This window comes from Nonomuraea mangrovi (genome assembly GCF_042681425.1).
GTDB lineage: Bacteria > Actinomycetota > Actinomycetes > Streptosporangiales > Streptosporangiaceae > Nonomuraea > Nonomuraea mangrovi.
This window is the reverse complement of sequence record NZ_JBHUFV010000096.1, coordinates 1-57671: the sequence shown is the minus strand read 5'-3', so window position 1 is coordinate 57671 and position 57671 is coordinate 1. Positions and strand designations below refer to the sequence as shown.

Annotated in this window: 45 protein-coding genes and 1 pseudogene (1 of these 46 running past the window's edge); 20 read left to right on the top strand and 26 right to left on the bottom strand. The window is 70.0% G+C overall.

Annotated elements, in window-relative coordinates; translation table 11 throughout:
* The 5 genes from ACFSKW_RS50795 to ACFSKW_RS50775 all read right to left on the bottom strand — a co-directional run.
* Positions 1-78, bottom strand: partial view of a pyridoxal phosphate-dependent aminotransferase gene (locus tag ACFSKW_RS50795; protein ID WP_379582366.1) — the 5' portion only. Its footprint begins 1101 nt before the window's first position; only the first 78 of its 1179 coding nucleotides appear in the window; the start codon lies at positions 76-78; its stop codon lies off the left edge, out of view.
* Positions 72-824: an SDR family NAD(P)-dependent oxidoreductase gene (locus ACFSKW_RS50790; protein ID WP_379582364.1), complete on the bottom strand. Its 753-nt coding sequence runs from the start codon at positions 822-824 to the stop codon at positions 72-74. Before ACFSKW_RS50790 ends, ACFSKW_RS50795 begins: the two co-directional genes overlap by 7 nt.
* 2 nt (positions 825-826) lie before the next feature.
* Positions 827-4273 carry a non-ribosomal peptide synthetase gene (locus tag ACFSKW_RS50785; RefSeq protein WP_379582362.1) on the bottom strand — a complete coding sequence of 1149 codons (3447 nt, stop codon included), beginning with the start codon at positions 4271-4273 and terminating at the stop codon, positions 827-829.
* A 127-nt stretch (positions 4274-4400) separates the two neighbouring features.
* On the bottom strand, positions 4401-5651 hold the full coding sequence (locus ACFSKW_RS50780) for a condensation domain-containing protein (RefSeq protein ID WP_379582360.1): 1251 nt from the start codon (positions 5649-5651) through the stop codon (positions 4401-4403).
* The gene (locus ACFSKW_RS50775) at positions 5639-6724 is read right to left on the bottom strand and encodes a cytochrome P450 (RefSeq protein ID WP_379582358.1); all 1086 of its coding nucleotides are present in this window, start codon (positions 6722-6724) and stop codon (positions 5639-5641) included. The genes ACFSKW_RS50780 and ACFSKW_RS50775 overlap by 13 nt, the downstream gene beginning before the upstream one ends.
* A gap of 691 nt (positions 6725-7415) precedes the next feature.
* Here ACFSKW_RS50775 and ACFSKW_RS50770 point away from each other — a divergent pair.
* Positions 7416-8687 (top strand): hypothetical protein, encoded by a 1272-nt coding sequence (locus ACFSKW_RS50770; RefSeq protein ID WP_379582356.1) that lies wholly within the window; start codon positions 7416-7418, stop codon positions 8685-8687.
* 340 nt (positions 8688-9027) lie between these two features.
* Here the strand turns inward: ACFSKW_RS50770 and ACFSKW_RS50765 are convergent, their stop codons facing one another.
* From ACFSKW_RS50765 to ACFSKW_RS50755, 3 genes are all read right to left on the bottom strand, one after another.
* Positions 9028-10428, bottom strand: coding sequence for a polysaccharide lyase 6 family protein (locus ACFSKW_RS50765; protein WP_379582354.1), 1401 nt, complete (start codon positions 10426-10428; stop codon positions 9028-9030).
* A gap of 67 nt (positions 10429-10495) precedes the next feature.
* Positions 10496-11308 (bottom strand): AraC family transcriptional regulator, encoded by an 813-nt coding sequence (locus ACFSKW_RS50760; RefSeq protein WP_379582458.1) that lies wholly within the window; start codon positions 11306-11308, stop codon positions 10496-10498.
* 5 nt (positions 11309-11313) lie between these two features.
* Complete coding sequence (locus ACFSKW_RS50755) at positions 11314-12294, bottom strand: hydroxyacid dehydrogenase (protein WP_379582352.1); 981 nt, start codon at positions 12292-12294, stop codon at positions 11314-11316.
* Positions 12295-12449: 155 nt separating this feature from the next.
* Between ACFSKW_RS50755 and ACFSKW_RS50750 the strand changes: the two genes are divergently transcribed.
* Genes ACFSKW_RS50750 through ACFSKW_RS50735 form a run of 4 tightly spaced genes read left to right on the top strand, consistent with a single transcriptional unit; the run spans position 12450 to position 16776 of the window.
* Positions 12450-13766, top strand: a complete 1317-nt coding sequence (locus tag ACFSKW_RS50750) for a sugar ABC transporter substrate-binding protein (protein ID WP_379582350.1) — start codon at positions 12450-12452, stop codon at positions 13764-13766.
* A complete protein-coding gene (locus tag ACFSKW_RS50745; RefSeq protein WP_379582348.1) occupies positions 13763-14692 on the top strand; it encodes a carbohydrate ABC transporter permease in 930 nt (309 codons plus the stop codon). The genes ACFSKW_RS50750 and ACFSKW_RS50745 overlap by 4 nt, the downstream gene beginning before the upstream one ends.
* Positions 14689-15555, top strand: a complete 867-nt coding sequence (locus tag ACFSKW_RS50740; RefSeq protein ID WP_379582346.1) for a carbohydrate ABC transporter permease — start codon at positions 14689-14691, stop codon at positions 15553-15555. The genes ACFSKW_RS50745 and ACFSKW_RS50740 overlap by 4 nt, the downstream gene beginning before the upstream one ends.
* A gap of 6 nt (positions 15556-15561) precedes the next feature.
* Positions 15562-16776: an alpha-L-fucosidase gene (locus ACFSKW_RS50735; RefSeq protein WP_379582344.1), complete on the top strand. Its 1215-nt coding sequence runs from the start codon at positions 15562-15564 to the stop codon at positions 16774-16776.
* Between the two features lie 50 nt (positions 16777-16826).
* On the opposite strand, the gene ACFSKW_RS50730 is transcribed toward ACFSKW_RS50735, so the two are convergent.
* From ACFSKW_RS50730 to ACFSKW_RS50690, 9 genes are all read right to left on the bottom strand, one after another.
* Positions 16827-17606: an endonuclease/exonuclease/phosphatase family protein gene (locus ACFSKW_RS50730; protein ID WP_379582342.1), complete on the bottom strand. Its 780-nt coding sequence runs from the start codon at positions 17604-17606 to the stop codon at positions 16827-16829.
* A 60-nt stretch (positions 17607-17666) separates the two neighbouring features.
* On the bottom strand, positions 17667-20087 hold the full coding sequence (locus ACFSKW_RS50725) for a discoidin domain-containing protein (RefSeq protein ID WP_379582340.1): 2421 nt from the start codon (positions 20085-20087) through the stop codon (positions 17667-17669).
* 20 nt (positions 20088-20107) lie between these two features.
* Positions 20108-20974, bottom strand: a complete 867-nt coding sequence (locus ACFSKW_RS50720; RefSeq protein ID WP_379582338.1) for a carbohydrate ABC transporter permease — start codon at positions 20972-20974, stop codon at positions 20108-20110.
* Positions 20971-21915 carry a carbohydrate ABC transporter permease gene (locus ACFSKW_RS50715; RefSeq protein WP_379582336.1) on the bottom strand — a complete coding sequence of 315 codons (945 nt, stop codon included), beginning with the start codon at positions 21913-21915 and terminating at the stop codon, positions 20971-20973. Before ACFSKW_RS50715 ends, ACFSKW_RS50720 begins: the two co-directional genes overlap by 4 nt.
* Before the next feature lie 4 nt (positions 21916-21919).
* Positions 21920-23197, bottom strand: a complete 1278-nt coding sequence (locus ACFSKW_RS50710; RefSeq protein WP_379582334.1) for an ABC transporter substrate-binding protein — start codon at positions 23195-23197, stop codon at positions 21920-21922.
* A gap of 12 nt (positions 23198-23209) precedes the next feature.
* Positions 23210-24460 (bottom strand): Gfo/Idh/MocA family protein, encoded by a 1251-nt coding sequence (locus tag ACFSKW_RS50705; protein ID WP_379582332.1) that lies wholly within the window; start codon positions 24458-24460, stop codon positions 23210-23212.
* Between the two features lie 160 nt (positions 24461-24620).
* Positions 24621-26627, bottom strand: coding sequence for a right-handed parallel beta-helix repeat-containing protein (locus tag ACFSKW_RS50700; RefSeq protein ID WP_379582330.1), 2007 nt, complete (start codon positions 26625-26627; stop codon positions 24621-24623).
* 46 nt (positions 26628-26673) lie between these two features.
* Positions 26674-28443: a glycoside hydrolase family 35 protein gene (locus ACFSKW_RS50695; protein WP_379582328.1), complete on the bottom strand. Its 1770-nt coding sequence runs from the start codon at positions 28441-28443 to the stop codon at positions 26674-26676.
* 136 nt (positions 28444-28579) lie between these two features.
* Complete coding sequence (locus tag ACFSKW_RS50690; RefSeq protein WP_379582326.1) at positions 28580-29689, bottom strand: ROK family transcriptional regulator; 1110 nt, start codon at positions 29687-29689, stop codon at positions 28580-28582.
* Between the two features lie 252 nt (positions 29690-29941).
* Here ACFSKW_RS50690 and ACFSKW_RS50685 point away from each other — a divergent pair, with 252 nt between their 5' ends.
* From ACFSKW_RS50685 to ACFSKW_RS50655, 7 genes are all read left to right on the top strand, one after another.
* The gene (locus ACFSKW_RS50685; RefSeq protein ID WP_379582324.1) at positions 29942-30979 is read left to right on the top strand and encodes a LacI family DNA-binding transcriptional regulator; all 1038 of its coding nucleotides are present in this window, start codon (positions 29942-29944) and stop codon (positions 30977-30979) included.
* A gap of 68 nt (positions 30980-31047) precedes the next feature.
* A complete protein-coding gene (locus ACFSKW_RS50680) occupies positions 31048-32550 on the top strand; it encodes an ABC transporter substrate-binding protein (RefSeq protein WP_379582322.1) in 1503 nt (500 codons plus the stop codon).
* 6 nt (positions 32551-32556) lie between these two features.
* A complete protein-coding gene (locus tag ACFSKW_RS50675; protein WP_379582320.1) occupies positions 32557-33546 on the top strand; it encodes a carbohydrate ABC transporter permease in 990 nt (329 codons plus the stop codon).
* Positions 33543-34382 carry a carbohydrate ABC transporter permease gene (locus ACFSKW_RS50670; protein WP_379582318.1) on the top strand — a complete coding sequence of 280 codons (840 nt, stop codon included), beginning with the start codon at positions 33543-33545 and terminating at the stop codon, positions 34380-34382. The genes ACFSKW_RS50675 and ACFSKW_RS50670 overlap by 4 nt, the downstream gene beginning before the upstream one ends.
* Positions 34379-35005: an alkaline phosphatase family protein gene (locus ACFSKW_RS50665; protein ID WP_379582316.1), complete on the top strand. Its 627-nt coding sequence runs from the start codon at positions 34379-34381 to the stop codon at positions 35003-35005. The genes ACFSKW_RS50670 and ACFSKW_RS50665 overlap by 4 nt, the downstream gene beginning before the upstream one ends.
* A 39-nt stretch (positions 35006-35044) precedes the next feature.
* A complete protein-coding gene (locus tag ACFSKW_RS50660) occupies positions 35045-37453 on the top strand; it encodes a glycoside hydrolase family 2 protein (protein ID WP_379582314.1) in 2409 nt (802 codons plus the stop codon).
* A 12-nt stretch (positions 37454-37465) separates the two neighbouring features.
* A complete protein-coding gene (locus ACFSKW_RS50655; protein ID WP_379582312.1) occupies positions 37466-38974 on the top strand; it encodes a beta-N-acetylhexosaminidase in 1509 nt (502 codons plus the stop codon).
* A gap of 4 nt (positions 38975-38978) precedes the next feature.
* On the opposite strand, the gene ACFSKW_RS50650 is transcribed toward ACFSKW_RS50655, so the two are convergent.
* The 3 genes from ACFSKW_RS50650 to ACFSKW_RS50640 all read right to left on the bottom strand — a co-directional run bounded on the left by ACFSKW_RS50650 (position 38979) and on the right by ACFSKW_RS50640 (position 42712).
* The gene (locus tag ACFSKW_RS50650) at positions 38979-40784 is read right to left on the bottom strand and encodes an alpha-L-fucosidase (RefSeq protein ID WP_379582310.1); all 1806 of its coding nucleotides are present in this window, start codon (positions 40782-40784) and stop codon (positions 38979-38981) included.
* A gap of 274 nt (positions 40785-41058) precedes the next feature.
* Positions 41059-41862 carry a MerR family transcriptional regulator gene (locus ACFSKW_RS50645; RefSeq protein ID WP_379582308.1) on the bottom strand — a complete coding sequence of 268 codons (804 nt, stop codon included), beginning with the start codon at positions 41860-41862 and terminating at the stop codon, positions 41059-41061.
* A gap of 28 nt (positions 41863-41890) precedes the next feature.
* Entirely contained in the window at positions 41891-42712 is an 822-nt protein-coding gene (locus ACFSKW_RS50640; RefSeq protein WP_379582306.1) for an alpha/beta fold hydrolase, read from the bottom strand.
* 175 nt (positions 42713-42887) lie between these two features.
* Here ACFSKW_RS50640 and ACFSKW_RS50635 point away from each other — a divergent pair, with 175 nt between their 5' ends.
* From ACFSKW_RS50635 to ACFSKW_RS50625, 3 genes are all read left to right on the top strand, one after another.
* Complete coding sequence (locus ACFSKW_RS50635) at positions 42888-43496, top strand: TetR/AcrR family transcriptional regulator (RefSeq protein WP_379582304.1); 609 nt, start codon at positions 42888-42890, stop codon at positions 43494-43496.
* Positions 43497-43546: 50 nt separating this feature from the next.
* Complete coding sequence (locus tag ACFSKW_RS50630) at positions 43547-44434, top strand: NmrA family NAD(P)-binding protein (protein ID WP_379582302.1); 888 nt, start codon at positions 43547-43549, stop codon at positions 44432-44434.
* A gap of 340 nt (positions 44435-44774) precedes the next feature.
* Positions 44775-45416: a histidine phosphatase family protein gene (locus ACFSKW_RS50625; RefSeq protein WP_379582300.1), complete on the top strand. Its 642-nt coding sequence runs from the start codon at positions 44775-44777 to the stop codon at positions 45414-45416.
* 53 nt (positions 45417-45469) lie between these two features.
* On the opposite strand, the gene ACFSKW_RS50620 is transcribed toward ACFSKW_RS50625, so the two are convergent.
* Positions 45470-45832, bottom strand: coding sequence for a hypothetical protein (locus ACFSKW_RS50620; protein ID WP_379582298.1), 363 nt, complete (start codon positions 45830-45832; stop codon positions 45470-45472).
* A 7-nt stretch (positions 45833-45839) separates the two neighbouring features.
* Between ACFSKW_RS50620 and ACFSKW_RS50615 the strand changes: the two genes are divergently transcribed.
* Positions 45840-46427, top strand: coding sequence for a hypothetical protein (locus ACFSKW_RS50615; protein ID WP_379582296.1), 588 nt, complete (start codon positions 45840-45842; stop codon positions 46425-46427).
* A gap of 788 nt (positions 46428-47215) precedes the next feature.
* Here ACFSKW_RS50615 and ACFSKW_RS50610 read toward each other — a convergent pair.
* Positions 47216-48424: a serine hydrolase domain-containing protein gene (locus ACFSKW_RS50610; protein WP_379582295.1), complete on the bottom strand. Its 1209-nt coding sequence runs from the start codon at positions 48422-48424 to the stop codon at positions 47216-47218.
* A gap of 11 nt (positions 48425-48435) precedes the next feature.
* Positions 48436-48873, bottom strand: a complete 438-nt coding sequence (locus ACFSKW_RS50605) for a hypothetical protein (RefSeq protein ID WP_379582293.1) — start codon at positions 48871-48873, stop codon at positions 48436-48438.
* A gap of 92 nt (positions 48874-48965) precedes the next feature.
* Here ACFSKW_RS50605 and ACFSKW_RS50600 point away from each other — a divergent pair, with 92 nt between their 5' ends.
* Positions 48966-49904 carry a helix-turn-helix domain-containing protein gene (locus ACFSKW_RS50600; RefSeq protein WP_379582292.1) on the top strand — a complete coding sequence of 313 codons (939 nt, stop codon included), beginning with the start codon at positions 48966-48968 and terminating at the stop codon, positions 49902-49904.
* On the opposite strand, the gene ACFSKW_RS50595 is transcribed toward ACFSKW_RS50600, so the two are convergent.
* From ACFSKW_RS50595 to ACFSKW_RS50585, 3 genes and pseudogenes are all read right to left on the bottom strand, one after another.
* Complete coding sequence (locus tag ACFSKW_RS50595) at positions 49846-50118, bottom strand: protein kinase family protein (RefSeq protein WP_379582290.1); 273 nt, start codon at positions 50116-50118, stop codon at positions 49846-49848. The two genes, ACFSKW_RS50600 and ACFSKW_RS50595, sit on opposite strands and share 59 nt — an antisense overlap.
* Complete coding sequence (locus tag ACFSKW_RS50590) at positions 50115-50480, bottom strand: protein kinase family protein (protein ID WP_379582464.1); 366 nt, start codon at positions 50478-50480, stop codon at positions 50115-50117. The genes ACFSKW_RS50595 and ACFSKW_RS50590 overlap by 4 nt, the downstream gene beginning before the upstream one ends.
* An 84-nt stretch (positions 50481-50564) precedes the next feature.
* Positions 50565-50624: pseudogene (locus ACFSKW_RS50585) on the bottom strand (hypothetical protein); the annotation flags it as partial.
* 139 nt (positions 50625-50763) lie between these two features.
* Here ACFSKW_RS50585 and ACFSKW_RS50580 point away from each other — a divergent pair.
* From ACFSKW_RS50580 to ACFSKW_RS50570, 3 genes are all read left to right on the top strand, one after another.
* Entirely contained in the window at positions 50764-55077 is a 4314-nt protein-coding gene (locus ACFSKW_RS50580) for a cation-translocating P-type ATPase (protein ID WP_379582288.1), read from the top strand.
* Between the two features lie 332 nt (positions 55078-55409).
* Positions 55410-56939, top strand: a complete 1530-nt coding sequence (gene lnt, locus ACFSKW_RS50575; RefSeq protein WP_379582286.1) for an apolipoprotein N-acyltransferase — start codon at positions 55410-55412, stop codon at positions 56937-56939.
* Between the two features lie 12 nt (positions 56940-56951).
* Positions 56952-57404, top strand: a complete 453-nt coding sequence (locus ACFSKW_RS50570) for a maleylpyruvate isomerase N-terminal domain-containing protein (protein WP_379582284.1) — start codon at positions 56952-56954, stop codon at positions 57402-57404.
* Positions 57405-57671 lie beyond the last annotated feature (267 nt).

Below are 57671 nucleotides of genomic sequence, written 5' to 3'. Positions count from 1 at the left end.
GTGGATCTCGTGGAGGCAGGAGAGCGGAATGCTCCTGCTCCGCTCCGCCCCGGGCCACGGGCTCTCGCCGATCAGCATGACCGGCCCCCGTCCACCACGAGCAGCGTGCCGGTCATCCACGATCCGGCCGGGCCGAGCAGCATCCGGATCCACGGAACCACATCCTCCGGCCTGCCCATCCGTCCGAGCGGAGTAGTGCGGATCATTTCCTCTCTCAACCTCCTGGTCGCGTTCTCGTCCAGACCGAGGTCCTCGTACATCTCGGTGTCGATGGCTCCTGGCAGCACGGCGTTGACCCGGATCTCGGGGGCCAGCTCACGCGCCAGAGACCGGGTGAGGTGATGCAGGGCCGCCTTCGTCGCGCCGTAGAAGGATCGGTCGGGTACGGCCAGCAGCCCACCGATGGAGCCCACGTTGACGACGACGCCGCCGGCGCTGCGCAGCAGCGGCGCCGCCTGCCTGATCAGCGCGGCGGGACCGGCCACGTTCGTCGTGAACAGCCGGACGAAGGTGTCGACCCCGGTCGATTCCAGCGGGCCGAAGGTGGCCACGGCCGCATTGTTGACGAGCATGTCGACGCCGCCGAAACGGTCTCGAGCCGCGGCGACGACGCGGGCCGCCGAGCCGGGATCCGACAGGTCGGCCGGCACCGCCAGGACGTCGTCCGGTGCGGCGCCGGCCTCGACGCATTCCACGCGGGTGGCGTCGAGCCGCTGCGCACGCCGTCCGACGAGAACCAGGCAGTTCTTGTCGGCGGCGAGGCTGATGGCCAGGCAGCGGCCGAGACCGGTCCCCGCGCCGGTCACGATGGCGACCGATCCCATGGTCAGATCCCGCCCTCTTCGAACTCGCCGGCCACGTCGCGCTGGACGTCGACCACGGCCGCCAGCTCGGCGACGGTGGGGGCGGAGAACAGCTGACGGAGCGTCACGGACACGCCGAGCCGCGTTCGGAGCGACTCCTGCATCCTGGTCGCCTGCAGGCTGTCGCCACCGAGGCCGAAGAACGAGTCGCGGCGTCCGACCTCGGGCAGATCCAGGATCTCGGCCCAGATCGCGGCGAGCGCCTGTTCTGTCGGGCCTTCCGGCGGCTCGCGCCGCGATGCGGTGGGGTGCGCCCGCTCCACCATTCCGGCCAGGCGCCGCCGGTCCACCTTGCCGGTGCCGGTGAGCGGGATCTCGGGGAGCGTCACGATCTCATCAGGAACCATGTACGGGGGAAGCGCGTCGGCGAGTGCCCGCTTCGCGGCGTCCGCGTCCGCTCCGACCAGCGCCGCGGCGATTCTGCGGTGCGGCGAGCCGATCGGGAAGGCGACCGCTCTCTCGACGCGGGGCAGGCGAGCGAGGGCCGCTTCGATCTCCCCGAGCTCGATCCGATGCCCGCCGATCTTCACCTGGTCGTCGGAGCGCCCGAGGAACTCCACCATCCCGTCAGGGAGGTAGCGGGCGAGATCCCCGGTGCGATACCACCGCTCACCGCCGTCGTGGACGAACGCGGAAGCGGTCAGCTCGGGCTGATCGCGGTAACCCATGGCCAGCCCGGAACCGCCGATCCACAACTCGCCGGGCACCCAGTCCGGACGATCCCTTCCCTGCCCGTCGGTGACGCGGAAGCGCTGGGCACGCAGCGGATATCCGTACGGCACCGCCGTCCATTCCGGCCGGAGGTCTTTCACCTCGAGCAGGTTCGACCAGATCGCAGCCTCGGTGGCGCCGCCCAGGGCCGCGAAGCGGGCATCGGGCCGCAGCCCGCTGACCTGTGCGGGAAGATCGGCGCTCACCCAGTCCCCTGAGACCAGGATGACCGCAGGCACGTCGTCCGGGCCCGACAGCCCTCCGCCGACCAGGAACATCTCCAGCAAGGCCGGTACGGAGTTCCACACCGTGACCCTGTGCCGCCGCACCAGCCGCCCCCAGCTGCGCGCCTCCTTCCGGTCCAGCTCGTCCACGAGCACGATGGCGCCGCCGGCCGACAGCAGCCCGAACACGTCGTAGACCGACAGGTCGAAGTCCAGGGCGGACAAGGCGAGCACCCTGTCGTGCTCGTCGATGCCGAAATGGTCGTTGACCGCCATGACGGTGTTCATCGCCGCGCGATGAGTGATCTCCACGCCCTTCGGTTCGCCCGTGGATCCTGAGGTGAAGATGATGTAGGCCAGCTGGTCGTCGTCATGCCGAACGCCGTCCCGCGCCATCGGCTGGTATTCCGCCAACTGGCGTACGTCGAAGACCGGTAACGTGCCGGGCCAGTCCAGCCGTACGATCTCGTCGCCCACGCAGACGACGCCACCGACCCCTGCGGTCTGGTACATCCGTTCCCGCCGCGCGGACGGTTGGTCGATCCCGACCGGAACGTACGCCGCCCCGGCGGCGAGCACGCCCAGGACCGCGGCGATCTGCCACGGGCCCTTCGCCGCCGTCACCGCGACCGTGTCGCCGGGGGAGATCCCCACCGAGTGCAGGCCGCCGGCGATCCGACGAGCTCGATCCGCCAGTTCGCCGTAGCTGAGCTCGTCGGAATCGCCCCAGGCCAACGCCGTTCTGTCCGGGTGCAGGGCGGCTCTGTCGAAGAACCGCTCGTGCAACCGGCCCAGCGACAGGGCGCCGCCCGTTCCGTTGGCTCGCGTGCGCACCGCCGTCTGGCTCTGCGGGAGCCGTACCGCAAGGGGCTTCTGCCAGGACGCCGCGTCGGTGAGCGAGGTCAACGCCTCCTCGTAGGCCCCGGTCAGCGCCTCGACCAGGCCGCCGGGGAACACGCCGTCGGTGACATCCCAGTTGACCAGCAACCCGCCGTCGCCGCCCTCGATCACCTGCTGGTCCAGCCAGACCTGCGGCGTCTCGGAGGACGTCCACACCGGTGTGCCGAAACACTCGCGGACCTCAGGACCGAACAGCTCGCCCATGCCGATGACGCTGGTGAACACCACCGGCGCGCGCGGCCAGTTGCTGCGCGAACCGCGTGCCAGGTCGCGCAGCACCTCGACGCCCGAGTGATCGGCGTGCGTGAGGTCGGAGCGCAGCTGGGCCTGCACGGCGCGGGCCCGCTCGGCGAAGGTCGCAGGTTCGCCCGCGTCGACGCTGAGCAGCGTGACGTTGGTGAAGTCGCCGACGATCAGAGGGACGTCGTCGTGCAGTTCACGGCGTCCGAAGGTGGGGATGTTCAGCAGGAATCTGGGCTCGGCACTCCAGCGGCTCAGAACCTCGGCGTACACGGTGCAGAACACCACAGGCAACGTCAGGGCCTCGGCTTGGGCGCAGGCCGCGATGCGCGCGACCTCGGCGGACGAGAGCCTCTGGTAGTAGCGGGTGACACCCCGGTGTTCGCGCAGGCCGGCACCCTCGGCGAGCGGCAGTTGCGGCGGGCCGGGCAGCTCCGCCAGCCTGCCGCGCCAGTAGTCCTCGGCGGCGCGTGTGGCGTCGGAGTTCTCGAACTCCTGCTGGTCGGCGAGATACTGAGCGAACGAGTAGTTCAGCGGCCTCAACCCGGCACCAGGCTCCCGGTACAGCGTGGCGAGGTCTGCCAGCAGGACCTGGTAGCTCTGCGCGTCGGCCACCAGCATCGCGATGCCGACGTGCATCCGGGTGCGGCCCTCGTCCAGCAGCGACAGCTGGACGTCGAAGACGTCGGCGCCCTCGATGTCGAACCGGCGATGAGACAGCTCCGTGCGAAGCCGAGCCAGCCCGTCCTCACCGGCCGCGCCCCGCAGGTCGTGCACCGTCAGTCCCGGCCACGGGCTTCGCGCCAGCACTTGCTGGCGGCCGTTGGGGGTGAACCGGGCGCGGAGCATGCCGTGGCGGGCCAGCAACGCGCGCACGGCCGCCTCCAGCCGGTCCGGATCGACGTCGGAGCCGTCGAACTCGGCGTAGAAGTGTGCGCTGACTCCACCCAGCGGCTGCCCGTCCTGCCCGCCGATCCAGTACGCCTGCTGCATCGGGGCGAGAGCATGCTCGTCGTTCTCGTCGACGGGTGTGCGCCCGGCCTGCGGTCGTGAGCCGGCCGGCCGGAGATCGGCGCCGGCCAGCAACGCGAGCCAGCTCGCGAGGGTCGGTTCCTCCGCCAGGCGCTCGAACGTCACCCGCGCTCCCGCTCGGCGGAAGAGGTTCGCTATCCGCATGACCGCTATGGACTCGAGGCCGAGGGCGAGAAGGTCCTGGTGATCGTCGAGGTCTCCCGCGTGAATCCCCAGCAGCCCCGCCACGGCCTCCCGCAGATCGGCCGGCTCGAGCACGCGGTTCTGATCGGCCCGGCCGGAGGCCGGTTCGGTCGCGCTCATGAGGTTGTGTCCCTTCCTTGAGGGGAAGGCGGCGAACTTCGTGTACAGGCGATGACACACCGATGCAGGTCACGGCAACAACTGGGGCTACTCGCCCGGTCAACTGCGGACAATCCGCCATTGGGCATCATCGCGAGGCGACGGTCTTGGCCATGGCGAGGTAGTCGCCGACCAGCCGGGCCGCCAGGTCGTCGTCGAGCCGGGCGCGGTTGTAGCAGAGCACCACCCGCTGCTCGCCGTGCTGCGGATATATTTGGAACTCGCACTCGAATCGGCTGGCGAGCCGGTCGATGACGACGATCTCGGCGTCTGTCCCGGCCACGCGCAGGTTCCCCGGCAGTTCGGGCACGACCTGGAACATGACGTCGTCCGGCCGTCGCCCTGGCTCGGCCAGCGTGTCGCCCCGCAGGAGCTGGTAGGGGAGTCGCTGGTGCACGAACGCGTCCATCGCCGTGGCGTGAGTACGGCGCAGCACCTCGCCGAAGTCGTCGCCGGGCTCGACCCGTGTGCGCAGCACGGTCATGTTCGCCAGCAGCCCCACGGTGTCCCGCAGTTCGGTGCGGGTCCGGTTGGCCAGGAACGAGGCGACCGCCAGGTCGTCATCGCCCGTGTGCTCGCGCAGGACCAGGTAGTAGATGGCGAGCAGGGCCGAGGCGAGGGTCGTGTGGCGGGGGCGGGCGATCTGCTCCAGGGCTGAGACCGTGACCGCGTCGATCGTGCCGGTAACGCTGGCGCTGACCCATGACCCGGGCGCCGCCTCCCGCAACGGGAGCTGCGGGACCCGGGCGCCTTCGAGGTGGTTCGTCCAGTACGTCCGGTCCTCGCGCATCTCGGGACCGGCCAGCCACTCCTCCTGCCACTGGCAGAACCGGGCGTACTGCCAGCGCACCTTGGGGAGCGGTGGACCGCCGCCGGTGAGTGCCTGCAGGTCGCGGACGATGAGCCCGCACGAGCTGCCGTCCGTCACCGCATGGTGCAGGTTGACGCACAGGCAGTGGTCGTCGTCGGCGAGCCTGAAGAGCGTGACGCGCGCGGGCCATCGGCCGGCGTCCACCGGCAGACGCACTTCATCCGCGATCGCCTCATCCATGCCGCGATCGGGGTCGTCCGAGGTGATGTCCCTGCGGCACAACCGCACCGGTTGAGGCTCGTGCACGAGCTGGGTCAGCCGGGCGCCTCTCCCTGCGAGGGTCGTACGCAAGCTCTCGTGCCGCGCGGTCAGCGCCGACAACCCGTCGCTGAGGCGCTCCTCGTCGAGCCGTCCACGCAGGCGGAGCACGATCGGACAGTTCGCGGCGCCTTCCCGGCCCCTGAACTGCTCCAACACCCACAGCAGGCGCTGAGCCACCGAGGCGGGGATCTGTCTCACCTCGGCCATACCGTCACCGGCTGGGTGGTGAACCCGCGCAGGACCAGGCTGTTTCTGCGCACTGGCCGTCCCCTGGGCATGATGCCACCGGTCGCCTCGATCAGCGCCTTGAGCGCGACCACCAGCTCCGCCTTGGCCAGCCCCGCCCCCAGGCAGCGGTGGTGCCCGTAACCGAACGCGAGGTGCGGGTTCGGCGAGCGCTCGAGATCGAACGTGGCCGCGTCCGCGAAGACTTCGTCGTCGCGGTTGGCAGAGCCGAACAGCACCAGGAGCCTGCCGCCGGCGGGAAGCGCGACCCCACCCAGCCGATCCTCGGCCACAGGGGCACGCCACAGTCCCTGCACCGAGGTGTCGTAGCGCAACGACTCCTCCACCACCGCCTCGGCGAGCTCTGGTGCTGCCCAGAGGCGTTGCAGCACCTCGGGGTGACGGAACAGGATATCGATGATGTTGGTGAACAGATTGGCCGTCGTTTCCACCCCTGCGACCAGCAGGAAGGCGCAGAACGCCAGCACTTCGTGGTTGGACAACCCGGCCGCGTCGGTCGCGGCCACGGCGCTGAGCAGATCGTCACCCGGTTCCTGCTTGCGGCGGCGAATCTCCGAGTAGAAATAGCGGAACATGTCGTAGCCACGTCCCAGGCGGAACTCGGGGGAGCCGATCATGTCGAGATCGTCCGTGATCACAGCGGCCCATTCCATGAACTCATCGCGTACCTCAGCGGACACGCCGAGCAACTCCGCCAGGACGAGCACGGGCAGTGGGGCGGCGAGGTCGCGGTAGACATCGGCTGTCCCGTCCTCGGCGTTCGCCAGCAGCCCAGCCACCAACCCCCTCGCGATCTCCTCGATCCTTGGCGTCAGCCTGGTGACCGCCGAGCGCGAAAAGGGAGCGAACACCGCGCGCCGCAGTCTCGTATGTTCGGGCGGGTCGGTCGCGATCAGGACCCGAACCCCTGGGGCTCCAATCCGATAGTCCACCGATCGAGGAGCGTGCACGCGGGGGACCGCGCCCATGCCCAGCTGCGATGAGAAGCGGCCCGGATCGCTCAGCACTTCGACGACGTCGGCATGCCTGGTCACCAGCCACAGATCATGGTCCGGTAGGTGGCATATGGGGTCCTGTTCCCGCAACAACCGATACCCCGGATAAGGGTCGGCCGCGGTCGATGGATGATCCGGGTCGAAAGGACGCAAAGGCGGGGATTTCGCCGCCCTGTGGGGCACCTCCATGCCGCCCGAGCATGTCGGGTCGCGCCCGGCTAGTCGAGGGTCGGAATTTCTCCCTCCGGGATCCCGCCCCCTTTCACCTTCACCGGCGATCGGTGGGCGTGGTGGCCGCCGGGCCCTGGCGATCGCGCCCTCTTGCGCAGGAGAGACGGTCACCATCATGATCAGATGAAAGGCTCTGGACAACGTACGGCTTCCGCGACCCCCGCCCCCGACCGGTCCGGCTGTCAACGGCCATGAGGTTCTCCAGGTAGGTGGCCGTTGGTCCTGGCTCTGGCACCCAGCGGAAACGCCGGATGTTCCGCCACCGCGCCGGCCTTCTCCGGCCGATCGGGCAGCAGTGGATACGCGGTCCGATCAATCGACGCCACCCAGAACGCCGGAAGATCACCCCATAGGGGTGGCACCTGCATACGGCAGAAACGGGCCGCGCCTGATCAGCGGTCGTTAGGATCTTGAGGATCGCGCCGAGGGCGCGGTGGGCCGAGCAGTTCGCCGACCAGAACTGGGTCCTTTCCCGGCGGATGAGGTGGATGGTGAACGTGTGGCGCTGAACCTTCCGCCACTGCTGCACGCCGTCGATGAGGTCGAGAGAGCTGTCACAGGCAATGTCCGCAGGTCTGTCAACGTCCTGCTGTGTCTGGTCGCCGTGGCGACGATCGGTTGGAGCGGCACGCTGCTGTGGCAGAACTGGAAGGGCCGACAGCAGATCGATGAGGCCTGCGCGGGGCTCGTGCCGGCCGGGCGGGTACTCGCGCTGTCCCCTGCGGGCGGCACCATCTCTCACCGGACGGCCGACAAATGGACGATCGAGCTCGACGCCGGCCTGCCTCAGTACTGCGAGCTCCTCAGCACCGAGGCGGGGGCGGAATACCGCACTGGCGAGCCGTGGTCCTTCTTCAAGGGCGTGGTGGGAGTCCTGCCTTCGAACGAACCGGTGATTCCCGAGACCCCGGGGGACAATCTTGTCGACAGGCGCAACCCCACCTATCCATACGAACCGCTCGGCGGCGGCATATCCGGCACAGTCACGGCCTCGGGTGTCAGCGTCGACCTCCCGTGCGCGCGGGGCATGTCAAACGGCCAGCCGATCACGGCGCTGTGGGCATGGGCCTCGCTGAAGGATCCTGGCCCGCCGTTCACCGACAACGGGCAGCTAACCTCGCACGACCGCGACACGCTCGCCGAGATCGCCGTGATCACCGCCAACAACCTGGCCGAACGCCTGGGCTGCGCCGAGCGCCTGCCCGATCCACCCGAGGACATCCCGGCCTTGACGCCAGGCCCCACTCCGGCCGCCGGCGCGGACGGCACCTGCGCCTGGTATCGCAAGGCCGGCTTCGCACGCCACAAGCAGCTTCCGGACCAGGTCCTCGAAAGCCGGATCGACGACAAGCTGTGGTTCGAGCGCTGTGGCCTCGTGCTCAGCAGCATCCGCGCGAACGGTCTCTGGCGGTCCGACGCCGCGGAGCTCGACGACCTGTCCCGCCCCTCCGATCCGGGCGATTGGTTCGTCTCCCTTCACACCTACTCCGGAGAGAGGGCGAAGAGGGTCCACCTCAAAGCGACCCACGGTGAGCCTCCGGTCGTCGCGGAACCGGGCAAGGCAGGCCGCGGTGAGACATCGGTCTGGTGGGCCTCGTCCCGCTGCGAAGGCAAACCCCAGATCCACACGATGACCGTCGCCTACGGCTACGACAAGCTGATGAGGTCCGCGTTGGAGAAGGTGTTCCGCGCCTACGTCACCGACGTCGTCGCCCGCCGCGGCTGCACGGACACCGCGTTCCCCACCTCCTCAACCTTCCGTCCCGGCTAAGGCCTGATCGGCCGGACAAGGACGCCACCAGAATGCGGCATGGACGGGCCTGGCTGAGCCGCTGACCGGACAGAATCGTTCTGTCCGGTCTCTCGAACCGCATCACCCCAGGTCAGCGAGCCGACATCGGGTCGCGCGCCAATGCGGTCCCCACGATCGTACGGTGGCCCGGCGCTGAAGCCTCGGCCCATGTGCCGCCGCAAGCATGCGGGCGGTCCTGATCGGATCCAACATCGTCGACGTGACGCTGATTCTGGGCGCCGGAGACCCGGCCCGGCAGGGGACGGGGGCGGGCCGAACGCCCGCTCCCGTGCCGCTACGACTACAGCGTCATCCGGAGCTAGCCTGCCTGCCAGGACGGGCCGGTCTCCTCCGTCCGCGGCGGGGCGGGCGGGGTCCGGTCGCGGGAGGGGACGACCACGATGCCCTTGGTGCTGTTGGGCGGGTTGACGTCGAGCGTTCCCCCGTAGACGACGTTGCCGCGGAAGGTGTTCGGCTGGAAGGAGAACTTCGCCAGCGGCGGCGCCGTGTCCTGCCCCGAGGTGGTCACGGCCACGCCGCCCTTGGGCTTGTAGCTGAGGTTGCCGGTGAAGGTGTTGCGCTCGGGCAGCAGCACCATCTGGTAGCCGGGCCAGTGGTTCTTGTAGAACCAGCCGATGTGGATGTCGCTCTTGGCGTTGTCGGCGAACACGTTGCCGGTGAACGCGCTGTCGGTCACCTGCCCGTAGTGGAACAGGTAGCCATAGGGCGTGAGCGGGTTCGGCTGCGGGACGAAGTCCGGCGTCAGGTAGTCGAGCTTGTGGTTCTCGTCGAACAGGTGCTCCCCGCTGGTGACCTTGAGCCCGTAGCCGGAGACGCCCCGCACGTGGTTGCCGCGCACCACGTGGTGGTCGCCGCTGACGCGGATTCCCTCGCTGGCCGGGTAACGGTCGCCGATGATGGCGTTGCTCTCCACCGTGTTGTAGTTGCCGTAGCGCAGCACCAGGCCGCCGCTGGACTGTCTGATCGTGTTGTTGCGGACCGTGTTGTGGTTCGACTTCAGCGAGATGATCTCGTCGTCGCCGTCGACGTGCTCGAAGAGGTTGTTGTCGATGGTGAAGTACGCGCCCTCCTCGGCGCCCTCCTCCGCCCACTGGCCGTAGCCCCAGATGCGCAGCGCCTCCATGCCGTTGCGGCCGAGGTTGGGGACGTCGGCGAAGCGGGTGTGGTCGACCCTGTTGTAGGCGGCCGCCGGGCCCCGGTCGTTGCCGACCAGCGGCTCCTGGTGGGCCTTGCCCTTGAGCAGGCTGTGGTCGAGCCGGTTGTGCCCGCCCTTGAAGTAGACCCAGTAGTACGGCGTGGCCGGGTCGGCGGGGTTGAAGTCGACCACGGCGGTGTCGGTGACCCTGCCGCGGTCGCTGTTGAAGGAGATGACCGAGGCCGCGCCGTCGGGCGCCTGGCCGGAGGTGAAGGTCAGGCCGCTCACGGTCAGGTCGGGGCTGTTGAGCGACAGCGCCGACCTGCCGGTGAGCAGCACCTTGCCTGGCGTCTGCGCCCTGAGCGTGAGGGGTCCTGGGGCGCGCAGGTCGATGACGGTGTCCTGCCAGGTGCCGTCGGCCATGACGATGGTGCCTGCCGTCCCGATCGCCGCGTTCAACTCGGCCTGGTTCGAGACGAGCCGCTCCTCGTCCGCCGAGGCGAGGGCGGGCACGGCGGGCAGCAGCAGGAACGCCGCCGCGACAAGGGCTGCCAATCGGTTCATACCGGCAACGTAGGGAAAGCGTATTCCCTTGGGCATGGGCAAAACTCGGGCACTCCTAGGACGATCCTCAGGAGGCCCGGTGCAAGGCCCGGTACTGCGTGGGCGTCAGCGAGGTCACCTGGCGGAAGACCCGTGACAGGTAGGCGGCCTCCCAGCCCACCGCCCCGGCGATCTCCTCAATCCTCTGCTCGGTGTGGATCAGCGCCTGCTTGACCCGTTCGACCCGCAGCTGCCGGATGTACTGGTTGGGGGAGACCCCGAAGAGCTGGGCGAAGTAGGTGATGAAGTAGGTCGGGTTGTAGTGGAAGACCTCCGCCAGCCGCCCGACCGTCAGCACCTCGGCCAGGTGCGCGTCGATGTACTCCAGGATCCGCCCTGGCCCCTGGCTGAGCGGCCGCAACGAACCCAGCGGCGCGTGGTCCACCAGGTAGGCCGTCAGCTCCATGAGCACCGCCCGCTGCCGCAGCGGCCCTGTCACCTGCGTCGCGCCCCTGCCCGCCGCCAGCAGCCTGGTGAACATCTCCCGTACGGCGGGCGGATCCTCCACCTCCACCACCCGGGGGAGCGCGACCAGCGAGGCCAGCTCGCGCCCGGCCACGGTGGCGGTGAAGTTCGCCCAGTACTTGCGCAACGGGCGCTCCTTGGAGCTGGAGAAGGCCAGCGCGGACCCGGCGGGCAGGAAGTAGAGCTGGCCTGGCCGCGGCAGGTACTCCACGCCGTCCAGGGTGATCGAACCCACCCCGTCGAGGATGAGGTAGATCCGGTTGTAGCCGTCGGTCCGCGCCTCCCGCCCCCAGCCGGCGGGGACGGGATCGGCGTGCCCGGCCATGAGCAGGTCGAGGTCGAGCCGCCGCAGGTGCTCCCTGAGTGCCGGGTCCATCGCCGTCACGCCCGCAGGCTCGCCAGCGCCGGGTTCACCGCGTGCCGCAGCGGTTCGCCCGCGGACAGGCGGGCGACCTCGGCCAGCACCAGCTCGCCCATCCTGCCCCGTTCGGCGCCCATCGCCCCGGCCAGGTGCGGGGTCAGGGCCACGTTGGGCAGGCCGTACAGCGGGGATCTCGGCTCCGGCGGCTCGGGCCAGGTGACGTCGAGGACCGCGGTGAGGTCGGGCCGCCCGCGCAGGACCTCGACCACGGACGGCTCGTCGAGGACGGCGCCGCGGGCGGTGTTGATCAGCGTCGCGCCCGCGCCGAGCCGTGCCACCAGCGGGCCGTCGACCAAGCCCGTGGTCTCCGGCAGCAGCGGGGCGTGCACGCTGACGACCTCGCAGGTCTCGAACAGCTCGGCCAGCGGGAGGAGCGGGATGCCCAGCCCGGCGGGGGCGTGCGGGTCGTAGGCGACCACCTCCAGGTCGAAGGCGCGCAGGTGGGAGGCGACCAGGCGGCCGATCTCGCCCAGGCCGAGCAGCCCCACCCGTGACCGGTAGGCCCCGGCTGCGCACACCTCGTCCGGGTAGCGGCCCAGCTCCTTGATCTCGCGGGAGATCCGGTGGAACTGCTTGAGCGCCAGCAGGATCTGGGCCAGCGTGAACTCCGCCACCGGGATCGCGTTGGCCGAGGCGGCCGACACGATCGGGATGCCCCGCGCCCAGAAGTCCGGCGTGGTCAGCGGGCGTACCGAGCCTGCCGCCACAAGCACCGCGCGCAGGCGCGGAGCGTGACCGAGCAGCCCGGCGTCGAGCACCGGCGCGCCCCAGCCGGACAGCAGGATCTCCACCTCCGACAGCACGCGGGGATCGGCTGCCAGCCGCTCGCGCGTCATCGCGGGAGCCTGCCATTCGACCAGGTCAGCCAGCCTTTCCAGGACGTGCGCGGGGTAGACGTCGGCCCGCCTGCGCTCCTCCATCACCAGCAGTGCCTTGATCATCTCTTCCTCATTTCATCGGATGTCTGGGGAAGCATGATGTCGTATGACGGAACAGTTTTATCGGTGATGGTTTAGTCATCGGAGCATTGACCGGGGAGCGCGATCACCGCTACCTTCCGGGAAATCGCTTGCCAAGTAGAGGGAGCCGTCCACATATGCGAACCGCCTCCACAATGCTGGCGTGCCTGGTGGTGCTCACAGCGTGTTCGTCAGGCACAGCCGGAACCAACGTCGAGCAGGACGCCAAGGCTACGCTCGAGCTCTGGACCAGGACCACGCCGGGCGGGCCCGGCGAGCAGGGCACGCTCAAGCTGGCCGCCGCGTTCGAGAAGGCGACCGGCCACAAGGTCAAGGTGACCGCGATCTTCGACGACTTCGAGACGAAGATGCAGCAGCGGGCCGCCCAGAAGGACCTGCCCGACATCGTCATGAACGACGTCGCCCAGCTGGGAACGATGCAGAGCCAGGGTTTGCTCCGGGAGATCGACCTCACCAAGCTCGCCGGGGCCAAGGACCTGTCCGAGCGTGCGCTCGCCTCCGGCAAGGGCGTGGACGGCAAGCAGTACGGCGTGCCGTACTCCGCGCAGGCCACAGCGCTGCTGATCCGCAAGGACTGGCGGGAGAAGCTGGGGTTGAAGCCGCCGCAGAGCTGGGCGGATCTGGCGGCCCTGGCCAAGGCGTTCACCGAGAAGGACCCCGACGGCAACGGCCAGAACGACACCTACGGGCTGGCCGCGCCCCTGTCGACCAAGCGCGGCTACGCCTCCTGGTACTTCTCCAACTTCCTGTGGGCGGGCGGCGGTGACTTCGTCGCCGCCGCGGGCGGCGGCAGGTTCAAGCCCGCCATGTCCACCCCCGAGTCGATCGCGGCCACGCAGTGGTTACGCGACCTGGCGTGCAAGGACAAGGTCATCCAGCCGGGCGCCGTCACCATGGACACCCCGCCGACGAACGAGACGTTCGAGTCGGGCAAGACCGGCATGTACGTCGTCGGCCCCTACCTGATGCCCCGCTACGACAAGTCGCTCGGCAAGGACAAGTACGAGGTCGTGCCCATGCCCCAGGGCGCCAAGAACGCCGACGTGCTCGCCGAGGGCGGCGCGATCTACCTGATGGCGGGCTCGCCCAACAACGCGGGCCAGGACGCCTTCGCCTCCTACGCCATCTCCGCCGAGGGCCAGAAGATCGGCATGGAGGGCGACACCGCCTACATCGTGCAACTGCCCGTCAACAAGACCGTCGACATCAGCCAGGTCCGCCCCGACCCCAGGTGGAAGACCTACGCCGACGTCTACCAGAGCTCGGGCCACTACCCGCCGTCGATCCCCAACTGGACCCCTGTACGGCAGGCCGCCGCCGACACCGTCAACGCCCTGGTCGCCGACTGCGGCCTGGACCTGAAGGGTGAGCTCCAGAAGCTGGACGCCAAGCTCGCCGGGATCCTGGCCGAGCAGGGCGTCGCCGCGTCATGACGGCGGTGGAGGTCGAACCGGCCGCTCCGGCCGCCCCGGCCACGCGGGAGCCCGTGAGCGGCCGGAGCGGGCGCTGGTGGGTTCCGTGGCTGTTCCTTGCCCCCGCGCTCGTCCTGTTCCTGTACTTCAAGTTCATCCCCATGGGCAACGCCCTGGTGATGTCCTTCCAGAACGTGCAGCCCTTCCTCGGCAACCAGTGGGTGGGGCAGGACAACTACGTCAAGGTCGTCACCTCCGACGGCTTCCAGCAGGCCGCCTGGCACACCGTGCTGCTCGCGGTGTTTCAGACGGCGGGCTCGATGCTGCTCGGGCTGGTGCTCGCGCTGCTGATGGAGGGGCGCAGCCGCAGGCTGAGCTTCATCAGGTCGGCGGCGTTCCTGCCGGTCGTGGTGCCGATGGCGGTCATCGCCGAGCTGTGGCGGATCATGTACCACCCGACCGGCGACGGCATGCTGAACTCGCTGCTCGGCCTGGTCGGGCTCGAGCCCTCCGGGTTCATCAACGACCCGCACACCTCGATGGCCTCGGTCATCGCCACCGGGATCTGGCGGGGCGCGCCGTACGACATGATGATCTTCCTGGCCGGGCTGGCGGGGGTGAACAGGGACCTGTACGAGGCCGCGATCGTCGACGGCGCATCGCGGTGGCGGCGGCTGCTGCACGTGACGCTGCCGGGGCTGCGCTCAGTGTTCTCGATCCTTTTCATCCTGGCGGCCATCCGCGGCCTGCGCGTCTTCACCGAGGTCTACCTGCTGACCAACGGCGGGCCGAACGGTTCGACCGAGGTCGTCATGACCCTGATCACCAAGCTGGGCCTGGAGCAGAACCGGCTGGGCGTGGCCTCCGCGGGGGCGGTGCTGCTGTTCCTGGCCACGCTGCTGCTGACCGTCGTCGTGTCCGTCCTCAGGCGGAGGGAGAGGGAATGAGCGCGGCCAGCGAGACCGCACTCGGGCTCAAGGAGAGCAGGACGCCGCAGGCGCGGCTGCTCAGACTCGTCGTCCACGCGCTGGTCCTGGTGGTGTTCGCCGGGCCGCTGCTGGCGCTGCTCGTCAGCGCGTTCAACCACGTCTCCGATCCGACGCAGCTCAGCGTCGTGCCCTCGCGCCCGACGCTGGACAACTTCGCGGTCGCCGTCGACCACGGGGTGCTGAAGTACCTGCTGAACTCCTTCTTCGTGGTCGGGTTCGGGCTGCTGCTGCAGGTGGTCGTCTCGACGCTGGCCTCCTACGCGCTGGCCCGCAAGCGTTTCACGTTCATGACGATCGTGTTCGTGGCGATCCTGGCCACGCTCATGCTGCCGGAGGAGATCCTGGCGATCCCGCTGTCGCTGATCCTGTCGGATCTGCCGGTGCTGCACATCAACCTGATCGGCACGCTGGCCGGGATCATCGTGCCGGTGGGCGCGTGGGCGTTCTCCATCCTGGTCATGACGGAGTTCATGCGGGACGTGCCACGCGAGTTGGAGGAGGCGGCGCGGATCGACGGGGCGGGGGAGCTGCGGATCTTCGCCCAGATCATCCTGCCGATGTGCCGTCCGGCGCTGGGCGTCATCGGGGTGTTCGGGTTCACCATGATCTGGGACCAGTACCTGCTGCCGATGCTGGTGGCCGACGATTCTTCGACCTACACGCTGCCGCTGGCGCTGCGCACGCTGCGGATCGACCCGATCGTCACGCCCGGTGTGGTGATGGCGGCCTCGTTGCTGGCGCTGCTGCCGTCGGTGATCGTGTTCCTGTTCTTCCAGCGCTCGTTCGTGCATGGATTGTCGTCGGGCGCCCTCAAGGGATGATTTTTCATGAACTGGTTCGTCAATGATCGTTTTGGAATGTTCGTGCATTGGGGTCCGTACTCGCTGGCGGCTCGGCACGAGTGGGTGAAGACGCGCGAGAAACTGACCGACGCGCAGTACCAGCCCTACGTCGACCATTTCTCGCCGGACCTGTACGACCCCGCCGCGTGGGCGCGGACCGCCAGGGCGGCGGGCATGCGTTACGCCGTGCTGACCACCAAGCACCACGACGGATTCTGCCTGTGGGACAGCGACCTGACGGACTACAAGGCGCCCCGTGACCTGGTCGAACCGTTCGTGGCGGCGTGCCGCGCCGAGGGGTTGAAGGTGGGTTTCTACCATTCGCTGATCGACTGGCATCACCCGGAGTTCCCCGTGGACGGAACCCACCCGCTGCGCGATGTCCAGCCCCTTCCCGAACGTGATATTTCGGTATATCGGCGATACCTGCACGGCCAGGTCAGGGAACTCCTGACCCGTTATGGAACGGTCGACTATCTCTTCTTCGACTTCTCCTACTCCGGCCGGAGCGAATGGTGGGGCGGAAAGGGTCCCGAGGACTGGGGCTCGAAGGAACTGCTGGCGATGGTGCGCGAGTTGCAACCTGACATCCTCGTCAACGACCGCCTCGGGATTCCCGGCGACTTCGTCACCCCCGAGCAGTACCAGCCCTCCGCGCCCATGCCCAGCCCCTGGGAGGCCTGCCAGACGCTGAACGGCAGCTGGGGCTACGACCGCGACAACCTCGACTACAAGAGCGCCGACCTGCTGGTGAAGATGCTGGTCGACGGGGTGTCCAAGGGTGGCAACCTGCTGCTCAACGTCGGTCCTGACGGGCGCGGGCGCATCGACCCGCGCGCCACCGCGTTGCTGGCCCGGATCGGCGGCTGGATGGAGTTGCACGAGCGCTCCATCCGCGGGTGCGGCCCGGCGGAGTATCCCGCCCCGGCCGACTGCCGCTACACCCGCCGCGGCGACCGGCTCTACCTGCACCTGTTCAGCTGGCCGCTGCGCCACGTGCACCTGCCGGGGCTGGCGGGCAAGGTGCGCTACGCGCAGTTGCTCAACGACGCCTCGGAGATCAGGCTCGTCAGCACCGACCCGGACCAGCAGGCCCAGAACACCCGGATGGGTGGCCAGGCACCTGGCACGCTCACGCTGGAACTGCCGGTGCAACGCCCCGAGGTCCTGGTGCCCGTCGTCGAGCTCTTCCTGGAGTAATGTGTAGGAAAATTCCTACGTTCCTCGACCCCGCGTCACGCTCGTTCTTTTCATTCATGGCGGAAATGACTGGCAACGTCGACGCGGGGAGCGACCCGTTCCGGCAGCAGCATGTCCACGAAGACCGGCAGATGGTCGGAGGCGTCGCAGGGCACGACTGTCGCCGACCTCACCTCGACGTCCGGCGAGGTGAACACGTAGTCGATGCGGGAACCGGTGGCGGGAAAGGTGTGGCCCGGTCCTGCGCCTGGCTGGGCCCAGGCGTCCCTCAAGGAACGGATCAGCACGCGGATCTCAGGTGCGCCGGGCACGGCGTTGAAGTCCCCGGTCAGGATCACCGGCCCCGGCCGTTCGGTGATCAGCGCTCGAACGGCTCGTGCCTGTTCCAGCCGTTCGGCCGCGTCGTCGTCCTGGAGGTGGGTGTTGCAGACCTGGACGGGCACGCCGTGGACGACGATCGTGGCCCGCAGCAGTCCACGCTGCTCGCTGCCGGGAAACCTGGGCAGGAAGGTGTTGCCGGAGTCGCGGATGGGGAAGCGGGACAGGATCGCGGTGCCGTACTGGCGGCGCCGGCCTCCGGGAGCGGGCGGGCCGAGGTCCAGGTTGGCGCCGAAGACCACGTCCATGCCCAGTTCGGCGGCCAGCCAGGCCGCCTGGTCGACGAACTCGCTGCGGCGCGAGCAATGCCGGTCCACCTCCTGGAGACCGGCGATGCCGGCCCGGCCGGCACGGATCACGTTGGCGACGCGCCGCAGGTCGAGCCGGTCGTCCGGACCTCGTCCGTGGTGGATGTTGAAGGTGGCCACGCGTAGAGGCGGCTGCTCGGGCAACGGCCACCGTCCTTTTCTGTCGAGGGTGCGGCCCGCGCCGATGCGCGGGCCGCACGTGGATCAGGAGGCGACGATCTCGTAGAGGGCGATGTTGCCCCACTGGAGGTTCGCGTCGTGGACGGTCAGCCGGATCTTGCGCGTGATGACCGGGCTGGGCAGGGTGATGGTGCTGGTCTCCACCTTCGAGCTGAGTTCCTGCCAGTTCGTCAGATGGCGGGCCGCCTGCGTCACCCAAGCGGTTCCGTCCCAGGTGTCGAGCGAGACGTCGGTGACGCCCTGGCCCTTCGCCCAGGCGGTGTGCAGGGTGACGGCGGCGATCCGCCGGTCCTTGCCGTAGTCCACCACGAACTCGCCGGGGAAGGTGACGCCGGTGCTCACCGATGCCCACGGGCTGCTCGGATCGCCGTCGACGAGCGCGTCCACGGTGTTCGTCGGCGAGGTCGGGAAGGTGGTGCTCGCCACCGCGGTCCGCCCCGGCCGGTACGGCTCGCTCGCCGCGGGCACGCCGAGGGCGATCTCGTTGATCTGGATCGGGCCACCCGCCGCCGCCTTGACGACGAGGCGGACCTGCACGGCCTTGATCGTCTCGGGCAGGGTGATCACCTGCTGCTCGACGGTGTCGTCGTCGGTCGTCCAGACCAGCTTCCCGCTCGCCCTGGTGACCCAGTCCCCGTCGTCGCGGGTCTGCACCTCGACATCGGTGATCGCGCGGGAGGCGGCGTGCGCGGCCGACACCGTGACCGTGCGGAAGGCGCGTCCGGTGGCGCTGGTCAGGTCGATGGTGCCGGGCAGGCGCGGCTCGGGCACGCTTCGCCAGGCGGTCGCCGGGTCACGGTCGGCCAGGCGCCGCAGGTGGCCCTTGGGTTCGAAGGACGCGCTCACCTTCGCGGGGGCGATCTCCCGCTGGAAGGCGCCGAGGTCGGGGGCGCCGTCGGCGACGGGCGTGCCCGCGTAGTCGTGCTCGGCCGGCACGCTCACGCCCGCGTCGAAGGCGGGCGAGCCGTCGAGCGGCCGGTACCCCGCAGGGCTCTCCTGGCCGGGCGCGGCGAGCCGGGGGTCGGCGACGACCGCCGCGTGGTCGGCGCCGGTCGGCGGCTGCTCGGTGCCCCAGTAGAGGTTGTGGTCGTAGATGACGCCGTTCTTGTTGTCGAAGCCGGCCCCGGCGAGGTTGACGAAGACGTTGTTGCGCACGACCACGCCCGCCGCGTTGTTGTACAGGCGCACGACCCGCTCGAAGCGGTACGTGCCCGCCCCGCTGTAGGGCGGCTTGACCTCGACGGCGCGGTCGGTGATGTAGAGCGTGTTGTTGAGGAAGTGGGTGCCGGTGGTGGAGGTCGAGGCGGCCAGGCCCTCGTAGCCGTCGTTCCTGCTGACGTTGTACCGGACGACCGTGTCCTTGGTCGGGGCGGCGGTGAAGGAGACCGCCAGGAAGAAGCCGCCGTCGTTGTCGTGGCTGTAGTTGTACTGGACGAGGCTGCGGTTGTTGTCGGCGTCGGCGTCGAAACCGTGGCCGTCGCTGCCCGGGCCGTTGAACCCGGTGTGGGAGACCTCGTTGTGCTGGACCACGATGTCGTCGTTGCCCTGCCACCAGATGCCGACGTTGCCGCCGGTGGTCTTGGTCCTGCCGCGTACGGCGCGCTCCACCCGGTTGCGCTCGATCACGGCGCCCGCGGTGTGCATGGGGGTGATGCCGCCACCGGTCACGTCGTGCACGTAGTTGTCCCGGATGCGGACGCCGGTGCTGGGCGTCCAGGTGACGACCTCGCTGTCGGGGATGCCGGTCTCCACGGGGTACAGGCTGGTCATGCCGCTGCGACGGGACCACGTGGACCACATGATGACGCCGTAGGAGCCGATCTTGGAGATCTCGTTCCGCTCCAGGACCAGGTTGTGGAAGTACGTCGGCGTCGTGTTGCCCCGGATGGAGACGATCAGTCCGGCCGCGGCGACGCTGTGGCCGCCCTGGCCGTTGACGTCATGGATGTTCAGGTTCCGCAGCGTGACGTTCTCCAGCCGGCCCGCGTCCTTGGCGAACAGGTTGACGCCGCTGCGGTAGAGGGAGGTGTCGGCGCTGTAGTTGGTGACCTCCAGGCCGTCGACGGTGAAGTCGTGCACGTTGCTGATCCGAACGGCCGCGTCCACCTGGCCCTGCCCGTCGATGACCGGCTTGGCGCCCTCGCCGTAGGAGCCGACGAGCGCCGGACGCCCAGGCAGGCCCGCACCCTGCAGGCTGAGCCGGCCCTCCCACCGCTGTCCGGCGCGGAACAGCAGCCGGTCACCCGGGCCCAGCAGCACCTGACCGGCTCTGTCCAGGCTCCGCCAGGCCGTGGCAGGGCTTCGTCCCGAGGCCGCGTCGTCGCCTGAGGAGGCGTCGACGTAGAAGGTCTTCCCTGGGCCGGCCGTCCCCGCCTGGGCGGGTACGGCCGGCGACACCATCATGGCGAGCAGGGCGAGCCCCGCCCACCCGAACCGTGTACGCAAACTCTGTTCCTTTCGGGGGGTCATTTGCCGATTCCGGCGGTCATGCCTTCGACGATGCGGCGGCCCAGCCACAGGTAGAGCACGATCATGGGGTAGACCAGGATCACGATCCCGGCGAACAGGCCGCCCCAGTCGGAGCTGTACTGCATGGAGCTGTAGAGGTTGAGCAGCGCCGCGGGCAGCGTGCGCTCCTCGGGCAGCGGCGCGATCAGCAGCACGAGCAGCGTCTCGTTCCACAGGCCGATGATGTTCAGCACGAGGACGGTCATCACGCCGGGCCTGGCGACCGGCAGCACGATGCGGACGAAGGAGCGCAGCGGCCCCGCGCCGTCGATCTCGGCGGCCTCCTCGATCTCGTGCGGCAACGAGCGCATGTACCCGGTCAGGACGAACACCGCGAACGGCAGCGACAGCACCACCTGGAAGACCAGCAGCGTGATGCGGTTGTCCCACCAGCCGGTGACCCAGTCCTCCATGAAGGTGTAGAGCGACAGCTTGATCACCACGACGGGGATGACCAGGGTCTGCAGCGGGATGCTCAGGCCCATCGCGAAGTAGCCGGTCAGCGGGCCGGCCACGCGCCGGTCGGAGCGAGCGAGCACGTACGCCGCGGGCGCCGCCAGCGCCACGATGAGCAGCGAGCCGAGCAGGGTCAGGACCGTGCTGTTCAGCGCGGCGGCGGAGAACTCGGCCGCCTGCCAGGCGGAGGCGTAGTTGTCCCAGCGCGGGTCGGCGGGCAGCGAGAAGGGGTTGAGCCACACCTCGCCGGAGTCCTTGAGGGACTGCATGCCCACCCAGACGACCAGCACCAGGTTGAAGGCCACCCACGCCCACAGGGCGATCGCGGTGGCGCGCGGCAGCAGGACGTCTCCGATCAGGCGTCTCATGACAGCTCCACTCGTTCGCGCCTGGTGATGCGCCGGGTCAGGGCGATGAGCACGGCGGTGACGAGCAGCACCACGACGCCCATCGCGGCGGCGTTGCCGAGCTGGGGCACGGCGTTCCCGGCCACCAGGGAGTACTGCTGCACCGCCACCGTCCTGGCCTGCAGCGGCGGGCTCCCCGGCGTGCCGCCGGTGGTGAACGCGAGCACGATCTCGAAGACCTTCAGGCTGTTGACCACCCACAGCACGGCCGACACCGCGAAGACGTCCCAGGTCAGCGGCAGCGTGATGTGCCGGAACTGCTCCCACCTGGTGGCCCCGATGAGCTGGGCGTCCTCGTAGACGTGGGCGGGGACGGAGTCGACCGCCGACATCATCAGCGCCACGTAGAAGCCGGTGCTCGACCACACCAGGCCGCCCACGATGCAGCGGAAGACCAGGTCGGGCCCGAGCCAGGGCTGCGGGTCCAGCCCGAGCCAGCCGAGCGCGGTGTTGACCACGCCCTCGGGGTTCAGCAGGAAGCCGACGGCGGCCCCCACCGCGATCATCGAGATGATCATCGGCAGGAACATCACGGACCGGATGAAGGCCCGGCCCTTGATGTGCCGCAGCACCACCATCGACAGGAACGTGAAGCCGAACACCAGCCCGCCGCCGGCCACCGCCAGCACGAACGTGTTGACGAACGCCGTGCGGAACGCGTCGTCGCCCAGCAGCGCCAGATAGTTGTCCAGGCCGCGCCAGGTCATCTCCGAGCCCGGCCCCGCCCAGGCGTTGAGGCTGACCCAGAACCCGAACAGCGAGGGCGCGACGAACAGCGCGGTGTAGGCGATGAGCGCGGGGAGCAGGAAGGGCCAGAAGGCCCGTTCACGCCCCGGACGCAGAGCCCTGGCCTTGACCGGCGGCGCCACGGGGGGCGCCTGGGTGAGGGTTCCCGCTCCCATCGGCTCAGTTCTTGTTCGCGAGGTAGTCGGCGGTCGTCTTCTTGCCCTCGGCGACGAACGCGGCGGCGTCGATTCTGCCGGAGATGAGCTTGTCGTGCAGCGGCAGGAAGCGGTCGTTCCACCAGGTCTTGTCGGCGGCGGCGTCGTCGTAGGTGCGGTGCGTGGCCGCGGCCTCGGCGACCGCCTTCTGCACCGCCACCAGGTGCTCGGGCGCAGGCACGTCGGCCCGCGAGGGGATGTTCAGCGCGCTGGTGGAGATCTGCTCGACGTACTTCTTCTGCAGCGCGAAGGCCAGGAACTTCTTGGCGGTCGCCACGTTCGCGCCCTTGGCGTTGACGCCCCAGCCGAGCGTGCCGACCTCGACGGAGTTCTTGCCGCCCACCGGGAGCTGGAAGGAGGCGATCTTGACGCCCGCGGCCAGCTTCGGCTTGGTCTCGCTGGCCAGCCAGGTGCCGTTGAGGTTCAGGTCGTAGCGGCCCTGCGCCCATGCGTCCTGGGCGGCGGGGAACTTGGTGGCCATGAAGTCCTTCTGGAAGTAGCCGCCCTTGGCGAGCTGGGCGACCTTCTCGGCCGCCGCGAGGACCTCGGGCTTGTCCCAGGCGGCGGGGTCGGTGGCCAGCGCCTTGAGGCTGCCGGCGCCGTTGGCCCGGACGAGGATGCTGTAGAACCAGTACACGTTGTAGAAGTTGATCGTGCCGTCCTGGCCGATCGGGGTGCGACCGTCCTTCTTCGCCCCGTCGAGGTAGGCGATGAAGTCCTCCCAGCTCTGCGGCGGCGCGCCGGCCAGGTCGGTGTGCTTGGCGGCGTCGAACCAGACGGCGGTGGAGATCACCGTGTGCGGGACGAACGCCAGGCCCTTGTCGTTCGAGGAGGCCTGCCGCACCGACTCGGGAAGGACGTCCTTGGCCGTCTTGCCCTCGCCGGGCACCTGGGCACCCAGCACGTCGTCCAAGGAGGCGACCAGGTTCTGCGCGGCGTAGGTGGCCAGGTTGTCGGTGGAGGTGTCGAACAGGTCGGGGCCCCGGCCCGCGGCCATCTCGGTGGACAGGTTCTCGTTGCCCTTGCGGCCGACGAACTTCACGTCGACCTTGGTGCCGGTCTGCTTGGCGAAGTCGTCGAAGAGCGCCTTGATGATCTTGCCTTGCGGCTCGTCGGCGCCCCACGAGGAGCGGTAGGCCAGTGCCGCCGCCTGGGCGGTGCCCGTCTCGCTGTTCTTCTTGCCGCACGCGGCCAGGCCGAGGGCGAGGGCTCCGACGGTGAGGACGGCCGTCAACTTACGCATGATGGGGGCCTTTCATGGGAGGGTGAGGGGGACGACGGTCCCGGCGTGCCTGGCGCGTTCGGCCGCCCAGACCACCCGGTGTGTCGCGAGGCTCTCTTGGCCGCTGGTCAGCACCAGCGAGGGGTCGCCGTGGGCGATCGCGGCGACGAACGCGTCGAGCAGCGCCTCGTCGCCGCCGCCGTGCCCGGTGGCTGCCGAGGCGTCCGCGTCGGCGCGGGTGTCGATCATCGACACCTTGTCGGTGAGGAAGTCGTGCAGCCGCAAGGTCACGCCGTCGCCCTCGATCGAGCCGTGGGTGCCGAAGACGCGCGTCTTGCGGTGCTCGAGGGCGGCGAAGGCGGTGACCGTGCAGGTGGCGGAGGTGCCGTCGGCGAACTCCATGGTCACGACCTGCGTGTCGACCACGTCGTTGTCGCTGGCGTAGACGCAGCGGCCGTAGGGCCCCTCGCGCAGCGCGGCCAGCACGCCGGCCTCGGTGTGGTCGTGCGTGACCGCCGACAGCGGCCAGAACTCCTTGAGCGGATCACCTAGGCAGCCGAGGTAGATGCGCTTGGCCGAGTAGGGGCAGGTGGACTCGACCGGGCAGTCGAGGCAGCGGTCGGCCGCGCCGGCGGGCCGCCGCTCGGCGCGGAAGTGCACCAGGTTGCCGAAGGAGGAGACCCGCTCCGGCAGCGCGCCCTTCAGGTGGATGATCCAGTCCAGGTCGTGGCACGCCTTGGCCAGCAGCATCGGGGCGGACTCCGCCTCGTTGCGCCAGTTGCCGCGCACGAAGGAGTGCGCCTGGTGCCACCAGCCGACCTGTTCCAGGTGCTGGATGTTCATCACCTGGCCGATGCGTCCCTTGTCGATGAGCGCCTTGAGCGTCCTGGTGTAGGGCGTGTAGCGCATGACGTGGCAGACGGCCAGCAGCACGCCGTTCCGCTGCGCGGCCTCGGCGATGGCGGCGGCGTCGGCCTCGGTAGGCGCCATCGGCTTCTCCAGCAGGATGTGGTAGCCGAGTTCGGCGGCCCGTACGGCGGGCTCGACGTGCATGCGGTCCTGCGTGGCCACGATGATCGCGTCGGCCAGCCGGTCGCGGGCCAGCAGGTCGCGCCAGTCAGCGAAGACGCTCCCGGCCGGGATGTCGTGCTCCTCCGCGAGGCTCTGCCGCCGGCGCGGGTCCGGTTCCGCCACCGCGACGACGCGGGCCCGGCCGCTCTCCAGGGCGTGGCGGGCGTAACCGAGCCCGCGCAGTCCCGCCCCGATGACGGCGAGTGTGACCATGAGTGTCCTCTCCGGATTGGCCGACTTATTAATGGTGCTTGTTTTTATTAGTTGGCGCCGGAGGCTGTCAAGGACGAGATCCGCGGGCGTCCGCGGCCGTGCCAAGGGTCGCCGAGGACCCCGGCGGGCGTGGGCCCGCCGGGGTCGTCGTGCGTATGGGTCAGCGGGTCGTGATCTCGTTGACGGACAGGTTGCCCCAGGTGCGGTTGGCCGCCTTGACGACCAGGCGCAGCTGGGTGGTGGTGACGGCCGCGGGCAGGGTCACTGCCCTGCGCTCGACGGTCGCCGTGTTGCTCGCCCACGTGATCGCCGCGTCGGCCGCCTGGGTGGTCCAGGCCGAGCCGTCCCAGGTCTGGACGTCCACCTTGGTGATGCCCTGGCCCTGACCGAAGTGGGTGGCGAGGACGACCTCGGAGATCCGGCGGGCGCTGGGAAAGGTCAGCGTGATGCTGCCGGGCAGGGTGACGCCGGTGCTCGGGCTGGCCCACGTCACGTAGTCGGACCCGTCGGTGAGCGCGGCCGGGGTGGTCGACTGCCCGTTGCCGAACGTGGTGGCCGCGGCCGGCGCGGCCTCGTTCGCGCCCGGGCCCGCGGCGCGCTGCAGCCCGCCGAGGTCGGGCATGCCCGAGGGCAGCGCGGTGCCGGCCGCGTCCCGGCCGCCGTCGGAGGCGACCTCCAGGCCCTGGGCGAGCGCCGGCGAGGCGGCGGTCGGCAGGTAGCCGCCGAGGGCGCTGATCGAGGTCGCCGAGCCGGGCGAGGTCAGCAGCGGATCGCCGGTCAGCGCGGCCTTGTCCTTGGCAGGCACCGGCCCGCCGTGGAACAGGTTGCGGTCGTAGACGACCTTGCCACTGTCGTTGTAGGGCAGGTTCGCGCCGTTGTGGATGACGTTGTTGCGGAACCTGACGCTGCCGACGCTGGAGTTCCACACCTTGACCAGGCTGAACGAGGCCCGGTCCGGGTGGTCGCGGATGAAGGGCGTCAGCGGCACCCAGATGGTGTTGTTGTAGACGTCGATGTCGGTGGCGTTGGTCGACAGGGCGAACACCTGGTTGGCGTCACCCTGGCTGACGTTGTAGCGGATCGTCGCCTCGGCCGGAGCGCTGCCGGTGGAGACGGCGATGAAGAAGCCGCCCTCGTTGTCGTGGCTGAAGTTGTACTGCACCAGGCTGCGGTGGGCGGAGGCGTCGGCGTCGAAGGCGTTGCCGTCGCCGGCCAGGCCCCAGTACTTCGTCCCGGACACCTCGTTGAACTGCACCACCGTGTCGTCGGTCCCGGCCCACCAGATGCCGACGTTGCCGTGGTTCTGCGCGGTCCTGTCCACCCGGTTGCGCTCGATGAGGGCGCCGGCGGCCTGCATGACCGTGATGCCGCCCGCGGAGATGTCGTGCACGTTGTTGCCGCGGACGACGACGCCGGTGCTCGGCGTCCACGGACGGTAGTCGGCCGCGGGGACGCCCATCAGGTCCTCCCACAGGGAGTTCCAGCCCTCACGTTGCATCCACTGCGACCAGGTGACGATGCCGTACGAGCGGGAGTCGGCGACCTCGTTGTCCTCGATGCGCAGGTTCTGGAAATAGGTGGGGACGTCCTTGCCCCGCGCGCTGACGATGATCCCGCCCGCCGACGGGTTGGACGACTGGCTGCCCGAGGTGGCGCCCTGGATGGCGTGCACGTGGTTGCCGCGGATGGCGATGCCCGGCACGGCGCCCGCGTCGGTGGCGCTGACGCCGATGCCGATGCGCGGAGTGGTCCCGGAGCCGGAGTTGGTCACCTCCAGGCCGCTGACCACGACGTCGTGCTGGTTCTGCAGTTTGACGGCGGCGTCCACCGTGCCGCCGCCCGCGATGAGCGGCTTGGCGCCGGTGCCGTAGGAGGTGAACGTGATCGGGGCGGCGCTCGTGCCCGACCCGTTGGGGGCGAGCCGGCCGTTCCACTGGCCTCCGGCCTTGAAGCCGACGGTGTCCCCCGGCTGGAAGGTCTGGGCGTTGACCTTGCCGAGGGTCTTCCAGGCCGTCGCGGGGCTGCGGCCGTCGGCGTTGTCATCACCGTTCGGATCGATGAAGTAGGCGGTGCTCATTGCGTACGCGGCGGGGGTGAGGACCGGTAACCCGGTCACGGCCAGGACGGCCGCGAGGACCGTTCCGGCCAGGCGTGGACCACGTGCCATGGTGCTCCTTCTCCTGTGGCTCCAGGCCGGGGCGGCCTGGGGCCGGTCAGCTGCGGCTCTCTCCCAGGTCGGGAGCCGCGCGGATCTCGACCCGCGGCTGCGCGGGCGCCTCGTCGAGCTCCAGCACGACGAGGTCGTTGGCGCCCCGGCGCAGCAGCGGCCAGGGCAGGTAGAGGGTGACCTGCGGGCCGCGCGACCAGTAGCGGCCGAGGTTGAAGCCGTTGACCCAGACGTAGCCCTTGCCCCAGCCGGGCAGCGCGACGAATCCGTCTCTGACCTCCTCGACGTGCAGGGTCGCGCGGTGGAACGACGGCCCTGCGGCGCTGGTCTCGCGCCCCCAGGGCAGGGCCTCGATCGAGTCGAGCGGGACGGGGTCGATCTCCCAGCCGAAGACGAACTGCCGCTCGTGCCGCACGCCGCCGGTGACGCCCTTGCTCTCGCCCTGGATCGGGCCGTAGTTGACGCGGCCCATCGCCTCGACGACCAGCGTCACCTCCACGCCGCGCTCCGGGGTGGCGAGGGGCAGCGAGGTGACGGCGTCACGCTCCAGGGTCGCCCGAGGGACGCCGTCGATCAGCACGCGGGCCCGGTCGTGCAGGCCGGTGACCGTCAGCGGCAGCGCCTCCGGCCGCGGTCCGGGCACCTGGCCCCGGTAGACCGCCAGCCCGTACGCCTGGCCGAGCTCCTCGAACGTACGGGGAACGGCGCTGCGCACCGTGCCGGTGGAGAGCACGTCCAGGCAGTCCAGCAGGCTCAGGCGGGCCTCGCAGGCGATCTCTTGCGCGGGCAGCGTGGCGACCGGCTCGCGGGACGGCGCGGGCGGCAGCTCGGTGTGGCGGCCGAGGACCTCGCGGTAGGCCCAGAACTTGGCGGTCGGCTCGCCGTGCTCGGAGATCGGCGCGTCGTAGTCGTAGGAGGTGACCGTCGGCTCGTACCTGCCGTCGGCCTGCTCGCCCCCCGCGTTCGCGCCGGCCATGAAACCGAAGTTGGTGCCGCCGTGCGCCATGTAGAGGTTGACCGACGCGCCCCGGGTGAGCATCTCGTCGAGCAGCTTGGCGACCTCGTCCGGGTCGCGTACGTGGTGCTCCTCGCCCCAGTGGTCGAACCAGCCGTTCCAGAACTCCATGCAGAACTCGGGGTCGTCGCGGTTTCTGGCGAATTCGGCGAAGTGACCGGCCGGGTCGCTGCCGAAGTTGGCGGTCGCGTAGATCTCCGGCACGGTGCCGCCGGTGACCATGAGGCCCCAGCTTCCGTCGGAGGTGAACAGTGGCACGTCGATCCCCCTGCGGACCAGGCCCCCTGCCAGGTGGCGCAGGTAGACGTGGTCGTCGCCGTAGGATCCGTACTCGTTCTCGACCTGCACCATCAGGACGTTGCCGCCCCGGCTGACCTGCCGCGCGGCGATCCGCGGCATCAGCTCGTCGAACCAGCGGTCGACGGGCTCCAGCCAGCGGGGGTCGTGGCAGCGCCGCCGGAACTCCATCCAGGCCGGGATGCCGCCGTTCTCCCATTCCGCGCAGATGTAGGGGCCGGGGCGGACGATCGCGTACAGCCCGGCCTCCTCGGCGGCGGTGAGGAAGCCCTCCACGTCGGCCAGGCCGGTGAAGGTGAACTCGCCAGGACGGGGCTCGTGCAGGTTCCACGGCACGTACGTCTCGACTGTGTTCAGCCCCATCGCCCGCAGCTTGTTGAGACGGTCGGGCCACTGCTGGGGGAGCGTCCTGAAGTAGTGCATGGCGCCCGACAACACCTGGAACGGCTCACCGTCGAGGGTGAGGGCCTGGCGGGTGGCCTGGAAGCGGCGGCTCATGGACATGGAAGCGCTCTTCTCCTGCGCGTCGAGCACTGCCCGACTTATTAACGAAGCGAGGCTAAATATGTGTGGGCAAGCGCCTTCCCGTCAAGAGCCCGCTGCGTGCCCGTCGTGACGGCCGATTCCGGCCGCACCGACGTCAGGAGGGCTGGGCCTCGGGCAGCGTGGCGTCCACGTCGTACAGGCGGGCGTCGACGTGGTCGAGGGCGTGCCGCACCGCGCCGAGCACGACCGCCTGGTCTCCCAGGGTCGAGACGGCCAGCTCCGGCGGTTCCAGGCAGAGCGGGTCGAGATGGCGGCGCAACGGCTCCAGTAGGACGTCACCCGACCGGGAGACGCCGCCGCCGATCACGACCAGGTCGGGGTCCATCGTCAGTACCAGCGCGGCGATGCCCTCGGCCAGGTCATGGGCGTACTGCTCGACCGCCCAGCGCGCGGCGGGATCGCCCTGCCTGGCGGCCGCGAAGACCAGCCCGGCCACCTCCTCGGCGGGCGTTCCCGCCGGAAGGCCGGGGAACCCGGCCAGGTGTGAGGGGGCACGATGCCAGCCGACCAGCGGCAACGCGCCGATCTCGCCGGCCATGCCGCGTCCGCCTGCGTACAGTTCGCCGCCGATCAGCAGACCGGCGCCGGTACGCACGCCCGACAGCACGAAGACCAGGTCCCGCGCGCCCGTCGCGACGCCCGTCCACCGCTCGGCCAGCGCCGCGAGGTTGCAGTCGTTCTCCACCAGGACCACGGGTCCGATGTCGTCATTCAGCTCGGCCACCAGGTCGACGCCCGTCCACTCGGGCAGGGCCACGGAGAGCTTGACCACGCCCTCCCGCGTCACCACGCCCGTGGTGCCGACGCAGGCGGCCATCAGGCGGCCGGCGTCGAGACCCGCGTCCCGCAACGCCCCGCGGGCGGCGCTCCTGACACCGTCCAGCCTGTCCGCCCGGCTCGCCTCCGACGTCAGCCGGGTGACGGACCGGCCCACGACGTGGCCTTCCAGGTCGCAGACGAGCGCGCGCACGGAGAACGAGCCGACGTCCACGCCGAGCACGTACCCGGCCTCCGCGCGAAAGCGGAACAGCCTCCTGGGCCTGCCCATCTGGCCGGTCTCCGGCGGCGACTCGGCCAGCCAGCCCGAGGCCAGCAGGTCCTCCGCCAGCCCTTCGACGGTGGGCCTGGACAGCCCGGCCCGCGAGGCCAGCTCGGTCAGGCCGATCGCGCCGTGCCCACGCAGCGCGCGCAGGGCAGTGACCATGTTGATCCGTCTCAGCCTGGAAGTGTCACTGCCGCGTACCCGCATGCCGCTCCCTCGATGAACAACGTCAGCAGACAAATGAAAACAGCCATCATTAGTAGCCGCAAGTCGAGGGACCGGCGGGGTGGTGGGCGCGAGCGTAGGGCTGGGATGACAACGATGTCAACGGTTGACTTGCTCCGATCTCTGCGACTACTAAATGCATTGAGTAAACCTACGAGAGGCCGGAGAAGCATGGGCGAGCCAGGAGATGTGTCCCCAGAGACCCCGGGAACTCCTCCGACGATTGCCGATGTCGCCCGGCTGGCCGGAGTGTCGAAGGGAGCCGTCTCGCTGGCGCTGAACGACAAGCCCGGCGTGAGCGAGGAGACCCGGCGGCGCGTCAAACAGGTCGCCGAGCAACTCAACTGGCGGCCCAGCATCCACGCCAGGGCCATGCTCCGCTCCCGCGCGTTCGCCGTCGGGCTGGTGCTCGCCAGGGCCCCCCGGCAGCTCGCAGTGGACCCGTTCTTCGCCGGATTCCTCGGCGGCGTGGAGAGCGTGCTCGACGGCAGCGGGTCGGTGCTGGTGCTTCAGGTCGTGGGCGAGGACGCGGAGAAGGAGGCCGACAGCTACCGGCAGCTGGTGCGCGAACGCCGCATCGACGGCGCGTTCCTGCTGGACATCCGTGACGGCGACCAGCGTCCGGCGCTGCTGCCCGCACTCGGGCTGCCCGCCGTCGCGGTCGGCCCTGCGGGGACGGACTGCGGCCAGGTTCCCGTGGTGGGCATCCGTGACGGCGACGGCATCGCCGCCGCGGTCGGGCATCTCGTGGAACTCGGCCACCGGAAGATCGCGTTCGTCGAGGGGGCGCCCGTCTACCGGCACTCCACGTCCCGCCTCGACGCCTGGCGGCAGGCCATGCGTTCCCACGGCCTGCCCGCCGACCTGCACGACGCCGGGCATTTCACCGGCGAGGGCGGCGCGGCCGCGACCCGGCGGCTGCTGCGCCGAAGGCCCACGGCGATCATCTACGCCAGCGATCTGATGGCCATCGCCGGCATGTCCGTGGCCCGCGAAGCCGGCCTGGAAGTACCCGGTGACCTGTCCGTCACCGGTTTCGACGACAACCCCGAGGCGGCGCACCTGCACCCGCCGCTGACCACCGTCAGGCAGGACCCCGTGGCGGTCGGAGCGGTCGCGGCCGAACTGCTCCTGGCCCAGATCGAGGGGCGGCGGACCACGCCGGAATCGCCGGCGCCCCAGCTGATCGTGCGCGGCTCCACCGCGCCCCCGTCGCCCATGCGCTGAATCGCCCCTCCCCACCGACAGGGCGTGCGCTGAATCCCCCCATCCCCACCAGCAGTAAGGAACGACCCATGTCCGATCACCGTAACTTCGCCATGTCCAGGCGCGGATTCCTGACCGGCGTCGGCGGCCTGGCCGCACTGGCGGCCTGCAGCGGTCCGGGCGGCGGCGCGGCCCCGGCCAAGAGCGGCGGCAAGCAGGCGGTCATCACTCACTGGGACAAGTGGGCCACCCAGGAGCCCTGGGTGAAGAAGGAGATCGAGCTCTTCCAGGCGGCCAACCCCGGCATCACGATCGAGCGCACGATGCAGGCCAGCGGCAACCTCGAGAACCTGCTCGACCTGGCCGCGCGCGGCGGCAACCTGCCCGACGTGTTCATGGTCGCCCAGGACCGGCTGGACGAGCACATCCAGGAGGGCCGCGTCCTGGACCTGTCCAAGTACGCCACGCTGGAGTGGCAGAAGACCTTCCCGGCCTACTCCTTCGTCGAGGGCGTCAACGCGGCCGACGGCAAGATCTACTCGGCGCCGTTCGACGGGTACGCGACCGACGTGCAGCTCTACCTCAACAACCAGGTCTTCAAGGACGCCGGCCTGGTGGAGGCGGACGGCACCGTCAAGATCCCCAAGAACTGGGACGACGTGACGCTGTTCGCCGAGCAGATCACCAAGAAGGGCAACGGCGGCGTGCACGGCCTGGGCTTCGGCAACAGCGCCTTCCCCATCATCCCCTGGTGGGTCAACTTCTTCGTCAACGGCTCGGGCACGCCGGCCACGCTCCCGTCGAGCACCCCGGGCGGCCTGGACCCGAGGACCGGCGCGTTCACCCTGCGCACCGAGCGTCCCTACCTCGACTTCCTCACGCTCTTCCTCGAATGGCGCGACAAGGGCTACATCTTCCCCCAGTCACTCAGCATCGACGACGAGATCTCCCGCCAGCACTTCGCCCGCGGCAAGTTCGGCATGATCGTGGGCGGCGTGTGGAACCAGCCCGGCTGGACCGACCTCGGCTTCACCGACTACACGACCGTCACCATGGTCCCGCAGGACGGGCAGCGCAAGAGCTTCTTCTACCGCGGCGCCGGCTCGGTCCACCTGGCCATCTCCGCCACCGCCAAGAACCCCGACCAGGCGTGGGAGTGGTTCAAATGGTGGCACGGCAAGGACGCCGCCGCGCGGTTCGTGCAGGAGCTCAAGGGCGGCGTCTCGATCCACCCGGAGGCCAACGACCCCAGCAAGATCGACTTCCCGCCGTTCGCCCAGTTCGTCGCCGGGGCCGAGCTCGTGCTGCCCGGCCCGCAGCCGTCGCTGCGCAACCCGGCCACCATCCACGTCGTGCCCAAGCCCGTCACCCCCAGCTTCGAGGACATCTGCACCGGCCTGTACACCGGCCAGATCAAGGACATGCGCGCGGCGCTCACCAAGCTGGCCGAGGACCTGGAGAGGGAGTTCGTCAAGGCGCTGGAGAAGGCCAACAAGGACGGCCACAAGGTGAGCAGGGACGACTACGTCTTCGCCGACTGGGACCTCACCAAGCCCTACAAGTGGGACATCCCCGCCTACCTCGGAGCCTGAGCCCCGATGCCGACCACTCAGCTCACCCGGGCCCGCGTGCCGGGCCCGGCCGCCGGACCGCGGCACGGCCCCTCGCTGTGGCGCCGCGTGCGGGCCAACGGCTGGTCGTACGCGTACCTGCTGCCGTTCGCCGTGCTCACCGGGGCCTTCACCGTCTACCCGATCTTCGCCTCGCTCGGCTACACCCTCTACGACTGGGACGGCATCGGGGAGCCCACCGACTTCGTCGGCCTGGCCAACTTCCGCGAGGTGGTCGCCGACGGCTACTTCTGGAACTCGCTGGCCAACGCCGCCCTTTACACGATCGTCCTGGTCCCGGTCCAGCTCGACCTGGCGCTTGCCCTGGCACTGGTGCTGAACAACCCGAAGCTGCGCGGCTCCACGTTCTACCGGGCGATCTACTTCCTGCCCGCGGTCACCTCGATCGCGATCGTGGGCATCGTGCTCAAGCTGATGCTGGCCAACTTCGGCGACGCGCTCAGCGAGCCGCTGACCGGCCTCGGCCTCATCGACCGGCCGCTGCAGTTCCTCGGCGACCCCAACACGGTGTTGTGGACGGTCATCGTCATCGGCATCTGGAACACGCTCGGCTACAACCTGATCTACTTCCTGGCCGGGCTGCAGACCATCCCGAAGGACCTGTACGAGGCCGCCCAGCTCGACGGCGCCGGCCGGATCGCCAGATTCGCGCACGTCACCGTACCCGGCCTGCGCAACGTGGGCCTGGTGATCCTGTTCCTGGCGATCATCGGCAGCCTGCAGGTCTTCGACCTGGTCATGGTGCTGACCGGCGGCGGCCCCTACTTCGCCTCCGACGTGGTCAACACCTACGTCTACCGCCAGGCGTTCGGCCAGGTGGGCACCGGCAGGGTGACCGACCCGGACATCGGGCTGGCTTCGGCCGCCTCCTTCTTCTTCGGGCTGCTCCTGCTGGTGCTCACGGCGTGCCAGATGCTGGCGATCAAGAGGCTCCGGGCCCGCAGGGAGCGCGCATGAACCGCCTCGGCACCGCGCCCGCCCGCCGCGCGTTGACCCACATCCTGCTGCTCGGCTTCGGGTTCGCCTACGTCTACCCGTTCCTGTGGGCGGTCGGCAGCTCGCTGAAGTCGAAACTCGACTTCCTCGACACCGGACTGAGCCTGATCCCGCCGGCGCCGCGCTGGGAGAACTACGCCCAGGCGTGGCAGGAGGCCAGCTTCGGCACGTACTTCATGAACACCCTGATCATCTCCGTGACCAGCGTGCTCCTCACCCTGCTCTTCACCGCGATGGCCGGATTCGCCCTGGCCAGGACCACGTTCCCGGGCAAGAAGATCGTGATCGGCGTCATCATGATCACGTTCCTGCTGCCGCACGGATACACGATCATCCCCGTCTTCGACCTGGTGAACGCGCTCGGGCTGCTCAACACGCTGTGGTCGGTGATCCTCGTCCAGGTCGGGGGCGGTCTGGTGTTCGGCACGTTCATGTTCATGGCCTACTTCTCCACCATGCCGCGCGAGCTGGAGGAGGCGGCGCGGGTGGACGGCGCCGGCTTCAACACGTTGTTCTTCCGCGTGATGCTGCCGCTGGCCAAGCCGATGGCGGCCACGCTCGGGCTGTTCACGTTCATCAGCTCGTGGAACAACTTCTTCCTGCCGCTGGTGTTCACGCTGGGCAGGCCCGAGCTGCGCACCGTCGGCGTGGGCCTGTACGCCTTCACCAACCAGACCACCACCAACTGGACGCTGCTGTGCGCCGGGGCGATCATCTCCCTCGCCCCGATCGTGATCGTGTTCATCGTCGCCCAGCGCTACATCGTCGAGGCCATCGCCGGGGCGGTGAAGGCATGAGGCCGCACGTGGTCGTCTTCGGCCTGGACGGGGTGCGCCATGACACGCTCCTGGCCGCCCGCACCCCGGAACTGGACGCCATCGCGGCCGCCGGCTTCCTGGCCCCGGTCCGCGTCAACGACGCCGCCCCGACGATCTCCGGCCCCGGCTGGGCCACGATCGCCACCGGGGTCCTGGCCGACAGACACGGCATCTACGACAACGACCTGACCGGCCACCAAATCGCGAAATATCCGGACTTCTTGACGCGGGTGCGCCTGCCCGACGTCGTGGCGCACGAGGAAGGGCTCACCCCCGCCTACACCGCGGCCGTCGAGAGCTGCGACCGGCGGATCGGCCGGGTGCTGGCCGCCATCCGCCGCCGGCCCTCGTACGCGGGGGAGCGGTGGACCCTGATCGCGGTGACCGACCACGGGCACGTGGACGTCGTCGGCGGCCACGGTGGGGACAGCGAGGCGGAACGCACGGCCTGGATCGCCGCCTGCGGGCCCGGCGTGCCCGCCGAGCCGCCCGCCCGGCTGGAACAGGCCGACGTGCACGCGCACGTGCTGGCCGCGCTGGGCGTCGAGCCGCGCCGGGAATGGGCGCTGGCGGGCCGGCCCTTCTCTCCGCGCCCCGGATGACCGACCGCCTTGCCACGTAGTGATCCATCAAGAGGAGACATGGTGTCGTTGCTGATTCCCCTGGACACCGGATGGACGGTTCGTCCGGATTCGCCCAGTCCGTTGCCCGACGGGACGGTACTGGCGGCCAGGGTGCCGGGGTGCGTGCACACCGACCTGCTGGCGGCGGGGCTGGTGCCGGATCCGTTCCTGGACGACAACGAGTCGAAGCTCGCCTGGGTGGGCCGGACCGACTGGCTCTACCAGACGTGGCTGCCCGAGCTCGACGACGCCTACGAGCACACCGACCTGGTGTTCGACGGGCTGGACACGGTGGCCGAGATCCGGGTCGGCGACCGGGTGCTGGGACGTACGCGCAACATGCATCGCTCGTACCGCTTCGACGTGACCGGGGCCGCCGGCCCGCTGTCGGTGCGGTTCACCTCGGCCTACACCGAGGCCGAGGCGGTGCGCAAGGAGGTGGGGGACCGGCCCACCACCTACACCGAGCCGTTCAACTTCGTGCGCAAGATGGCCTGCTCGTTCGGCTGGGACTGGGGGCCGACGCTGGTCACGGCGGGCATGTGGCGGCCGGCGCGGCTGGAGCGGTGGAACACCGCCAGGCTCGCCCGGGTGCGGCCGCTGGTGACCGTCGACGACCGCGACGGCCGGGTGGAGCTGCGTCTGGAGGTGGCGCGCACGTCCCGCGACCGGCCGCTGGAGGTGCTGGTGAGGGTCGGCGAGGTGACCGCGCGAGCGCAAATCCCGCCGGATCGCACCGAGGCCGTGGTGGTGGCCGAGGTGCCGCGGGCCGCCCTGTGGTGGCCCAGGGGCTACGGCGAGCAGGCGCTGTACGACTGCGTGGTGGTGCTGTCGGCCGACGGCCGTGAGCTGGACCGATGGGAGCGCAGGATCGGCTTCCGCACGGTCGAGCTGGACACCAGGGCCGACCCCCACGGCAGCGGGTTCACGCTGGTGGTCAACGGGGAGCGGATCTTCACCCGCGGCGTCAACTGGATCCCCGACGACGTCTTCCCCAGCCGCGTCACTCCAGGACGCTACCGGCGTCGGCTCACCCAGGCCACCGAGGCGAACATCGACCTGATCCGCGTGTGGGGCGGCGGCATCTACGAGGACGAGGCGTTCTACGACGCCTGCGACGAGCTCGGGCTGCTGGTGTGGCAGGACTTCCTGTTCGCGTGCGGCGCCTACAGCGAGGAGGAGCCGCTGCGCGGCGAGATCGACGCCGAGGCGCGGGAGAACGTGGCCAGGCTCATGCCGCATCCCTCCCTGGTGGTGTGGAACGGCAACAACGAGAACCTGTGGGGATTTCGCGACTGGGGCTGGGAGGAGCGACTGGCCGGCGCCTCCTGGGGCGAGGGCTACTACCTCGGCCTGCTGCCCAGGATCGTGGCCGACACCGACCCCACCCGCCCCTACTGGCCCGGCAGCCCCTGGTCGGGCTCATGGAGCCGGCACCCCAACGATCCCGCCCACGGCACCACCCATTCCTGGACCGTGTGGAACGAGACCGACTACGCCGACTACACCCTCGACGTGCCCAGGTTCGTGGCCGAGTTCGGCTGGCAGGCCCCGGCCGCCTGGGCGACGCTGCGCCGCGCGCTGTCCGACGCGGAGCTGTCGGCGGACTCACCGCTGCTGAACCACCGCCAGAAGGCCGCCGACGGCGCGGGCAAGCTGGCCCGCGGCCTGGCCCGCCACTTCGACCCCCCGGCGTCGTTCGACGACTGGCACCATCTCACTCAGGTGGTGCAGGCCCGAGCGATCGCCACCGGCATCGAGCACTGGCGCGCGAACTGGCCCGTGTGCGCGGGCACGATCGTCTGGCAGCTCAACGACTGCTGGCCGGTCATCTCCTGGTCCGCCATCGACGGCGACGCCCGGCTCAAACCGCTCTACTTCGAGCTCCGCCGCCTGTACGCCGACCGGCTGCTCACCCTGCGCGAGGACCGGGCCGCGATGATCAACCAGGCCGCGACGCCCTGGGAGGGCAGCCTGCGGGTGCGGCGGATGCGGGTCGACGGCGCCGTCCTGGCCGAAGCGGAGCTGCCCTTCCACGCGGCCGCGCGCACCGTGGTCACGCTGGAACTGCCCGCCGGCCTGGCCGCCGCCGAGGACGTCACCCGGGAGTTCTGGATCGCCGAGGGCGACGGCCTGCGGGCGTGGCGGTTCGCCTGCCCCGACCGCGACTTCGCCTACCCGCCGCCCCGCATGGACGTCGAGGTGCACCCCACCGCCACCGGCTGCCAGGTGACGATCACCGCGCGCACCCTGATCCGCGACCTGTACCTGCACGCCGACCGGCTGCACCCCGCGGCCGCCGCCGATCAGGGCCTGACCACCCTGCTGCCCGGCGAGCGCCACACCGTCGCCGTGCACGGCTGGACGGGCGAACCGGACCAGCTCGACGGCGCCCTTCTCTGCGTCAACCCCCGTCGAACCGCCTGACCTGGAGTCACCGTGCACCTCATCCCCCGCCCGGCCCGCCTGACCACGACGCCGGGCGCCTGGCAGCTCACCGAGACCACCGGCCTCCTCGCCGACCCCGCCGCCGGCGAGGCCGCCGAACTGCTGCGCGAGCTGGTGGGCAGACCCGCGGGCAGCAAGCTGGCCCCGGCGGCCGAGCCCGGCCCCGACACCATCCGGCTGCGGGTGGACCCGGCGCTCGCCGACGAGGAGTACCGCCTGTCGGTCTCCGCCGAAGGCGTGGTGATCACGGGTGGCCGGCGCGGCCTCCCGTTCGCCGTCCAGACGTTGCGGCAGCTCCTTCCCGCGGAGATCTTCGCCACCGGCCCGGACGGGGGAGCGGCGTGGGCGGTGCCGTACGTGGAGATCGAGGACGCGCCGCGCTTCGGCTGGCGCGGCGTGATGCTGGACGTGGCCCGCCACTGGTACCCCGTGGAATTCCTGTACCGGATGGTCGACCTGGCCGCGTTGCACAAGCTCAACGTCGTCCACCTGCACCTGACCGACGACCAGGGCTGGCGGATGGAGATCGACCGCTACCCGCGCCTGACCGAGGTGGGGGCCTGGCGCGCGGAGTCGATGCTCGGCCACTACACCGAGGGCCGCTACGACGGCGTCCCGCACGGCGGCTTCTACACCAAGCGCGAACTGCGCGACCTCGTGGCCCACGCGCGGACGCGCGGCATCACGATTGTCCCCGAGATCGACATGCCCGGCCACATGCGCGCCGCCATCGCCGCCTACCCCGAGCTGGGCGACGACCCGGGCCGCGCGCGGCCGGTGGCCACCGATTGGGGCGTGCACGAGCAGGTGCTGAACGTGTCCGAGGAGACCATCGCCTTCTGCCGCCACGTGCTGGAGGAGGTGCTGGAGGTCTTTCCGAGCGAATGGATCCACGTCGGCGGCGACGAGTGCCCCAAACGCGAGTGGGAGGAGTCGCCGCGGGCCCAGGCGCGCCTGCGCGAACTGGGGCTGCCCGACGCCGACGCGCTGCAGAGCTGGTTCATCGGCCGCATGGCCGCCTTCCTGGCCGAGCACGGACGGCGGCTGATCGGCTGGGACGAGATCCTGCAGGGCGGCCTCACGCCGGGCGCGACCGTGATGTCCTGGCGGGGCGAGCAGGGCGGCATCGACGCCGCCCGGGCGGGGCACGACGCGGTGATGTGCCCGCACACGCACACCTACTTCGACTTCTACCAGGCGGAACCTGACGGGGAACCGCTGGCCATCGGCGGCCTGACCACGCTGGAGCAGGTCTACGCCTACCAGCCGGTCCCCGCCGGGCTGGACGCCGAGGCGGCCGGGCACGTCCTCGGCACGCAGGGCCAGCTGTGGAGCGAATACCTGCCCACCACGGCCCACGTGGAGTACATGGCCTTCCCCCGGCTGTGCGCCCTGGCCGAGGTCGCCTGGGGCACGGCGGGCGAGTACGCCGAGTTCACCGAACGCCTGCTCGCCCACCGCCGCCGCCTGGACCACCTCGGCGTCGCCTACCGCCGCTGACGCACTACGCGAACAGACGGACCGCCTTCAGGTGGAAGGGGGCGCGCGATCGGAGCACGCGCACCCGGAACCTGGCGGCCTCGACCGGGGCCGGCAGCGTGATGACGCGCTTGGCCCCGACAGTGCCGCAGGCGGCGATCCGTCGCCATCCGGCCGCCTCCTCCGCCTCGACCAGCAGTGATTCGACGAGCTGGCCGTGGCGCAGGTCCTCGGCCAGCACGATCCGCTGGATACGGGCGGGGCCGCCCAAGTCCAGGACGACGCCGTCGCCGTCGGCCGTGCGCGCGGCCCCTTCGGCCAGATCGCGGGCGAAGTCCCGGTCGATCCGCGCCGACCACTCGCGCAGCACCGCCACGTCGGCGTCGGCCAGCCTGCCCCGCCGGTCCGGCGGCACGTTCAGCAGCAGCACCGCGCCGCGCCCGACCGACTCGTTGTAGATCGTCATCAGCTCGTCGGCCGACTTGGGCTCCTGCTCGGCGTGGTAGAACCAGCCGGGACGGATGCTCACGTCCACCTCCGCCGGCCACCACTGCAGGAAGTCACCTTCCGCCCGGGCGAGGAAGTCGCGGCCGCCAAGGTCGGGGGCGTCGTAGCGGGCCACGTTGACCCGCTCGCGTTCGACGGTGACCGGGACCACGTTCCACTCGTCCTCGCGGGCCAGGCCGCTCTCGTTGCCGACCCAGCGCACGTCGGGCCCGCAGTTCGCGATCGCCGCCTCGGGGGCCAGCCGCCGGATCAGCGCGTACCAGCTGTCGAAGTCGTACTCCTCCACGTGGCCGGCGGGGATGCGGCCCTGGGAGCCGTCGAACCACACCTCGTCGATCGGGCCGTACCCGGTCAGCACCTCGTGGAGCTGGCCCAGCATGTACGCGCCGTAGTCGGTGGAAGGCAGCGTCAGGTCGCCGATCCGCCTGGGCGTGCGGGGGCTGCCGTTGGCGTACGTGGGCTCGTGCTCGTCGGCCGGTGAGATGTAGACGCCCACCTTCAGCCCATGGGCCCGCATGGAGTCGGCGAACTCCCGCAGCACGTCCCCCTTGCCACCCCGCCAGGACGAGGAGGCCACGCAGTGGCGGGTCAGGGCCGAGGGGTAGAGGACGAATCCGTCGTGGTGCTTGACCGTCAGGATCGCCAGGGTGAACCCGGCGGCCTTCAGCTCGCGCGCCCACTGGTCGGTGTCGAGGTCCTCGGGCTGGAAGGCGTCGGGGTCCTCGTCGCCGTAGCCCCATTCGAGACCGGTGAAGGTGTTCACGCCGAAGTGCAGGAACGCCGTGCGCTCCAGCGCCTGCCAGGCGAGCTGCCGCTCGGTCGGGCGGACCAGGGCGGCCCGTGCCACCACGTCGTCGCCGTTCCCGATCGGCACCCGCCAGCCCGGCTCCGCCGGCCCGGCGGCCGGGGTGGCGCGGTGGGCGCGCCCGCCGTTCAGCGTCGAGCGGTCGAACCTCCCGTCGAAGGCGACCACGCGGATCCGCGAGAGCACCCCGGCCAAGCCGCTCACCACGACGTCGCCGCCGCTCACCGTCACCCCCTCCGTCACCTCGACGGGTTCCTGGCCGGTGACCAGCAGCAGGACCCGCTCGGCCGTCTCCCCCTGGGGGACCAGCCGCACCTCCACCGCCAGCCCGCGCCCGGGCGGCTCGACGGCCACCGCCACACCCTGGCCGTCGCCGTCGAGCAGCAGGCCGTGCCCCGGCCTGATCACCTCGTCACCGGTCAGCCTGCGCACCGCGCCGACCTCGCCCGTCGCGGGCGTGTACTCCTTCGCGGACGTGAACGTCCCGGCGAAACGCACATCCACCAGCACCGTCGTCATGTTCCACGCCTTTCATCAACCATCGGCCGACCAGAAGGGGGCGAGCACGGCGACGCCCTTGTCACCGAGGCCGAACCAGGCGAGCTCGTGGAAGGCGAGCCGCCCTTCGGAGGCACATGTGCTCGATGAATTCTCCCCTTCATCACCCGCAACAAGGAATGGGCTTGGCGCGTACCCGTCAGCACTCACTCGCTCAGTTCGAGCCGCATGTGAGTATCCATGGAGGACCCCGTGGCCTGGCCCTACGTCGACCTCAGCGCCGAAGCCGTCGCCCTCACCCAGCAGGACCCCGCCCGCCGTCACCCTGTGTTGGGTCCACGCGCTCAAGCTTGGTCCAGCCGGTCCAGCCTCGCTCCTTCAGTAACTCGATCAGCCGGCGAGCGGGCGGCACGGTGTCGAACGCCAGCGTGTCCATCAGCTTGACGAACGGTGGCTCGACGTCGACATCGCCGACGTAGTCCTCGCCCCGCTCGTCGGCCACCCGCGTGATGTAGGCGGCCAGCTTGTCGGCCAGCTCGACCAGCCGCGAGTCGTCGTCGGCCCGGTCGAGAGCCTGGCTCAGGGTGAGATAGAGAGCGATGAGCCGCGGATCGGCGACCTGTTCCCGCTTGCGTGCCATCCACTCCGGCACGCGCTCGGGGGAGTGCGCGGCCAGCGGGATCCAGCCGTCGCGTTCGACCTCGACGATCCGCTCGTCGATCCCCAGCGCCCTCAGCCGGTCGAGAAACTCGACCACCTCCGGTGGCAGCGCCAGGCTGTCGCCGGCAGTGAGGCGGGCGATCCGCTCCCGGTGCCGCTGCCGCTCCCGGATCTCCGCCCGCAGCCGCTTGTCGATGTCTGCGACCGCTGCGGCGAACTCTTCCTCGCCGGCCTGTAGCAGCTCTCGCACCCGCGCCAGCGGGACCCCGGCCTCGGCGAGGGTCCGGATCCTGATCAGCTCGACCACGGAGTCGCCACCGTACCTGCGATAGCCGGAGGAGTCCCGCTCCGGCTCCGGCAGCAGCCCCTTGGCGTGATAGTGCCGCACCGCGCGCACCGTCACTCCGGCGTACGACGCCAGTTCGCCGATGGTCAGCATCGAACCAGTCTCCTCCTGCAGGAGGTGTTCAAGAAGTCGGCCTGGCCGCTGGAGCCAGTGCACCTCGGATGATCTGGGCGATTTCCTGGGCGTGGGTGAAGACCAGCCGGTGATCGGCGTCGAGCCAGGACGTGGAGATGCGGGGCTGCTCGCGGACCAGCCGGTCCACGCCGGCACGCCAGTTCTGATTGAACCGCGGCGCATGCCCTTCGCCGCTGTCGCCGGCCATCGAGGTAGACATGATCATGCTGATGGGCCGGTCGATCTTCTGGTACCGGTCGAGGATTCCGGACCGGATCATATCGATCTCGACATTGAGCTCGAAGATTTCCTGGGCGGTGAGCAACACCTGACGCGCGCTGTCCCGTCCGGCCTCCTGCTGCGTCGCCATCTCCTCCCACATCGCGCGGAACTCCGGCAGGTCGGCCTCGGTGATGAACGGTTCGGGCACCGGGTTCGCCCCGTCGATGAGAATCAGCTCGGCGACGGCGTCAGGATGCTCGGAGGCATAGTGCACGGCCAAGTCCGCGCCCAGCGAGTAGCCTACGAGCACGGGCGCCGAGGGCGGGTCGAGGCGTCCCAGCTCCGCCAGCACGGCGATGAGATCGCTGAGGAACGCCTCGAAGGAGTACCGGTCGGCGGCCGAGGCGAGGCCATGGCCCCTGAGGTCGAAGGTGACCACGTCGTGGTCGCGCCGCAGCAGCTCGGTCAGCTCGTGCAGATCGGCCTGCGTCGAGCTCAACCCAGGGCACAGGACCAATGGCCGACCCCGGCCACCGCGAGACACCGGGATCGTGACACCGTCGTGGTGGACTGTGAAGTGCCGCATCGCACCGGCTTTCGTCGTCATGCCGACCATGCTGAAGGGTTGACCCTGCGTCAGGGTCAACCGTCGCGGCGACATGACCTCTGCGCACCCGAGGCCGTCGGCGAACCATCCGTCTTGGGTGGCCACAGCGTGATCTCGAACGGATCCGCCCTCCACGGCCACTTGCAATCATGCGATTGATTGATATTGTGCGTCCATGCCAGAAGATCAACCCCAGGCGACGAGCAAAGCGGCGCGTACGAGGGAGCGCATCCTTGATGCGGCCCTCGACGAGTTCTCCGCCAAGGGTTACAGCGGCGCTCGCACCGCGGCGATCGCCAAGCGCGCCGGCGTCAACGTGCAGCTGATCTCCTACTACTTCGGCGGCAAGGAAGGCCTGCTGGAGGAGTTGCTGTCGGGCTGGCAGGAGCGGCGCTCGAAGTTGGTGCCGGCCAGCAAGGCCGAGCCGTTCCTGGAGAGCTTCCGCATGGTGTTGAACGCCACCTTGCGTGATCCCCGGCGAGCCCGTCTCGTGGTGTGGCAGGCGCTGGGTGACTATCCCGGCGACACTGAAGCGCTGGCGCGGGAATGGCGCACCGTGGCCGCCGCCGCCGTCGAGCAGACGCGCGCCCGGCAGGCGTCGGGAGAGATCGGCGATGGCCACCCGCCCGAGTTCGTGACGCTGCTCTCCTTTCTCCTCGCCTTCGCCCCGGTTGCGCTTCCACAGGTGATCGAGGGGATCTACGACGTGGATCCGCTGTCGGAGGAGTACCGGCAACGCGTGAGCGAGGCCCTCTCTGCATTTCTGGACGTACGGCACGCATGAGGCCCGTCCTCATGCGCGAAATCATTCAATTGATTGATTAAGGAGTTTCCATGATCCGCGTCCTCGTCACAGGAGCCACCGGCCGGCAGGGCGGAGCCGTCGTCGCACGCCTGCTCAAGCACGGCCATGAGCCTGTCGCCTACGTCCGCGACCCCGCGACACCGGCGGCGGACGCGCTCGCCGCACAGGGCGTCCGCCTCGTGACCGGCGATCTCGCCGACCGCGAAGCCCTCACCAGGGCGGCAAGGAGCATGAATGCGATCTTCGGGCTGACCGTCCCCTTCGGCCAGAACGGCGCCGCCGAGGAGATCGCCCAGGGCCGCGCCCTCGCCGACGCGGCGAGGGCGGTGGACGCCCACCTGGTGTACTCCTCGGTCAAGGGGGCGGCGAGCGAGGCCGACTTCACGGTCGAGCACGCCTCCGCCAAGCAGGTCGTGCACCGCTATCTCGTCGAGCAGGGCACCACTTTCACCGGAATTCAGCCGGCCTACTTCATGGAGAACGCCCTCAATGTGGGCCTGACCCGGCTGAACCAGGGCGTCTACGCCTTCCCGCTCTCTCCTGATCGCAAGCTCGACCAGGTCACCGTGCTGGACATCGCCGGCATGGCCGTCTACGCGATCGAGAACCCCGCCAAGCTGTCCGGCAGAGCGATCGACGTCGTCTCCGACAGCGTGACCACCCTGGAGGCCGCGGGCTTCCTGTCCGAAGCCATCGGCTCGGACATGCCGTACGAGAACATTCCCATCCCGATGATTCGCCAGTGGGCCGGGGAAGAGATCGCTGACATGTTCCAGAGTTTCGAGGACAACCGGGTGCACACCGACATCGCCGCGCTGCACGCGGAGTTCCCGGAGGTGGGCTGGCACTCCTACCTGGACTGGGCGCGGACGGTCGACTGGGACCAGGTGCTCGCTCAGCAGCCTGGCCGGGGCTGAATCCCCTCGATGGGACAGAGGACCAGGCCGCGCGCGGCACCGCCGTCGGCGAGGTCGACGCGGTCGCGGTGACACAACGACGCCCTGGCCGTGCCGGCCACGGCCAGGGCCGGCTGAGGTCGCTGGCGAGGCGCCCACGGGGCTACGGCAAGCCTTGCCCTGAGCACCTACATCCGGGAAACGAGCAAGCATTGCGTGGGAAGCGACCATGTTGGAACGGATGCCGACGAAGGCGCGCACGTCCGGCGATCAGGCGCCGGGCGGTCCGCACCAGCACCGCCGGAGCCTCCGGTTCTCTTAAGATCACTCAAGAAAAGCCCCCTACAGGAAGATCTCACTCATGCGCACCATTTACGTCGTCACCCATCCGGAGGCGACGCACCACGTCGAGAGGGTCGTCGGCGGCTGGCATGATTCGCAGCTGACACCGGCCGGCCTCAGCACGGCTACCTCCATTGCCCAAGCGCTGCGGACCCAGATCCCGGACGGCGCCGATGTGGAGCTGTTCTCATCGGATCTGCAGCGCACCCGGCAAACGGCCGGGAGGATTGCCGAGCTGTTCGGCGTGAAACCGATCCTGGACCGCAGACTGCGGGAGAAGTCCTACGGAGAGGCGGGGGGAAGGCCACAGGAGTGGCTGGACCAACGATTCGTCCCGCCGCCGGCTGTCGGAGAGCGGCTGGAACACGACGAGGGTGTGGAGGGTGCCGAGACCAAGGCGGTATGGGCGCGGCGCATCTACGCGGCCATGGACGAGATCTTGCAGAGCCCCTGCGAACACCAGATCATTGTGACGCACGGCGGCTCTCTGACCCTCGTCGTGACGTCCTGGCTCAGGATACCGATCAAGGCGGTCGGCTACGCCAGCTTCCGGGTGCCATCCGGCAGCATCACCACGCTGCACGAAGACGATTTCTTCCACAACCGCACGGTCGTCAACCTCGGCGACATCCGCCATATCGACTCCGCCAAAGCCGGCTGACCTCCATGTGACCCGCTTCGCCGGCCAACGAGGTGAGGTGCTACCGCCGAGCATCAAGCGGGTCGCTCGCAGAGGTCGAAGGACGCGGAAATCGCCCGCATGGCGACGAGGTGGGCGTCTTCAGCGCGCACGACCCGTGGGAGCTCCAGCGCCACACATCGTCGCCCGCCTAGCGATCTTTGGCCGGTAGTAAGGCCGGTGCCGGCGTGTTGGGCCTGCGGGCCGCCGGGCTTCGCCGCGACGATCTCGTCGGTGAGGGCCTGCGCGGTGTCCTTGTCGAACACCAGCCGGCTCTCAAGAACGGCCGAGCCCTTGACGTGCTCCTCGAGGATCGCGGCAATCCGCCGGCGTCGGTGACGTCCCGGGCACAACATCTGCGGCGTTCCATGCGTCGGAATAATCATGAACTCACGCACTGAACACATGAGCAGCCCGATGGCCCGCCGACTTGGAGCCTGCGCGGGGATCATCGCCGTCGCGACCTCGCTGGCACCGATCCTCGCCACGGGCACCGCCGCCGCGGACACCATGGCGGCTCAGGCCACGGCCGCCGCCTCCGGAGAGACCGGTCAGGCCGCGAACCGGTTCGACGAGGTCGACTGGACGGCCGTGGTGGCGCAGGCACTGGACTGCCCCAAGCCAAAGCCGAACGACACCTGGTACGTCGTGCGCGCCCGCGTCGCCGCTGTAGGCGACCTTACGGGTGACGGACGGCGCGAGACCGTGGTCGTATCGTCCTGCCCGAGTCCGACGTCGAGCAATCCGCTGATCGCCTTCGTCTACGACGGCGCCTCCAAGCGCTCGGCCCCCCGCCTGATCGGCGAGCTGGGCAAGAACCGCTACTTCAAGTCCCAGAAGGTCACCATCCAGAACGGGCGGGTGCACCTACGCGGCCAGGCGGTCAGCGACCGGGCCCCCAACTGCTGCCCGGATCTGGTCGTCCGCCAGACCTACAAGTGGAACGGCACGCAGTTCCGCAGGACGTCCGAGAAGGTGTCCCGCATCTCGTGAGCCCCTGACTGCCGTCGGCAGGCGCAACGTCCGGGCGTGCGCCGGCGCACGACCTGGACCTGCGCCGACGGATCGGCCGTCATCGAGCGCCCGAAAGGAATGCCCGCACCTTCCCCGGCTGTCCTGCTCGGCGGACAGGGCACGGCGCCGAGGAGGGCGAACGTCTCGAACGCCAGTTGCAACAGCACGCCGGCCTCGGCCTTGCGGCACATCCTGCGCAGCCACTCGCCGAGCTCAGAGTCACCTCCGGACCGCGACTGCCTACCGTGAAGTGATCATCCGCCGCTGAGCCTGTGGGTGCCCGAAACTCGGCCGCTGTGGCTGACCTGGGGTTCGGCGTTCCCGTTCTTGCGGGCATGATCGCTGTCCATGGCGCTGCGACTGGTTCATGTGATCTTCGTCAGGCTCACGGGTTGGGTGGTGCCGCCGGACCGGTCGCGGGAGGCGGAAAAGGACCAAGGATCGGCCCCTGCCGTGGTGACGGGTGGCGGGGCAGGGGCCGATCAGCATGGGATCAAATGCAGCGGACCTTTCCGCCCACGTACCCTGAGTAATTGCCCATGTCTATCTCGACCTGGGGTTTGACGCATTCTTTGACGTACACCGAGATGGCCTTGCTTCGACCCGTGAACGTGTGGGTGTGCACCCACTCGTCCGCCGCGCTTTTCGGCTTTCCCAACGTGGCGTTAGTGGAGTTGCGGGGCGGTACGTGGGGGCGGAAGGTCGTCCCGCCGGCGGAGTCGACCGACGAGGCCGATGATCAATGAACCCGTGATGATCTCTCCTGGTCAGAAGTACTGCGAGGACAGGTCGTCGGCGGGCCAGGTCTTGATCGCCTGAGCGGCGTTGTAGAGCTCGTCGAGGAACGCGTCGAAGTCGGGCGAGCCCGACTCTTCGCGCCTGTTGAAGGTCGCGCACAGCGCGATCCCGTTGTAGGTCCTGCTCAGCACGGCGAAGGCGCCAGGCATCGAACCCGAATGCCACAGATTGAGACCGCTGCCCATGGATCGGATGAGCCAGCCGCCGCCGTACCAGGCGCCGCTCTCAAAGGAGCCGGTCTCCGGCTTGGCCAGCAACGCCGAGACGGATGCTGGAGAGAGCACCGAGGTGGTCCCGTCGAAGATCCTCGTGAGCCGGACGAGATCGACGGCGGAGGCCGCCCAGCCGCCGGCGGCGTCGAAGTTGGCGTAGTTGCTGCCGCCATAGGGGTACGGCACGACCTTTCCCGAGTCGTCGAGCACGGTCTTGGCTGTGTAATTGGACAGGTAGGGCACCTCGCCGGTGCCCGGGTTCGAGGTTAGCCTCGGCCGGGTCACCCCCAGTGGGCGCATCACCTTGCTCTGGACGTACGTGGCGTAGTCCAGGCCCGACACCTTCTCGATGACCCTGCCCAGCAGCAGGAAGTTGTAGTTGTTGTAGGAGTACCGGGTGCCGGGGTCGTGGTCGAGCGGGCGGCTCGTGGCGTATCTCAGAATGTGCTCGACCCCGATCGGGAGCGGCACGTCGAGCTCCGCGGCGATGACATGGTCGGAGAAGAGGTAGTCACGTCCGGCGGCCGTCTTGTCCCAGCCGCCGAGGTGCTGGAGGAGTCGGCGCACGCTGACCGTGACCAGCCGGGGGTCGGCGGCGAGTGAGAGGCCGAGCAGGTCCGCCACGGAGTCGGAGAGCCGAAGTCTGCCCTCCTGGACCAGTCGCATGATCGCGACGGCGGTGATGTGCTTGCTCAGGCTCGCGACCCTGAACAGGCTGGTCGGTTGGACCGGGGTGTTCGCCTGGCCGTACGACCCGTAGCCGCGGGCCAGCACCAGCCTGCCCGCCTTGGCGACGGCGAGCTGCGCGCAGCTGATGTTGCGCTCGGCGAGGAAGGTCCGCATCAGAGCGTCGAGCGAGGCGAGTTCCTCGGGCACTGCCCCGGTGACTGCATCGGCGTGGGCAGGCAGGGCGCCGAGGGCGAGCGTGGCCGCGCCGATCGTGAGCAGTGTGCGGCGTGTGATCATTGTTCGTCCTCTTAGGGGCAGATGGCCGATGTGGTGGTGTGGCCCCACTCGTGGTCACCCCACTGGGTCGCGCCGAATCCCTGGAAGCAGGGCTTCGTCCGCTTGACGGCGAGCCTGCCGGAGCGCGTCAGCTCGTTCTCGGTCCTGAGAGTCGACCAGGTGGAGCAGCCGGATCCCCGATCCGCGCACTGCCGGAGCGCGACGAGCATCCGCTTCCTGGTCTGCTTCGACTGCTCGGTGGTGTTGACGTACGCGCAGATGGTGGCGTTGGAGGGCGTGTAGAACACTTCCAGGTAGGTGCCGATCACGCCGTTGGTCCGGATCTGCTCCCGTGCGATCCGCTGGCCGTAGCACTGCGGCAGCGACTGAGCCGAGGCGGGCGCGGGCGCGGCCGGGACGGCGGTGAGCGCCGCGGCTACGGCGATGCCGCCGATCTTGAGTACGTTCATGCGGCACAAGCATGGGGAGCGAAGAGTTTGATCACACACCCGCGCCAGGCCTTACGATCATTGCGATCAAACGCCCAGCAGGAGGTGGACTGGTGTCGGATGGCGTGCGGCGCGGCAGGCGGAAGAATCCACTCGTCCACGACGGCACCCCGGTGACAGCCTTCGCGCTGGGACTGCGTGAGTTACGCGCCCGGGCGGGTGACCCGCCATATCGGCAAATGGCCGAGAAGGCGCACGTCGCGCCGAACGTCCTGTCGCAGGCCGACTCCGGGCATCGCCTGCCCACGGCGGAGGCACTGGTGGCCTATGTCCGTGCCTGCGACGGCGAGGTCGAGGAGTGGAAGGCGCGCCTGGCTCGAGCCCATGCGGCCCAGGCCGCGCTCGATCGTCCTGAGCCGACCGACCCAGTTGATCAGAGCCGACCAAATCGTGGGCAGACCAATTCCAGGTGGCGTGTCCGTCTTGTGCTGCCGGCCGGTGGTCTGCTCGCCGTGTCGGTGGTGGCCGGGCTCCTGCTGTCGGGTGTGTGGCCGCGCGGCCTGTGGCCACGGCCGCCCGCGCCCCACCCGCCGGCGCCGCCCGTCACAACCGCGACCGCGTCGTGCCGCCCCACCTGGGAGTACATGGGGGAGGCCGAGATCTTCTTCCTGCCCTGTATCGAGCGGAAGCCCGAGGGGCTGGTCATCTCGGCGCTGGCGAAGCCCATCGGGCGGGGCGTGGTCGAGGGCGGCGTCACCGTGTGGGTCTGGCCGATGAACCTCAAGGAGAATCTGCTCAGGTCCGGCGAGTACCACCTGACCAGGAACAAGTTCACGCTGCGCCACTGCCTGCTCGACTTCGACGGCGGTGATGAGATCAAGACCTGCGGCCCGTTCCCCGTCCACCCAGCCGACCAGGGCACCCTGTACGCGGCGTCGGGCACGGCCGATGAGGATCACGCGGAGGTCCCGCCGGGCTGGACCTCCTCATCGTTCACCGGCACGCAGAGCCCCGCCGTACAGTGGCAGGCCTCGCAGCAGGGCACTCCCTAAGCGGGCGGTCGATCCTGCCCTGATCGGGTTTCAGGTCCCTCGCTAGGTTGATGCGATTCGCGGGTGAGGCGGCGTGTCCCCCTCGAAAACAGTGATCCTCAGGTAGTCCTCGCCGTGCGGGCGTCGTCATGGCGACGGCGCGAGACCTGGCCAGTCCGAAGTCGGTGACCTTCGCGGTGCCCTCCTCGTGGAGCAGGACGTTGGCGGGCTTCATGTCCTGGTGCGCCAGGCCGCGGCTGTGCGCGTGCTCGAGGCCTCACGCGGTCTGGATCGCCAGTCCGTGATGCGGGTGAGCACCTCGCGTTCAGTGCCCTCGTACAGCCTGCGGTCGTCGATCCAGTTACGCAGGCTGCCGCCCGCGACGTACTCGGCGAGCACTCGGGGGATGCCGCCGAGCGTGCGCACGTAGTGACAGGCGCACACATTCGGGTGCAGCCCCAGCGACACCCACACCTCGGCCTTGGTGACGAACCGCTCCCGGTCGGCCGCAGCAGCCTGGAACAGCTCCGGGCGGGGGCATTTCACCGCGAGATCGGTGCCCCACAGCAGATGCCGGACCCGGTACACCAGCCCCATCCCGCGCTTGACGCCCCGGGCGGAGTGCCGGTGTTTCCGTGTTCTGCGATGTGCGAAGTGAGGCATGACGACCAACCGCTCGTCGCAGGTCTGCCAGGGGCCGTAACGCTCAGGGATGTCCCGCCAGGACGCCCCGGTCCGCAACCGCCACAAGATTGGGACCAGTAGAGGCGGCTCTCACCACCGGAAACCTCACCCGTGGGCCGCGACGCACTGAGGCGCTCCGCCCTCCAGACGACCGCCCTACCATGCGTAAATCTTCTCAGAGGGGTACGAAGCCGACATGCCATTCGGTTTGTCGCTGCCGGCATTGCCCAGGCTGCCGGGACAGGATCTCGTGACCGCGCCGCTCAGGTGGGCCGCGGACAGGGCCTCGAAGGCGCCGGGGTGGGCCGCGTCGACCCTCGCCGAGCTGGCCGGTGTGCGCAGGGAAACGTGGACGTATCCAGGACGGGTCCACCTCCAACTCCGCTGCCCGGTTCCCGAGCAGCTGACGGACGCCCTCGAGTCGGCCCTGTCGGTCCATCCCTCCGTGCGGTGGGCGCGCGTCAACCTCCCGCTCAAGCGGGTGATCGTCGCGGTGGAGGAGCCGCCGCCCGTCGACGAGCTCGTCGCGATCTTGGACGAGGCCGAACAGGCCGCCGCGGAGAAGGACCCGGCCATCGCCGAGGGCACGCCGAGCGGGCCACCTGTCGCCCTCGTGTTCGCCGCGGACGTGATCGGGCTGGCGGCGACAGCGGTGGAGTGGGCCGTCCACCGGGCGCCCCTGCCACCCGGAGCCGCGGGCATCGCCGGCTATGTGAGCGCGATCCCCCAGCTCCGCAGGGTGCTCGACGATTCGATCCCGGCGTGCAGGTCCTGGATGCCCATGGTGAACACCGCGATCCAGACGCTCACTCCCGGTGGCACAGGACTGGCCATCGACCTGGTGCAGCGGACCCTCCAGATCCGCCAGTCCCGCGTGCAGGACGGTGTATGGGCCAGGCGCGAACAGGAGCTGACCGGCACCCCGGAACGCGCGCGAGCCCACCTGCAGGCGTCCGACCGGCCGCGGCGGCTGCCCGACGGCCCGATCGAGCGGCACGCCGAACACGTGCTGTCCGGAAGCGCTCTCGGCACCCTCGCAGGGGGGCTGCTGACCGGCAACATGCATCGCGGCCTCGAGGTCGCCCTCGCGGGCCTGCCCAAGGCGTCGTCGGCCGGACGGGACGTCTTCGTCTCCGAGCTGGGCACCCTGCTGTCGCAACGCGACGTGATCATCACCGACCTCCGGGCACTGACCCGCCTCGACCGGATCGACACGGTCGTGGTGGACGACGACGTTCTGGTCTCGGAGGAGGCGGGGATCGGGGAGGTGGTCACCGCCGCAAAGGCCGATCACGAGACGGTGGCCGCGCAGGTGCACGGACTGTTCGTGCCGTCCGAGCCGGAGCGGGTGCACAGGGCCGGTGACTGGGCGCTCGGACCCTACGACGAGCTGCCACGCAAGGGATGGGCGGGCAAGAAGCACCACGACCGCTTCAGGCAGGGCCCGGCCGTACACGTGCTGGCCCTGACCTGCCGCGAGCAGCTCCAGGCCGTCGTCGAGATCGTCGCGGGGCGGGCGCCGGAGGCGCACGCCCTGGCAGTCGCCGCACGCAACGCCGGGCTCCGGCTGGTCAACGCGGGCGGCGAGGACCTCGCGGCGTCGGTTCGCGAGCTGCAACGCAGGGGCGCCGTCGTCATGCTGCTGTCGCGCGACGGCGACGCGCTCGCCGCCGCCGACTGCGCCATCGGCGTCACCGGCCGCGACGGCATGCCACCGTGGGGCGCTCATCTGCTCGTCGGCGCGGACCTGACCACCGCGGCGCTGATCATCGAGTCGACGCGCGGGGCCCGCGCGGTCAGCGAACGGGGGGTGACCCTGGCCAAGGCGGGTACCGGCGTGGCCGTGATCTACGGGCTGACCGACCGGATGAGCCGAGCGACCGGGCACGTGCTGTCGGCCGTGAACGGCGTGGCCGCGCTGTCGCTTGCGCAGGGCGCGTGGGAGGCGCACGCGAGCATGCGCAGGCCGGTCGCTCCCGCTCCGCGTGCGATGCCATGGCACGCCATGCCACCTCGCAAGGTGCTTGCCGAACTGGAGACGCGGGAAGGCGGGCTCACGACGGCGGAGGCGGAGGGCCGCCGCACATCGCGGGCGAGGGCGGCGTCGCCGCTGGGAACGCTGGCCCGCGGCGTGGGCGCGGAGCTCGCCAATCCCTTCACCCCGATGCTGGCGGCCGGCGCGGCGGGCTCGGCCGTTCTCGGCTCGCTCGTCGACGCCTCGCTCGTGGTCGCGGTCATGGGCCTGTCCGCTCTGGTGGGCGGCGTGCAACGGATGGCTACCGCGACGACCCTGGCGGAGCTGGCCGCCGAGACGAACGCCCGCGCCCGCGTGCTGCGTGACGGAACGGAAATCGAGGTGGACGCGACAGAGCTGGTGCCCGGAGACGTCATCGTGCTCGACACGGGGGAGGTCGTGCCGGCCGACTGCCGCATCCTGGAGGCGGATGGGCTGGAGACGGACGAGTCGTCCCTGACGGGGGAGTCCCTGCCGGTGTCCAAGGACACCGGTGCTGTCCTCGCCCACCACGTCGCCGAGCGCCGCTCCATGCTGTACGAGGGGACGACCATCGCCGCGGGCGGCGCACGCGCCGTCGTGGCGGCCGTGGGAGAGACCACCGAAGCCGGACGCGCGATGGCCGCCGCCGCGGGCGCCGAGCGGGTGAGCGGCGTGAGCGAGCGGCTCACCGCCATCACGCGGGCCACCACGCCCATCGCCATCGGATCGGCGCTGGGCGTGACCCTGTCCGGCCTGGTGCGCGGCAGGCAACTGCGGGAGACGCTTGGTGAGGGCGTCAACCTGGCCGTCGCCTCGGTGCCGGAAGGCCTGCCATTGCTGGTCAGCGCCGCCCAGCTGGCGGCGACACGGCGGCTCGCCACCCGCGGCGTGCACGCCCGCGATCCTGCGACCATCGAGGCGCTCGGCAGGGTCGAGGTGCTGTGCTTCGACAAGACCGGAACGCTGACGGAAGGCCGCATCAGGCTCGCCAGGGTGAGCGACGCCGAACACGACCTGGCGGTCGGCGAGCTCGACGACCCGCTGCGCGAGGTGCTCGCCGCCGCCCTGCGCGCCACGCCACACTCTGACAACGGCGACTACAGCCATCTCACGGACGGCGCGGTCGGCGAGGGCGCGGCCGAGCTCGGCGTCTCGCGGCAGACCGGCGCCGCCGGCTGGAAGGAGATCACCGCGCTGCTCTTCGAGTCGTCTCGCGGCTACCACGCCACGCTCGGCCGGTGCGGCGCGAACCGGCTGCTGAGCGTCAAGGGAGCGCCGGAAGTCGTCGTGCCGAGATGCGCGGGGCTCGACGACCGGCGGCGGCGCGACATCGAGGCCCGCATCGAGGACCTCACGTCCGCGGGGCACAGGGTCCTCGCTGTGGCCGAACGACCGATGGACACCGACCGGCTCACCGAAGACGACGTGACGGAGCTGCGCTTCACCGGCCTGGTCGGGCTCGCCGACATCGTCCGCGACACCGCCGTGTCCGCGGTGGCGGCGCTGCGCAACGCGGGCGTCCAGATCGTGATGCTCACCGGAGACCACCCCGGTACGGCGGGCGCCATCGCCGCCCACGTCACAGACGACACCGATCTGCACGTCCTGACCGGCAACGACATCGACGGAATGGATGACGCGGCGCTGGACGAGACGCTCCCGGGCGTGGACGTGGTGGCCCGCTGCACGCCCACGCACAAGGTCAGGGTGGTCGAGTCGTTCCGGCGGCTCGGCAAGGTCGTCGCGATGGCCGGTGACGGCTCCAACGACGCCGCGGGCATCCGGCTGGCCGACGTCGGGATCGCCGTCGGCTCCGGCGCGACCCCGTCCGCACGGGCTGCCGCCGATCTGGTCGTGGCGGATGAGAGCCTGGAGACCATTATCTCCACGCTGGTCGAAGGACGCGCCATGTGGGCCTCGGTCCGCGAAGCCCTGGCCATCCTCGTCGGCGGGAACCTCGGCGAGATCGGCTTCACCCTGATCGGGTCGCTGGCCACGGGCCGCTCGCCGCTGTCGGCCAGGCAGTTGCTGCTGGTGAACATGCTCACCGACCTCGTGCCGGCGCTGGCCATCGCCGTACGGGTGCCCTCGAAGGACGCCGCGGCGGCGCTGCTCGAAGAGGGTCCTGAAACCTCGCTCGGCTCCGCGCTCACCCACGACATCGTGCGACGGTCGATCTTCACCACCCTCGGCGCGGGCACCGGCTGGACGCTCGCCCGGCTGACCGGGCCCCGGTCCCGCGCCCGCACCGTCGGGCTGGTCGCACTGGTCGGCACCCAGCTCGCCCAGACGCTGATCGCCGGCGGCGGCAGCCGCTCCGTCGTGCTGAGCTCGCTCGGCTCGGCGGCGATGCTGGCGGCGATCGTGCAGGTGCCGGGCGTGAGCGGGTTCTTCGGGTGCGTGCCGCTCGACCCGCTCGCCTGGGGGATCGCGCTGGCCGCCGTGGCCGTGGCGGTGGCGGCGGAACGGTTCGTCCCCCTCGATCGTCTGGGCCTGCCGAGCCGATCTTCGTGACCGGCTTTCGGGTGGCGTCTGCCGGTCAGGGTGCCTGGAGACCATCCTCGCCGCTGAACACCGCACGGCCGGCCACCGCGCCGGCGCGCTGGACACCGACTTGTAGGCGAAGTGCCGCAGCCGCTCGGGGCCCATGTACACGGCCGGGTTGGTGTCCATCGGCGTCTCATTCGCGTCCTGGCCGGCGTCGAAGAACATGGAGCCGCCGGTATAGGCAGGGCAGACCGGTGGGGCATCCCTGACGCGAGACGCCATCGGCCCCGAAGCGCGGTTCCTGGGTCTGCGTAGCGGCCGGATACGGTAAGGGGCGCCGGGTGGGGTAGCGGGGCGGTATGCCGACCAGGTCCGTCACGGCCGAGCGCGCAGGCGTGGCGCGCCGCTGGGGCCCGCGCCTGCTGGCCGCCCTGACCGGCGCGTGCCTGGCGTTCGCCTTCCCCGCCGTGAACGCCTGGTGGTGGGCGTGGTTCGGCCTCGTGCCGTTCCTGCTCCTGGTGGCCAGCGCTGGGACGTTCCGTGAGGCGGGGTGGCGGAGCTGGTGGGCGTCGGCGGGCTTCTTCGGGACGCTGCACCACTGGGTGCTGCCGTTCCTGGGCGTGTTCTGGCCGTTGGCGGTGCTGGTCATCGGGCTGGTGTGGGTGCCGTTCGGGCTGGTCGCATACGGGCTGCTGCGGCGCGTCTCCCCGGCCAGGGCGGGGGTGGCGCTGCTGGTGCTGCCCTCGGTGTGGGTGGCCGTCGAGGCGCTGCGTTCGTGGCAGCACCTCGGCGGGGCGTGGGGGCTGCTCGGGTCGAGCCAGTGGCAGGTGCGGCCGGTGCTGGGGCTGGCCGCGCTCGGCGGGGTGTGGCTGCTCAGCTTCACTCTGGTCGCTGTCAACGCCGGGCTCGCGATCGCCGTGCTCCAGGACGCGGGCCTGCGGGCCCGGCTGGCCGGCGGGGGAGCCGCCGTGGCGCTGGCCGCGCTCGCCGTGTGCTCCGGGCTGGTACGGCCTGAGCCTGTCGTGACGGGTGTCATGCGCGTGGCGGGCGTGCAGCCGGGCCCGGTGCCCGGCCCGGAGCGGCGCGTGGCCGCGCACCTCGAGCTGACCGGCGAGCTCGCCGGCCATGATCCCGACGTCGTGGTCTGGGGCCAGAGCAGCGTCGCCCTCGACCCCGCCCGGCGTCCTGACGTGGACCGCCTGCTACGCCGGGCAGCCGCCGAGGTGGGTGCCGACCTGCTGGTGAACGTCGACGCTGCGGATTCCTCCGGCCGCATCGCCAAGTCTGCCTACCAGTACACGCCGAACGGAGTCGTGGACACGTACGTCAAGCAGCGGCTGGCCCCGTTCGGCGAGTACATCCCGCTGCGGCCGGTGCTCGGCTGGATAGCGGGGCATACCGAGGCGGCCGAGAAGGACCGGATCACCGGTGCGGGGCTGGCCGTTTTCGAGGTGGCAGACCGCCGGGTGGGGCCGCTGATCTCGTACGAGTCGACCTTTCCTGACCTGCGACGCGGCCTGGCCCGCAGGGGCGTAGACGTGACGATCACGCAGGGATCGCTCACGACGTTCCACGGGAGCTGGGCGCACGCGCAGCAGGCGAGCTTCGAGGCGCTGCGGGCGGTCGAGTCGGGACGGCCGGCGGTGCTGGTCGAGCTCGACGGCACCTCGGCGGCGTTCGACGCGCGCGGCGGGCGGCTGGCCTGGTTCCCGCCCGACTACCGCGGCGCGTTCGTGGTGAACGTGCCGCTGTCCGTCGAGGAGACGCCGTACGTGCGGCTGGGCGACTGGGTGCCCGCCCTGGCGGGCGGGATCGCGCTCGGCGCCGGGGCCGTAGCAGCCGCCCGGCGGACTCACCGGCGTCGACTTGTCGAAGCACATCGACGATGACCTCGGCGCGGTGTGCTTCAGCTTCCCGCCCCCTCCGCAGGCGGTGAACCTGGCCTGGGGCGAGCGATCCCTTCGGCCTTTGGCCGGCGGGCCGGGGCGGCAGCGGGGTGGACGATCGCCCACCAGATCGCTCATCTTGCTTCAGCTGACGCGAACGTTCTCATCGCTCCACGGACCCCGGAGGCGTTCGACGCTGTGCTGAAGCAGGCGCCAGCCGCAGGCAGCCACTACGCTGATCTCGACGCCGCCGCGGGAGCAGCCAAACCGCGATCGGTGCTGCTGGAACAATGGCGCGCTGGTCGAACCGAGGTGGCGGCGGAGCTACGTGACGTTTCGCTGGACGATGGGTTTCCGTGGTACGGCTCGCAGGTATGTGCATCCCTCCTCCCTTGTCGATTCCGCCGATGCGGCTTCCTTCTGCCGGGCTGTCCGCACGCCCTTCGATCGGCGTGCGGATGCCCCTGAGGCATGGCCTGTCGCTACAGTCCGTACTCGTTTCGATGTCTCGTCTCATCGTTCTGTCTCGCGTCTATGTGCAGGCGCGCGTGAGACGGCGAGACAATGAGACGTTGAGACGATTACTCTTCGTCACCCATCGCAGGGTATTCGGCGTCGGTAGCCGCGGCTCGCCAGCGACCGCGGGAGACCTGTTCGGCTATGCCTTGATCTTTGAGGTGCCAAACAGATTCCGGACAGTCGGCTACATAAGCTGACAGAAGTCTGGAAGAGGTA

What these genes read in the sequence shown, in the direction of transcription:
- ACFSKW_RS50750 (WP_379582350.1), top strand. Translation starts at nt 12,450, where the DNA reads ATGCGAACCGCCTCCACAATGCTGGCGTGCCTGGTGGTGCTCACAGCG.
- ACFSKW_RS50705 (WP_379582332.1), bottom strand. Translation starts at nt 24,460, where the DNA reads ATGGTCACACTCGCCGTCATCGGGGCGGGACTGCGCGGGCTCGGTTAC.
- ACFSKW_RS50760 (WP_379582458.1), bottom strand. Translation starts at nt 11,308, where the DNA reads ATGGACCCGGCACTCAGGGAGCACCTGCGGCGGCTCGACCTCGACCTG.
- ACFSKW_RS50635 (WP_379582304.1), top strand. Translation starts at nt 42,888, where the DNA reads ATGCCAGAAGATCAACCCCAGGCGACGAGCAAAGCGGCGCGTACGAGG.
- ACFSKW_RS50660 (WP_379582314.1), top strand. Translation starts at nt 35,045, where the DNA reads ATGGTGTCGTTGCTGATTCCCCTGGACACCGGATGGACGGTTCGTCCG.
- ACFSKW_RS50650 (WP_379582310.1), bottom strand. Translation starts at nt 40,784, where the DNA reads ATGACGACGGTGCTGGTGGATGTGCGTTTCGCCGGGACGTTCACGTCC.
- ACFSKW_RS50640 (WP_379582306.1), bottom strand. Translation starts at nt 42,712, where the DNA reads ATGACGACGAAAGCCGGTGCGATGCGGCACTTCACAGTCCACCACGAC.
- ACFSKW_RS50780 (WP_379582360.1), bottom strand. Translation starts at nt 5,651, where the DNA reads ATGGCCGAGGTGAGACAGATCCCCGCCTCGGTGGCTCAGCGCCTGCTG.
- ACFSKW_RS50765 (WP_379582354.1), bottom strand. Translation starts at nt 10,428, where the DNA reads ATGAACCGATTGGCAGCCCTTGTCGCGGCGGCGTTCCTGCTGCTGCCC.
- ACFSKW_RS50710 (WP_379582334.1), bottom strand. Translation starts at nt 23,197, where the DNA reads ATGCGTAAGTTGACGGCCGTCCTCACCGTCGGAGCCCTCGCCCTCGGC.
- ACFSKW_RS50615 (WP_379582296.1), top strand. Translation starts at nt 45,840, where the DNA reads ATGAGCAGCCCGATGGCCCGCCGACTTGGAGCCTGCGCGGGGATCATC.
- ACFSKW_RS50605 (WP_379582293.1), bottom strand. Translation starts at nt 48,873, where the DNA reads ATGAACGTACTCAAGATCGGCGGCATCGCCGTAGCCGCGGCGCTCACC.
- ACFSKW_RS50645 (WP_379582308.1), bottom strand. Translation starts at nt 41,862, where the DNA reads ATGCTGACCATCGGCGAACTGGCGTCGTACGCCGGAGTGACGGTGCGC.
- ACFSKW_RS50720 (WP_379582338.1), bottom strand. Translation starts at nt 20,974, where the DNA reads ATGAGACGCCTGATCGGAGACGTCCTGCTGCCGCGCGCCACCGCGATC.
- ACFSKW_RS50610 (WP_379582295.1), bottom strand. Translation starts at nt 48,424, where the DNA reads ATGATCACACGCCGCACACTGCTCACGATCGGCGCGGCCACGCTCGCC.
- ACFSKW_RS50630 (WP_379582302.1), top strand. Translation starts at nt 43,547, where the DNA reads ATGATCCGCGTCCTCGTCACAGGAGCCACCGGCCGGCAGGGCGGAGCC.
- ACFSKW_RS50790 (WP_379582364.1), bottom strand. Translation starts at nt 824, where the DNA reads ATGGGATCGGTCGCCATCGTGACCGGCGCGGGGACCGGTCTCGGCCGC.
- ACFSKW_RS50580 (WP_379582288.1), top strand. Translation starts at nt 50,764, where the DNA reads ATGCCATTCGGTTTGTCGCTGCCGGCATTGCCCAGGCTGCCGGGACAG.
- ACFSKW_RS50590 (WP_379582464.1), bottom strand. Translation starts at nt 50,480, where the DNA reads ATGGGGCTGGTGTACCGGGTCCGGCATCTGCTGTGGGGCACCGATCTC.
- ACFSKW_RS50690 (WP_379582326.1), bottom strand. Translation starts at nt 29,689, where the DNA reads ATGGTCACTGCCCTGCGCGCGCTGCGTGGGCACGGCGCGATCGGCCTG.
- ACFSKW_RS50715 (WP_379582336.1), bottom strand. Translation starts at nt 21,915, where the DNA reads ATGGGAGCGGGAACCCTCACCCAGGCGCCCCCCGTGGCGCCGCCGGTC.
- ACFSKW_RS50740 (WP_379582346.1), top strand. Translation starts at nt 14,689, where the DNA reads ATGAGCGCGGCCAGCGAGACCGCACTCGGGCTCAAGGAGAGCAGGACG.
- lnt (WP_379582286.1), top strand. Translation starts at nt 55,410, where the DNA reads ATGCCGACCAGGTCCGTCACGGCCGAGCGCGCAGGCGTGGCGCGCCGC.
- ACFSKW_RS50625 (WP_379582300.1), top strand. Translation starts at nt 44,775, where the DNA reads ATGCGCACCATTTACGTCGTCACCCATCCGGAGGCGACGCACCACGTC.
- ACFSKW_RS50595 (WP_379582290.1), bottom strand. Translation starts at nt 50,118, where the DNA reads ATGAAGCCCGCCAACGTCCTGCTCCACGAGGAGGGCACCGCGAAGGTC.
- ACFSKW_RS50700 (WP_379582330.1), bottom strand. Translation starts at nt 26,627, where the DNA reads ATGGCACGTGGTCCACGCCTGGCCGGAACGGTCCTCGCGGCCGTCCTG.
- ACFSKW_RS50785 (WP_379582362.1), bottom strand. Translation starts at nt 4,273, where the DNA reads ATGAGCGCGACCGAACCGGCCTCCGGCCGGGCCGATCAGAACCGCGTG.
- ACFSKW_RS50745 (WP_379582348.1), top strand. Translation starts at nt 13,763, where the DNA reads ATGACGGCGGTGGAGGTCGAACCGGCCGCTCCGGCCGCCCCGGCCACG.
- ACFSKW_RS50675 (WP_379582320.1), top strand. Translation starts at nt 32,557, where the DNA reads ATGCCGACCACTCAGCTCACCCGGGCCCGCGTGCCGGGCCCGGCCGCC.
- ACFSKW_RS50735 (WP_379582344.1), top strand. Translation starts at nt 15,562, where the DNA reads ATGAACTGGTTCGTCAATGATCGTTTTGGAATGTTCGTGCATTGGGGT.
- ACFSKW_RS50670 (WP_379582318.1), top strand. Translation starts at nt 33,543, where the DNA reads ATGAACCGCCTCGGCACCGCGCCCGCCCGCCGCGCGTTGACCCACATC.
- ACFSKW_RS50680 (WP_379582322.1), top strand. Translation starts at nt 31,048, where the DNA reads ATGTCCGATCACCGTAACTTCGCCATGTCCAGGCGCGGATTCCTGACC.
- ACFSKW_RS50755 (WP_379582352.1), bottom strand. Translation starts at nt 12,294, where the DNA reads ATGATCAAGGCACTGCTGGTGATGGAGGAGCGCAGGCGGGCCGACGTC.
- ACFSKW_RS50695 (WP_379582328.1), bottom strand. Translation starts at nt 28,443, where the DNA reads ATGTCCATGAGCCGCCGCTTCCAGGCCACCCGCCAGGCCCTCACCCTC.
- ACFSKW_RS50665 (WP_379582316.1), top strand. Translation starts at nt 34,379, where the DNA reads ATGAGGCCGCACGTGGTCGTCTTCGGCCTGGACGGGGTGCGCCATGAC.